A 56743-nucleotide genomic window follows, 5' to 3' on the forward strand; every position below is an offset into this window, starting at 1 on the left:
CCCGGTCTCGTCCACCCTCGCGACCCGCGATAGACGAGCGGTCTCCAACCGGGCGATCTCGGCGTCGATCGAGTCGATGTCGGCCAGCGCTTCGCCGCCGCTCATCGACCACGCCGGCCGCTCACCCAGAAGTTCCATACCGATAACTCTAGACAGGCCCTCCGACAGTTTTCAAAGCCGGAACCCCTTATTTTCAAGGGAAATAGTTATCCACAGAAGATCCACAGATCTACAATGTCGCACTCGTTGCCTAGAGCAACGGCTTTAGCCGGGTAGGCGAGATGTGAGTGAGAGGTGGTTGTCGGGATTGGTGAGGGCTAGGGCGCCTGCGGTGTTGGTGGTGGCGGTGCGGGTGGTTTGGTGGGCCAGGAGGTCGAGGGTTCTGGGGGCGGGGTGGCCGTAGTCGTTGTCGCGGCCGGCGGAGATCAGGGCCAGGCGGGCTTGGGTGGCGGCGATAAAGGCCGGGTCTTGCTGGGCGGAACCATGGTGCGGGACTTTGAGTACGTCGGCGCGGAGGTCAGCGCCGGTGGCGAGGATGGCTCGCTGGGACTCGGGCTCGAGGTCACCGGTGAGCAGGAGGCGGAGGCCGGACACCTCGACCATCATGGCGATGCTCGCGTTGTTCTCCGGTGAGCCTTCGTCTGTTGGGGTTGCGGAGGACGTGCCGGGTGGCGGCAGGGCCGGGACGCGGGCGGGCCAGAGGGTTGTCCAGGTGAGCTGACCGACGACTCGCTTCTCTTGATAGGTGACGGTTCGGACCGGGACGCGATGCTGGGCTGCCAGGTCGGTCACTCGGCGATACTCCGCGGGTGGAGAGTAGTACGGCGTCACCTCCACCTCGTCGACGCGACGATCACTCAGTACGCCGGCCAGCCCGCCGACGTGATCGGCGTGGAAGTGCGTGAGCACGATGACGGGGATGTAGTCGATCTTCAGGTCGCGGAGACAACGGTTCATCGCGGTCGGGTCGGGTCCGGTGTCGACGACCACCGCGCTTCGCTCGCCGGCTCGCAGCACGAGGCCATCTCCTTGGCCGACATCGCACATCACGAAGATCCAGTCGCGGGGTGGCCAGCCGAATGAGCCGACAGGCCGCAGTACGGCGAGGGCCAGCACCAGGACGGCGAGCAGCATTGCGAGTGGCCGGGCGAGGACGCGACGGAGGCCGAAGACGAGCGCGATGCAGAGCACGGTTAGTACGGCGACGCCTACGGCGGTGGCTGGCCAGGGGTTGGCGGCGCCGGGGAGGTTGGCACCTTGGCGGGCGATCAGGAGGATCCAGCGGGCGGGCCATCCTGCTGCCCAGCCGATGAGTTGGGCGATGTCGGTACTGATCAGGGCGACGCCGGCTGCGGCGAAGCCGAGGATCGTGGCAGGGCCGACTGCCGGGCCGGCAAGGAGATTGGCGCCTACGGCAACTAGTGATACCTCACCCGAGAGCCAGGCAACTACCGGCGTACAGGCGAGTTGAGCGGCTAGTGGGCAGGCGATGGCTTCGGCGAGCCAGGTGGGGAGCCAGTTGGCGAGAGCGTCGCGCCAGCCGGGACCGAGCAGGACGATGCCGGCGGTGGCTAGGACTGAGAGGGCGAAGCCCGCTGATCGGGCTAAAGAGGTGTCGATGAGGAGCAGGACGATGACCGCGACCGAGAGGCTGCGGACCGCCCGGCGACGACCGCCGCCGCTGGTCATGGCGGCTAGAGCGATCAGGCCCATCGCGGCTGCGCGGAGGACGCTGGGTTGTGGGCGGGCGAGGATCACGAAGACGACGACTGTCATGACGCCGACCGCTGTCAGGCCGCGGGCGCGGACTCCGATCAGACGGGCGCAGGGCAGTACGAATGCGAGGAGGAGGGTGAGATTCGTGCCGGAGACGGCTGAGAGGTGGGTGAGGCCGGTGGTTTTGAAGTCTTCGGTGAGTTCGTCGGACAGGGTGGACTCGTCACCCATCACCAGGGCTGGGACCAGACCGCGGACGTCGGGTGGTTCGTCGGCGACTGCCGCGCGGAGGCCGGCACGAACCTGCTCAGCGGCGCGGAGCCACCAGGCTGGTTCGGCCAAGGGACGGGGTGGGGTGCGGATGGAGAGTGAGGCTGCGACGTCGTCGCCGTCCTGCACGGCTTCGAGACGACCAGTCGCTGCGATCCGTTGTCCGTAACGGACGTCGCGCCAACTCTCGCTCGCGATGACGAGCACAGGTGTCCGGACGCGTGTTCGCTGAGAGCTCTTGGGAGAAGGTTGCTCGCCTGGTCGGGAGTTGGCTGCGGGTGCCTTGGGTCGGGAGCGGACTTCTTCGACGGTTGCTTGCAGGACGACGTACGGCGGGCGGTGGGTGCCGGGGCTGCGGCGGACGACGGGATCACTGTCTAGCTTGAGGTTGACGTCGACGGTGGTGGAGTGCGCGGCTAGCCCGCGGATCGGGCCAGTGCGAAGGCTGTGGGTCTGGAGCGCTGCCGCCAGCGCCATACCGGTCACCACAACAAGCACCCCAAGCAGCGCCCACCCACGCCGTGCCACCGGGGACATCAGAGATGGGTTGCGGATTCGGACCGCGGTCAGGACGGCGAGGGTGAAGGTTGCGGCGGCGATGAGGAGGCTGATGGCGGGGCGGTGGGCGACTAGGAGGACGGCTGCTAGCCAGCCTGCTGCGGCGGGGGCGAGGAGGCGGGCATCGAGCTCGGCGACGTCCGGATCCGTGGGAGCTGTGTTGGTGGGGGCGGGGTCAGATGCGGACATGGGGTTTGAGGGAGTCGAACTTCTTGGGGCCTACGCCGGGGACTTCTTGGAGTTGGTCGACGGTGGTGAAGGGGCCGTTCTCGGTGCGGTAGTCGAGGATGCGTTGGGCCAGGACGGGGCCGACGCCGGGGAGGGCGTCCAGTTGGGGCGCGGTGGCGGTGTTGAGGTTGAGTGGGGAGTTGGCGGCTGAGGTGCCGGGTGAGGTGGTTGTGTCGGCTGGGGTGGTTGGCTGGGCGGGGAGGCCGACGAGGATCTGTTCGCCGTCGGTGAGTTGGCGGGCGAGGTTGAGGGAGCTCAGGTCGACGCCGCGGAGTGGGCCGCCGGCGAGCGTGAGGGCGTCGGCGACTCGAGAGCCGGTGGGCGCGCGGACGAGGCCGGGGCGGCGCACCTTCCCTGCGACGTGGACCACGAGGGTGGCCGTTGTCTTGCTGGAGGGCGTCGTGGCGCCCGGCTGAGCGACGGGTGAGCCGGAGTTGACGGCGATGGGTGGGCGGGCGTCGGGGATGGGGCTCGGGCGAGCGCGGACCACCGTGCAGGCGGCCCAGCCGAGGCCGATCAGGAGGACGGCGGCGAGGACCAGGACGTGGCGGGCGGAGAGTCTCCAGCGAGTGGAGCGGATGGTTTCGGGGATCCAGCCGGGCATCGGACGTCACTCTCCTCCGGTCGAGGGCGCCGCGGGGACGGCGTTGTCGACAGAGAAGGTACGAGTTTCCGCAACAGCCGGAACGAGCAATCAGCCACCTGTGGAAAACCCCGAGCCGCCCGACACGGCGTTAGACCGGTGAGACCACCACAGCGAGCATTCCGGGGCCTACGTGCGCGCCGATGACGGCGCCTACCTCGCGGAGGACGATGTCGCCGGCCAGCGGGAGGCGGTCGGTGAGACCGTCGGCGAGGGTATGCGCCTTCTCGAGGCTGGCCAGGTGGTGGACAGCGATGTCGACTGCGGTTTCGCCGGCCCGCTGCACGGCGATGTCGGCCAGGCGGGCGATCGCGCGGCTCGACGTACGGACCTTCTCGAGCGGCACGATGCGACCGCCTTTGATGGTCAGCAACGGCTTCACGGCGAGCGCCGTACCGAGGAGGGCTTGGGCGGCACCGATCCGCCCACCGCGGCGGAGGTATTCGAGCGTGTCGACGTAGAAGTACGACGAGATCGTCGCCATCCGGGCCCGCGCGGCGGCCTCGACCGCAGCCTGGTCCTCCCCCGCGGCTGCCGCGGCCGCGGCGGCGAGGACTGGGAAGCCGAGGCCCATGCCGAGCGAGCGCGAGTCGACCACGCGTACCGGGATCGGCGACTCCTTGGCACCGATCATCGCGGCCTCGAAGGTGCCGGACATGTCGCCGGACAGATGGATCGACACCACCGATTCGGCCCCGGCCGCGGCGCAGGCGGCGTACGTGTCGGCGAACGTCTGGGGCGCCGGCCGGCTGGTCGAGACCGGCGTGAAGGTCTTCAGAGCCTCCGCGACCGCGTCGGCCGAGGTGGCGCCGTCGTCGTACGACGTGCCACCGATCACCACCTGGAGCGGTACGACGGTCAGCCCGTGCCGGATCACCTCGTGGGTCGACAGCCCGGCCGTGGAGTCGGTGACGACGTGCACGCGGGCTGACATGCAGCGAGGTTACCGGAGAGTTTTTGTCGGCGCGCGGTGTCAGACTCGGGAAGATGAAGGAAACACCGGAGGAAGTCAGCGGGTTGCAGACGCTTCTCGACGCCTCGATCGGGCAGGCGACACAGCATCTGCGCAACATCATCACGGACGAGCGCAGGCTGAATGCCGAGGAGCTCGCCCAGATCCTGACCGGCATGTGCACGCTCAATCTGGCGACGGTCACCAAGAGTGGTGAGCCGCGGATCAGCGCGGTCGACGGTCACTTCCTGCACGCGCGGTGGGTGTTCACCACGGCTGGGTCGGCGGCCAAGGCCAGACATCTGAAGGCCAGACCGGCGGCCAGTCTCGCGTACGTCGACGGCGAGCGGCTCGGCGTGTTCAGTCATGGCCAGGTGGAGTTCCTGACCGGCGAGCACCCCGACTTCGACGAGATCGAGGCACACCTGGTCGCGCATTACGACAGCTCGCCGTCAACCTGGGCACCCGACATCGTCTACGCGAGACTTCAGCCCACCTGGATGGTCGGGTATGCGTTCGACAAAGCGGCCGTCACAGACAAAGCGGCCGTCACAGACACAGCGCCGCCACAGACCAAGTGAGGTGAAGGCCGACCCCTCCGGCAGCCTCCACCCCACCCTGTGCTGACTCCCCCTGGATGTCAGCCAAGTCCGTGCCTCGCCGGGCTACTCCCCGTGCCGGTTCCGAAGAACCGGATCGACCGCGAGCCCGTCGAGGTCCCGGGAGGCCCCAGCGGCCAACCCGCCGGCGGGTGACCAGACCCACCAGCTTCCCCGTGTCGACCGGACCGGCACTCGTCCCCTGTGTCGTGTGCCCGTCCGTTGCTGGGACCTCGCCCCGGGTGCGGTGCCCTGACGGTGCACGGCAACCGGTTCGAGCAGGACAGATCCGCACTCGTCAGCACTCCGGAGCTCTCGACAGCCGGTCGGCGCCCCCACCAACCGGCCACCGGATGCCCTCCGCGTCGCCTTCTCCGAACTCGACGGCAACCCGGCGTTCTTCCGTGGCCTCACACGGATCACCCGCCTTTCGCTGCCCTGTGCCGCTCGGTGCCGGACTCTGCTTCGTGGAACCTGCCCTACGGCTGTAATCCTCGTCCGGGCAGCTATGTCCGGACGAGGCAGAACAACCGGCAGTTACCCGGCAGCTTTAGCGGTTCAGCGTCACGAAAGGGAAGCGAGTACGTCGGCAGCCAACTGCTGTACGGCGGCCGCGGGATCGGGCTTCGGCCACCCGGAAGCCTGCGTGGCGCGCTCACACGACTCCTGCAGGACCGCCCAGGCGGTCGGCAGCATCGGCGGGTCCATCGTGCGCTGCCAGGCCAGCAGCTGCCCGCAGAGCGCGTCGCCAGCCTCGTTCCTACCGAGTGCATGCAGGACCGCGACCGCCTCCGGCAGGACCTGCAGCAGGTAGACGACCCGCCCCTCGGCCAGCAACCGGCTGACCGCGTCCCGGATACAGAGCTGCGCCTGCTCGGCCTCCCCCGCCGCACGGGCCAGCCGGCTGCGGTAGAGCATCACCAGGTAGTCGAAGTACCCACGATGGCCACGGATGTCCGCGTCGGCCTGATCGAGCAGCCGCCGCGCCTCGTCGTACCGGCCGTCGTGGAACTCGACCATGGCCAAGCAACCCGCCACCTTGGTCCGCTCCGGGTCATCAGACGCCTGGACGGATCGGGCGAGCTCCGCCCAGCGCCGCGCCTCGGCCACGTTCCCCAGCTCGAGCTCGACCCGGCTGAGCGCCATGTAGGCGATCTCGTCCGGATAGACCCCCGGGTTGACCAGTGCGGCCTCCCAGGCGAGCAGCAGCTCCTTGGCCTCGGGCAGACGCCCCCAACGCAGCAGAGCGAGCCCGCAGATGGCCTGCACGGTCGCAGAGCGCTGTACGTCGCCGTGCTTCCGGGCGTCCTCGACCAGCGCGGGGATCTCGGCCAGGCTCTGTGTGTCCAGCAGATGCGAGCCGGAGGACACCCAGCCGCCGCGGGCCACGAGGCCCATCTCCGTCTCACCCGGGATCAACTGCCGCGCCTCGCCGTAGTGCCGCCGGGCCTCGTGCACGTCGCCGGTCAGGTTGGACAGCCGCCCGGCGATCGCCCGCAGCATGCCGCCGACTTCCTTGTCCGTGACGTTGTCCGCGCACACGGTCGCCCAGCGGATCCCGCTCTCGGCCACACTCGCCTGGTACTGCCAGGCGATCCTGAACCCGAGCACGATTCGCGCCGCCACATCCCACTGGCCCAGCGCGGCCGCACGCTCAAGCGCCACCTCGAACAGCGCCGAGTTCGCGTTCGCCGCGCGATAGCGACGGTCGCGATCAGGCGAGGACCAAGCGCCCTCGAGCCCCGCGACGTACGTCGTACACCACTCGACCGCGCGGTCCTGGAACTCGGTCAGGTCGTCGCCCTGCGAGGACAGCCCGGCGTACGCGTGCTCCCGGATCGTCTCCAGCATCTTGTAGCGAGCGCCGTACAGCTGCTCGAACTCATGCACCGGCTGCAGCAGCGACTTGTCCACCAGCTCGGCCAGCAGCATCGGTACGTCGGCCGCGTCGATCGGGAAGCCCGTGCACACCCCGACCACCGCGTCGAGCGTGAACGGCGACCCGAGCACCGATGCGCGGTACAGCAACTGGCGCGCCGCATCCGACAACGCGTCGACGCTCCACGCGATCGTGTCGGCCAGCGTGCGCTGGTGCGGTGCCCCGAACCGGCGCGGGCCGGACAGCAGCCGGAACCGGTCGTCCAGCGCCGCCAAGATCGTCTCCACCGACAGCGACCCGGCGCGGGCGGCCGCCAGCTCCAGCGCGAGCGGCAAGCCGTCCAGCCGCCGGCACAACCGAGCCACGGTCCGCGCGTTCTCCGCAGTCAGCCGGAAGTCCGGCCGCACCCGCGCCACCCGGCGGCTGAACATCTCCACCGCAGGACTCGCCGCGATCTCGGCGAAGTCCTCGTCATTCGACGGTACGCCGAGCACCTGCACCCGCCGGACCACCTCGTCGGGCAGCCCGAGCGGGATCCGCGAGGTGACCAGCACACCGACGCCCGGGTAGCTCCGGACCATCCGGTTCGCGACCGTGGCGACGCCGTCGAGCACATGCTCGGCGTTGTCCTCGACGATCACCAGGTCCCCCGGCTGCCGGCCGGACAGTACGTCGTCCAAGTCCGACGTACCGGGCGCAGTCCCGAAGGCGTCCAGGATCGCGGACGTGACAGCGGCGTCGCGCTGGACCGTCGTCAGGTCGACTACCACCACGGTTGTGTCGGCCCCTGAGAACCGATCAGCCGCAGCGAGAGCCAGCTCGGTCTTGCCGACGCCACCCGGGCCGACCAGAGTCACCAGCCGGTTCTGCTGCAGCAGCGTCTCCAGCTCCAGCAGCTCGTCCTCACGGCCGACGAGGCCGTCTGGGATCGGGCGCGTGCCGCGCCAGCGCAGACCGGTCGGAGCGGGGTCAGCAACCGAGACGACCGGTCGAGGTGCCGAGCCGCGTCCGGCAGCGGCCAGAAAGCGCTCCGCGTCCCCAGCGCCCAGGCCGAGACCCGCGCTGAGCAGCCGCACGGAGTCCTTGCGGGGGCGAGCCACCCGGCCGGCCTCCAGCTCGCGGATCGTCCGCACACTCAGACCCGCACGCTCGGCCAGCTCCTCCTGGGACAGCCCCGCCTGAACCCGCAAGTCGAGCAAGAGGTCGGCGAAGCTCCGCCCTCGGCCATCCGTGTCCGACAAAGCCCGTCACCCCCAAACGTTCCCGACACAACATAGCTTGAGCGGGACGTTCGCGTCGGGCTGACCGGCGTGCGGGACGGCGACCTGAATCACACCAAGTCGTTGCATCCAGCAACTAACAACAAGAGAAAAGCGATCTTCAGGCGGAAGCGCGCGCCGGTACGTCGTCCGTCGCGTAGAGGGCGAACACGCTGTCCCAGTCGTCACGCCGGGCCAGCGCCTCGGCATGACCGAGCTCGGCGTTCAGCCGGCTACCCATGCAGATGCCCTGGGTCGCGCGGTCCAGAAGTTCGGCGCAGTGATCACGCAGGGTATCGAGGGCTGCCATGGGATCAGTGAAGCGGAGCCGTGTTTCGCCTACGTAACGGTGCGGGCAACGCCACGATAAGTCACTAAGTATTAACCTGCGAGGAAAGACAACCGCACCTGGCGCTCCGGGTTGTCGACGTTGGTGTCGACCAGACAGATCGACTGCCAGGTGCCCAGAGTCAGCTGTCCACCAAGCACCGGAACAGTCGCGTACGGCGGAATGATCGCCGGCAGCACGTGATCGCGCCCATGGCCCGGCGTACCGTGCCGGTGCCGCCACGCGAAGTCCCGCGGCAGCAGCTCCTCGAGCACCCGGAGCAGGTCGGTGTCGCTACCCGCGCCTGTCTCCAGGATCGCCACTCCGGCCGTCGCGTGCGGCACGAAGACGTGCAGCAACCCGTCGCCACGACCGGAGACGAACTCCTCGCACCGGCTCGTGAGGTCGAGGACGACCTCACGAGTTCCGGTCCGGACCGCAATCAGTTCAAAATCCATCGGTACCGATCCGTCAGGCAGGAACGATGTTGACCAGCTTCGGCGCCCGCACGATCACCTTGCGGGTCCCGCGACCGTCCAGCGCCTTCTGCACCGCCTCCGAGGCCAGCGCCAGCTGCTCCAGCTCGGCGTCGGTGATGTCCGGGGCGACCTCCAGCCGGTCCTTGACCTTGCCGGCGATCTGGACGACACACGTGACGGAGTCCTCGACCAGCAGCGCCGGGTCGACCTTCGGCCAGCCCGCCTTCGCGACGGTCGGCTCGTGACCCAGCTCCTCCCACATCTCCTCGGCCGTGTACGGCGCCACCAGGCTCAGCAGGATCGCAGTCGTCTCGACCGCCTCCCGCACCGCCGGGTCGGCCGCACCGGGGCCGGAGTCGATCGCCTTGCGGGTCGCGTTGACCAGCTCCATGACGCGGGCGACCACGACGTTGAAGCGCATCGAGTCGATCAGCTCGGACGCGTCCGCCACCGTCTTGTGGGTGACCCGGCGCAGCGCCACATCACCGGTCGACGGGTCGGTGCCCACGGGCGACTCGACCACACCGGCCAGCCGCCAGGCTCGCTGCAGGAACTTCAGCGCACCGCCCGGCGACATGTCCGCCCAGTCGATGTCGTCAGCCGGCGGACCAGCGAACACCATCGTCAGCCGGACAGCGTCCACTCCGAACTCGTCCAGCTGGTCACCCAGGTTCACACCGTTGCCCAGCGACTTGCTCATCGCCTTGCCCTGGTTGACGACCTGGCCCTGGTTCAGCAGCCGGGTGAACGGCTCGGTGACCTTCAGCAGACCCATGTCGTGCAGTGCCTTGACGAAGAACCGCGCGTACAGCAGGTGCAGTACGGCGTGCTCCTTGCCGCCGACGTACTGGTAGACCGACATCCAGCGGTCGGCCATGCCCGGGTCGAACGGACCCTCGGTGTACTCCGGCGACAGGTAGCGCAGGAAGTACCAGGACGAGTCGACGAACGTATCCATCGTGTCCGTGTCCCGCTCGGCCGCACCACCACAGCGAGGGCAGGCCACCTCCACCCAGTCGCGAGCAGCGGCCAGCGGGGAGACGCCCTTCGGCGACAGGTCCGCACCGCGCAGGTCGGGCAGCTCCACCGGCAGCTGGTCGTCCGGTACCGGCACCTCGCCACAGGCGGGGCAGTGGATGATCGGGATCGGCGCACCCCAGAAGCGCTGCCGGCTCAGCAGCCAGTCGCGCAGCCGGTAGTTGATCGTCCGCTCGCCCAGACCCTTGCTCTCCAGCCAGTCGATGGTCCGCGACTTGGCCTCGGCGACCTCCAGCCCGTCCAGGTTCAGCTCGGCGTTCGAGCTGTTGATGGCCGGGCCGTCACCGGTGAACGCCTTACCGTCGAAGTCCTCGGTCGGCTGGACGGTGCGGACGATCGGCAGGTCGAACTTCTCGGCGAACTCCCAGTCCCGGCTGTCCTGACCGGGCACGGCCATGATCGCGCCGGTGCCGTAGTCGGCCAGCACGTAGTCGGCCGCCCAGATCGGGATCCGCTGCCCGGTGACCGGGTTGACGGCGTACGAGCCCAGGAAGACACCGGTCTTGTCCCGGTCGGTGCTCAGCCGCTCGATCTCGGTGGTCGCCTTGACCGCGCGCAGGTACTCGTCGAAGGCGCCCTGCTGATCCGGCGTGACCAGCTCGGCGGCCAGGTGAGCGTCCGGGGCGACGACCAGGAAGGTGGCGCCGAACAGCGTGTCCGGGCGGGTGGTGAAGACCCGGATCGGCTCGTCACGGCCCTCGACCTGGAACTCGGCGAACGCACCTTCGGAGCGGCCGATCCAGTTGCGCTGCTGCAGCAGGATCTCTTCGGGCCACTGCAGCTGGTCCATGTCGTCCAGCAGCCGCTGCGCGTACTCGGTGGTCTTGAAGTACCACTGCGTCAGCTCGCGCTTGGTGACCTCGAAGCCACAGCGCTCACACCGCCCCTGCACGACCTGCTCGTTGGCCAGCACCGTCTGGTCGTTCGGGCACCAGTTCACGTACGACGCCTTGCGGTACGCCAGCCCACGCTCGTAGAACCGGGTGAACAGCCACTGCGTCCACCGGTAGTACTCCGGGTCGGACGTGTGCAGCCGCTTGGACCAGTCGAAGCTCATCGCGTAGCGACGGATCGACTCGGCCTGCGTCTCGATGTTGGCGTACGTGTACGTCGCTGGGTGCTCGTTGCGCTTGATGGCCGCGTTCTCGGCCGGCAGCCCGAAGGAGTCCCAGCCGATCGGGTTCAGCACGTCGTAGCCCTGCTGGAACCAGTACCGCGACAGCACGTCGTGCAGCGCGAACACCTCGGCGTGCCCCATGTGCAGGTCGCCGGAGGGGTAGGAGAACATCGTGAGCGCGTAGCGCCGCTCGGCCGAGCCGTCGTCCTTCGCCTTGAACGGGTCCAGCTTCTCCCACACCGGACGCCACTTGGCCTGCATCGCGTTGAAGTCGTAGCCACCCCGGTCGATCGGAGTGTCCTCCACGTGCTCGCTCACGGTCCTACTCCCGCTCGTGTTTGTGTTTGAGTTGAGCCCCGGAAACAAAAAAGCCCCTCGCTCAGGAGGGGACGCCGTACGGGCCGGCGCTGGAAGCGCCTGAATGCCGGTACGGCTAACTAAGGAGCAGGCTCACTCGCATGGGACCACGATAGCACCACAGGGAGTACCTATCGGGCACTCCGTCCCGGGCCCCCGGGCAGAAGCAGCAGGAGAACCGCTCACACCGCCGGACCCGTAGTTAGCGTCGTGGCCAATCGCAACGACGTAGGGGGAACGCACCACATGAAGCACCTGGGCAAGACAGCCGCGACCGCCGCGCTCGTGCTGACCGCGCTGGCCACTCCGGCCGCGGTGGCACTGCAGGCCGACGACAAGCCGGCGTCGAGCGCTGTGAAGCTGACCGGCGACGAGTGGGTCCGCACCGAGCTCTTCTTCGGTACCGACAAGCCGGGTCCGGACGTGTCGGACTACCAGTTCCAGAAGTTCGTGGACTCCACCATCACCCCGCGCTTCCCGGACGGGCTCACCGTGCTGTCCGGTCAGGGCCAGTGGAAAGAGACCAACGGCATCGTCAAGGAGCGCTCCAAGGTCCTGATCATCGTCTACCCGATCGTCGGCGCCGAGGACAGCAGCAAGAAGATCGAGGAGATCCGGGACCTCTACGAGAAGAAGTTCCAGCAGGAGTCCGTCCTCCGGGCCGACAGCACGGAGCACGTCTCCTTCTGACCCCCAGACGGCCGGCGCAGCGCGGTGTCGACCCCGCGCTGTGCCGGTCCTTCCACCTCAAGAACCTGCCGCGAAGCCACCGTGTTGGGGCTGGCTAGATGAACTCGGTCCCGCCTGAGCGCCGGTGCTCACCCGGTGTGCGGCCGTAGTGGCGTTTGAAGGCAGTGGAGAACGGACGGACGTCTGAGTACCCACAGGCCCGAGCCACTTCAGTGACGGTGAGCGCCGGGTCCAGCAACAGCTGAGCGGCCAACTCGATGCGGAGCCGCCAGAGCGTCGACATGATGGACGCACCGGTCTGCTGCGTGAACAGCCGCTCAGCATGCCGCTCAGACAGATGTACGACGGCCGCTACGTCCCGGACCGTGATCGGCCGGGACAGGTTGTCGCGCAGATGCCGCTGCATCGCCTCAACCACCAGCAGGCCGCGATCGCGCCGTACCGGCTCAACGGCTAGGTCGTCGTCCAGTGCGAACGCCCGAGCGGTCTCAAGCACCAGAGTGGCACCCAGACCACTCAGTACGGCGCCGTACCCGGAGACGGGGGCAGCGGCCTCAGCGGCGAGCGCGGTGATCAGAGCAGGCAGAGTGCCCAGGCGGTTGGACATGACGGGGCCATCCGCGCGGGTGAGCCCGGACCACCACCCTGGTTCGTCAGAACCCGGGCGAAACGTGAAGCCCCAGAAGGCGATGCCCAGGGGCTCACTGCGGCTCGACTCGATCTCATGGACATCACCTGGTCGCGCAAGGAACACGGCACCCGGCTGTACGTCGTACTGGACCGAACCGTTGTTGAAGCGGCCGGAGCCGGAGTAGGCCAGGCAGACCTCGTGGAACGAGTGACTGTGCCAGTAGTTGCGCCAGTACTCCGGCCGGTAGAACCCCCAGCTCAGGAAGTCCGCGCGGAACCCGTCGACCTCGCAGGACTCCAGCAGTCCACCGAGGTCGACGAAACGGTCCGCGTCTTCAACGGACTCCAAAGTCAAACGTTGCTCCTGCCAGTCGGGTCCACCCCACGCAGCATCATGCCCTGGCCGAGTGACCACTCGTGGGTCTTGACCGTGGGCGGGTCGGCCGGGTCGCGGTACTGAACCAGCCAGGTCGTCCGGGGCTGGTCGCTCACGTTCACGCCAGAGCCGTGCACGGTCAGGTAGGTGAAGAACAGCACGTCCCCCGCCTCGGCCGGCTGCGGCGTCGCGTCGTCAAAAGGCACATCGGTGAGGTGGAACGAGCCCTCCGGGTCATGCTCGCGCGGACCGGACTTGTGACTGCCCGGGATGATCCGCACGCAGCCCTTCTCGACCGGTGCGTCGTCGAAGTGGAAGATCGCCGCCCCGACCCGGTGGTACTGGTGCGGGAAGAACGGGTGGTCCTGGTGCAGCGGGAACGGTGACCCGTTCTCCGGCGGCTTCACGAACAGCTTGGTGTGGTGCAGCTGAACGTTGTCCACGCCCATCACCGCAGCGGCCACGTCGGTGAACCGCGGGTCCACCAGCAGCTTCGCGAACTCCGCGTCGTAGAACTGCGCGTCGTGCAGGTGCTGCAGCCGGGTCGCCCCGTCGGCCAGCCCCATCGCGGACTGCCAGGTCGGGTCGTCCTTGCGGTTCAGCTGCGCCAGCAGGTCGTGGCTGCGGCCGCGATAGTACGCCGCTTCCTCCTTGCTGAGCAGGCCTTTCACCAGCACGAAGCCCTCGTCGGCGTACTGCTGCGCCAGGCTCGACAACTCGGGCCGGGCCGAGGTGATCGTCATCTCGAAGCTCCTCCTGTTCGGGTACTTCGAGCGTAGGAAAACCGGCGCCCGGCCGGGAGGACCCGACCGGACGCCAATGTTTCTCAAACGGACATCCGCGACCGCCACCTTCTCGGTCCTGCGCCGACCACCGCTGCCCGATCGGCCGGCCTTGAGCACCCCTCAGTCATGTGCAGGCCCCGAAATTGACTGATCCGTGCTCAAGGTCGGCGATACTCCCCGGTCCACCAGTTTCATGAGCGCGAGACGGCGCACGGCATGGCCGGTCAGTCGAAGACGGCAGACGACTGCCCGAGCTTCTACCAGACCAGCAAGGGAAGCTGGGTCGTCCAGGGCGATGCCCTCGGCGACGAGGTCGGGGCCTAGCTACGGGGACTCAAGGAGAGGGAGACTTTCTTGGAGATCCCGCAGACCCTGGTCGATCGGTTCGTGCATCAGTACGTCGAGGAGTGGTATGGAGTCGATCTCGGTCCAGCGCCGCGGTGAGCTGGTCAATCAAACCCACGACCTGCTGAAACTGGAGCTGCGCGACAGCTACAAGGTCGACGATGACGACCTCGCAGCCTGGCGAGCCGGCGACTACCAAACGCTGGAGGCCTCGTACGGCGGCTGGCGTGATGTCGTCGCCGGCAGACTGGCCGAAGGAAAGACGTTGCGCCGCGTCCGGGTGGTCTCCGAGCCCTTGTCCGAGTACCAGCAGATGTCGCTGCGGTTCAGTGGCTCTGCGGTAGCAGCCGGCGAGGATTTGCGCTGGCTACCCCGGCGGCTGGTCTCGACCATTGCCTTACCAGGCAATGACTGCTTCGTCCTGGAGGGCCGGATGGCGATGTTCAACGTCCTCGACGGTGACAACGATCGCTCGGAGATCCAGCTGTACACCGAGCCGGAAGCCGTGAAGTTCTGTCTCGAAGCCTTCGAGACAGCCTGGTCAATTGCGGTGCCGCATCACGAATACCGCCCGCCGGAAACAACCCGGCTGCCTTGAGGCAGGTCGGGTCCGGCCAGCTTCATGCGAGCCCGGCAGGGTGACGACTACCCGCCTCGCTTCGACGACGTGTACACCGCGGCTCGCGACGCCTCCGGAGAAGAGATCTACCGCGTCGAGGGCAACGACGTACCCGACCTGTGGACCGACTGGGAGTTGCGCTGTCTGTACGAACTCGAGAGTCCCGACATCGAGCACCGCTCGGCCACACTCGACGACGGCAGCCGCATCATGTGGCTGCTCGGCCCCGACGGATCGTGGGCCCGCGCCGAGCAGGCGAGCGGGGTCGTGCACGAAAGCGGCCCTCGCCGTCTGTGGGGCGAGTTCGATCGAACTCGCTCCCGCTGGTACAACGCGGGCCGCTTCCCTCTGCACCGGATGTCCGCCGAGTTCGGCCCCGAGCGCAGCGTTCTTCTCAGCCCCGACAAGGACTGGCGATTTGAACTCTGAACCCATCGGGGCCACCCGGGCAGAGCTACAGGCCAAGCTGCCCCAAGCGCACGGAGATCCGCGGGTCGGTGGAGATCACCGGAGCGCTCGTCCGCACCCACGGGTCGCCGCCGAAGTACGTCTGGAAGATGTTCTCCGCCGTCCGGGTGGCCAGCGCCTGGGAGGTCAGGGTTGGGTTGGGCCCACCCAGACCGTTGGACAGCGCAGAGTTGTCGGCCACGAAGAGACCCTTCACCGCGCGGGTCTCACCGGTCGAGTCAAGCACCGAGTTGTGCTCCGACGACCCCATCCGCATCGACGACTGCACATGCAGGATCAGCGGCGCCCAGTCGATGCGATACACCTTGCGCGCACCAGCGCCACGCAGCAGCTCCGCCGCCTTCCGTGCCATGAACTCGCGGTTCTTCAGCGTCCGCTTGGTCCGCTTGCGCTGCTGGAAGGTGACCTTCGGGATCGGCCCGTTCTCGTCGGCCGGCAGCGCTGAGGTGGTGACCCGGTTCTGCGCCTCGACGTCGTCATCGGTGATCACCAGCACGGTCAGCAACTTGTCGATGCCTCCGGCAAGGACCTCCTTGAGCTCCGGACCCATCAACCGCCCGGCCGGCCCGTCCCACGGCCCGGTCTGTCCACGGCCGTTCTTGTACTGCCCACGGATCCCGCTGTCCGACAGCGTGCCCGCGAACGCGTTCAGCGCCGGCGGCAGCCCGACGTTCTCCAGGCCCCCGTACGGCGGGTAGTCCAGCCGCGCGCTGGACCCAACGCCCTTGGGGTTACCGGTGTAGTCGTCGAACGACCCGATCATCCAGTCGAAGAAGTGGTCGGTGTACCCACGTCCGACCCAGCCGTTCGGGTTCGGCAACCCGCTGTTGAGCCACAACCGCGGGTTCTCGGTACACCCACCCGACATCACCACGACGCGAGCGTCCTCACGGTGCTCGTCACCCGTCACGTTGTCCCGCCACGTCACACCGGACGCGGTCAGCACACCATGCCGCGACTCCGTGTGAATGCGCGTCACATACGCGTCGGCGATCAGCTCTGCCGGCTTGCCGCCGCGAGACCACACCTCGGCCGTCAGCGCCATCGGCACATAGCTGTTGTCCGTCGAGCGCTTCGCAAACTGGTTGCGCGGGGCCCCCTTCGGACGCATGCAGCCTTGGAAACAGTAACCACAGAAAGTGCAACCGGTTGCCTGCGGATAGTTCAGCAGGTTCTTGTCCGACGTCTTGCCCGCTGTCCCGCCGGGCTGCAGGATCGCGTTCTCCTGCGGCCGGTACGCCGGCCGATGGGTCGTCTTCGTGGTCTGCACCGGGAGCCCCATCGTCTCGGCGCCCTTGAAGAACATCTGCTCCTTGTGACCCATCGCCGCCGTCTGGACCGGCATCAGCGCCTCGACCCATTCGGAGTACGGAACCATTTCGTTGTACGTGAACGGGAACCGGTGATTCACGTCGTACTCGTTGCGGTCGGCACCTTCGTACCCGGAGAAGACCCCCGGATAGGCGCGCGGGTAGTTCCCGTAGAAGTGCTGCGTCGTCCCACCGACGCCCGACAGCTGCCAGACGAACGAGTTCTGCGGCCACTCCCGGTACCAGGCCGGCTTGGAGCGGTCGGTCGGGCCGAGCCGGAAGTATCCGGTCAGCGGGTTGTTCGCGTCCTCCTCGAACGTCGACCACTCCTCCCGCGGCTTCGCGTGCCGCGGTCCGGCCTCGAGCAGCAGGACATCAAGGCCCTTGGCGGCCAACTCCTTGGCGACGACCGGTCCACCACCGCCGGCTCCGATCACGATCACGTCACGCATCAGTCGTGCACCTCCTTGCGTCCCTGGTAGTAGCCGATGAAGTCGTCCCAGCCCTCAACCGGACCGTCCGGCTGATAACCGGTGAGCGTCCAGCCGACCGGCCGCTTCCGTAGCTTCTTCGCGTCGCGATCCAGTACGCCGTACTCGCTGTAGGCGCCGAAGGTGGCGAACTCGATCAGCGCGCCGCCGACGAACTTCAGCAGCCCCGACACCGATGCCTTCAGCGGTTCGGGGAACTGCACGTCCAGCAACGCGACCAGGTCCGCGTCGGTCTTCTCGATCAGCTCGAAGGCGGAAGCCTTCTCGGCGTACGTCAGGCGCGCGAACGGCGACAGGTGCGGACCGTTCACGGCGGCCGGGTTCACCTGGGTCGCCATCAGGTTCAGCAGGCCGGCGATCGGGAACGACAGCGGAATCGCCTCGTCGCTCTGCAGGAGAGCCGCGAACGCCCGGTCCAGATTGCGCAGCTCGGCCGGCAGCACCTCGAGGCCCGGCAGGTTGATACCGGTATCGGCCAGTCCCGTCACCAAGGCGGCACTGATCGGCTGGGCCAGCGCGTCGGGGAACGGGACGAAGTTGTCCAGCGCGCTGATCATGAAGTCGGTCGCGCCGGCCTCCATCGCGCCGGGCGTCCGGCTGCTGGCGCGCTGCGTCCGGGAGTACTGGTCCGGGCCGGGCAGCGCGAAGGCGGTCAGACCGTTGAGGGTGTCGCGGGCGAGTGCCGCGAGGACGGGGCGGACCAGGTCCACCACGGGCGGGAGAAGGGGGTTCGTGGCGGCGTCAGCGGGGTTGAGCAGGCTGCGTGTCAGCAGCCCGCCCCCTCCCAGCGCCGCGCCCAGAACCCCGATCCGGGCGAGAAACGCCCTTCGGGCAAGAGGAACTGCTGTAGGCATACGGGTCCTTCGGCAGATGGGGGCCACGCCGGAGTCCCGCAGGGGGTGGAACCACCGGCACCACTGGTCCTACAACGACCAGTGGTGCCGGGAGGTCACTCCTTCGCCTTGACCGGTACGGCGATCGGCCGCACGCGCGCCCACAGGACGAACAGGGCCGCGAAGACGAGCATCCCGATCCCGCCCCACAGATTGATGTTCACGCCGTCGGCCTTGGACACCTCGGCCGGGTCGGCAATGGCCCCGAGGACCGTCAGGACGATGCCGTAGATCCCGATCAGCGCCGCGATCACCACCCGGATGTCGAATGCTCCTGGCTTCTTTTCGACAAGCACTGCTTTCTTCTCTGCCATCTCGAGCCTCTCCCGGTCAGCCGAAGACGATGTTCAGGACGATGACCATCGCCAGCGAGATGCCCGCCAGCACAGTCGGCTTGCGGTACCAGCCGTGATCGCCTTCCTGGGCGGTCTCGGTCCGGTCCTCCTTCGGCGTCAGCGAGTACACCAGGCCCTTGAGCTCCTCGTCGGACTTGGCCTTGGTTCCCATACTGACCAGGACACTGACCAGGATGTCGACCACGAAGGCCGCACCGGCCCCGACGAAGCTCGCACCCTGACCCGGCAGGTTGATCACGCCGGTCTCGGACAGGATGAACACCAGGATGGCTGTCGACGTACCGGAGACGAGACCGACCCAGCCGGCCGCCGCGGTCATCCGCTTCCAGAACATACCGAGGATGAACGTGGCGAACAGCGGCGCGTTGAAGAACGAGAACAGCTGCTGCAGGTAGTCCATCAGGTTGCTGTAGCCGGACGCGATCGCCGCCGTACCGATCGCGACGATGGTGCCGGCGACGGTGAGCCAGCGCCCGGTCCGCAGGTAGAACGCGTCGTCGCGATCCTTGAGGATGTACCGCTCGATCAGGTCGTAGGTGACGACCGTGTTGAACGAGCTCAGGTTCGCCGCCATACCAGCCATGAACGAGGCCAGCAGACCAGTGATCGCCAACCCCAGCATGCCGTTCGGCAACAGGTCGCGCATCAGCAGCAGCAACGCGTCGTTATAGGTCACCGAGCCGTTGCCGGTCGCCTTCAGCTGCTGCAACTCCGGTACGGCGACCGCCGCGATGATGCCCGGGATGATCACAATGAACGGGATGAACATCTTCGGGAACGACCCGATGATCGGAGTCCGCCGGGCCGCGGACATGTTCTTCGACGCCAGCGCCCGCTGCACCTCGACGAAGTTGGTCGTCCAGTAACCGAAGGACAGCACGAAGCCCAGACCGAACACGAGCCCGATCACCGACAAGAAGCTGTTGTTGAAGCCACTCAGGTCGTTACCGGGCCAGGCACTCAGTTGCTCGGCGCCGCCGGGCGAGGCAGTGACCTTGTCGACGAGTCCCTGCCAGCCGCCGACCTTGTGCAGCCCGATGATTGTCAACGGCAACAGTGCGGCCACGATCACGAAGAACTGCAGGACCTCGTTGTAGATCGCGGCGGACAGACCGCCGAGCGTGATGTAGCTGAGCACGATCGCGGCGGCGATGATCAGCGACAGCCAGATCGGCCAGCCGAGCAGCACGTTGACGATGGTCGCCAGCAGGAACAGGTTCACACCCGCGATCAGCACCTGCGCCACGGCGAAGCTGATCGCGTTCACCAGGTGCGCGGGCTTGCCGAACCGGCGCAGCATGAACTCGGGAACACTGCGGACCTTGGAGCCGTAGTAGAACGGCATCATCACGACACCGAGGAACAGCATCGCGGGGATCGCGCCGATCCAGAAGTAGTGCACGGTCGGCATCCCGTACTGGGCGCCGTTCGCGGACATGCCCATGATCTCGATCGCGCCGAGGTTGGCCGAGATGAAGGCCAGGCCGGTCACCCAGGCGGGCAGTGAGCGGCCGGACAGGAAGAAGTCCAGACTGCTCGAGACCGCGCGTTTGGCCAGGTAGCCGATGCCCAGCACGAAGGCGAAGTACGTCGCGATGATGACGTAGTCGACCGCGTTCGCGTCGAGTCTCAGGACGGAGTCAAGTGGCAGCATCGGCCCTCCCCATCTTTCTATGAAGCAGAGTGGTATCTAACGCATCGTGTTGTTACCGCTTAGGAACGTTACTCCTCCCCTCACCGACCACACATCCCGACCCGCGTCTCCACCCGGATCTCCACCCCTGGACGGTCCTGCGAGAGGTCAGTGCCCACTTAGCGTCGGAGCATGTCCTTCGGAACCCTTCCCAACGCACTCGTCATGATCGCGATCGTGGTCGCGGTCCTCGTCCGCCGGCTGTCCTGGTCGGAGCTGAAGAACTCCGACGCCGACGCCTGGCGCGGTCCGCTGATCATGTGCGGCGTCGGCGTCTACCAGCTCTACGGCAACCACCGGTACGGCGTGATCGACGTCGCGCTCCTGGTCATCGGAGCCGTCGTCGCCCTGGGCGCCGGCTACGCCTCCGGCATGGTCGCGCAGGTCGAGCGGCGCGCCGGGAAGGTCTTCTACCGGCTCGGCATCCCCGGACTCGGCATCATGGTGGCCTACCTGGTCATCCGCCTCGGGCTGGCCGGCGTCGGCCACCTGCTCGGCGCCGCCTCCACGATCGGTGGCGGTGCACTGATCCTGAGCCTGGGAGCGAACCTGCTCACCCAGTCGTTGGTGATCCAGGGCAAGGCACACCGCGAGGCAGAGGAGTACAGCGTCCGTTGAGGTCAACACTGCCGGCCGGGATGCACGGCGACAGCGGCTGGCTCGGCCGGATCATGACCGCAGCCGTCGCCGTCGGCGTCCTGGCAACGGCGCGACCGGCCGACCACTGGGTCTGGTACGTCGTCGGTCCCGACCTGGCCGTGTTCCTGGCCGGCACCGTGCTGATGACGATGCGCCCCCGCCTGGCGCTCGCGCTGCTCGCGGCGGTCGCGATCGGCACTTCACTCGTCGCCGGGGTTCCGGACTCCAACGCCTTGGTCCTGGTCCTGGTCTCGATCACCACGATCGTGGTGGTCGACCTCACCCGCTCCGGGACCCGGCCGATCGTTGCCGTCGGCATCGGTGCTGCGCTCGGCTTCGCCGTCTCGGCCTGGTGGTTCGACCGGAGCGACACCTGGTACCTGAGCCAGCTGATGTGGGAAGCGATCCTGATCGCCTTCGGCGTGAACCGCCGGCAGTACGAGATCCAGGTCCGGCAGACGCGGGAGCTGCTCGTCCAGACCCGCCGGGCGCAGGACGAGCAGGCGCGCGCCGCGACCCTGGAGGAACGCGGCCGCATCGCTCGCGACCTGCACGACGTCCTCGCCCACTCCCTCGGCGCGCTCAGCGTCCAGCTCGATGTCGCCGAAGCCCTGCTGGACGAGCGCCGGGACGTCGACGGCGCTTTGGAGCGGGTACGACGCTCGCGCCGGCTGGCCGTCCAAGGCCTGGCTGAGGCCAGGAACGCGGTCGCGGCGCTCCGCGCGGACGACGTACCGGATCTTCCGCAGGCGCTGGCTGCTCTCGCCGAGCAGCACGAGACGGATCACGCCGTACAGGTGCACTTTGCCGTCAGCGGAACACCTAGCAAGCTCGACTCCGGAGTCACCGTCGCACTGCTCAACGCGGCTCGAGAAGCGCTGACGAATGCTGCCAAGCACGCGCCTGGACGACCCATCGACCTCGAGATCCGGTACGACGCCGGCGTGCGGATCGTGGTCCGCAACGCGGGCGCGACGGGTGGCGAGGGATTCGGGCTGACCGGGATGCGGGAGCGACTGGCCCTGGTCGGTGGCACGCTGACCGCAGGCCCGGACGGGGACGACTGGCTCGTGATCGCGGAGGTGACGAATGACTGACAGCATCCGGGTGATCGTGGCCGACGACCAGCAGGTCGTCCGGGAGGGCCTGGTCGCGCTGCTCGAACTGCTCGACGGGATCGAGGTCACCGGTGCCGCGGCGAACGGCGCCGAGGCGGTCGACCTCGTTGCTCAGGGCAACGTCGATGTCGTGCTGATGGATCTGCGGATGCCGGTCCTCGACGGGGTCGGTGCGACGGCCCGGATCACGGCCGAGTACCCGGAGGTCGCCGTACTGGTGCTGACGACGTACGCCGACGATGCGTCGATCGCCAGTGCGCTCAGGGCCGGGGCTCGTGGCTATCTGACCAAGGACGCCGGTCGGGTCGAGATCGGAGCGGCGCTCAGGTCCACAGCAGCGGGTCAGTCCACCTTCGATCCCGAGGTGAGCAAGCGGCTCGTCGCCGGGCTCGCGCCTGAATCAGCCGCCGACGACAGCCTGACCACGCGCGAGACCGAAGTCCTGCGGCTGATCGCGCGCGGGCTGAGCAATCCGGAGATCGCCGCGCAACTGTTCATCAGCGAGGCGACGGTGAAGACGCATATCAACAACACGTTCGCCAAGATCGGCGCCCGGCACCGCGCGGAGGCGGTCCGGTACGCCTATCAGCGCGGCATCGCGAACTGATCCGCAGCGTCCGAAGAACCGCGGTACCTCGTCGGCGTGTTTTCGGACGCTACGGCAGGGTCAGATCTTTAGCTCGGCGACGACCGGGCGGTGGTCGCTGCCGGTGGAGTCCATCACCCAGGCCTTGGTCGGCTCGACGCCGCGCACCAGGATGTGGTCGATCCGCGCCATCGGGAACGCCGACGGCCAGGTGAATCCGAACCCGTGGCCGGCCGCTCCCTGCGCCGAGCGCAGACCCGCGGTCAACGGCGCCAGGCTGCGGTCGGTCGCCGTACCGTTGAAGTCGCCCATCACGATCACGCCGGCCAGCCGCTCGTCGGCGATCTGCCGGCCGAGTGCGCGGATCGTCTTGTTGCGCTGGTCCGAGGTGAAGCCGCTGGTCCCGACCCGGACCGAGGCCAGGTGCGCGACGTACACGGCGACCTTGCCCTCCGGGGTGTCGACCTCGGCCCGCAGCGCCCGCGTCCAGGCGAAGCCGACGTCCACCGACTCGCTCTCCTCAACCGGGTACTTCGACCAGAGCGCGACCGTGTCCCGCGTTACCTGATGCGGATACTTCTTGGCGAAGGCAGCCTTGTAGACCTTGAGATCGGCCGCGGTCAGCTCCTCCAGCGCGACGACATCCGCATCGGCCGCGAGCAGGTCCTTAGCCGTCCGCTCCGGATCCGGGTTGGCCGCATCCACGTTGTGCGACAGCACGCGCAGGTCGTAAGCGCCGCCGGTCGACTGCGGGATCAACTGGTTGCCGAACATCCCGCCCCACACGAGTGCGGGCAGCAGCAACGCGACCCCAGCGATCGCGGAACGCCGTACCAGCGCGGCAACACCCAGGATCGGTACGGCGAGGCCCACCCAGGGCAGAAAGGTGTCGAGGAGACTGCCCAGGTTGCCGATCGAGTTCGGCACCCAGCGGTGGAACAGCAGCGGCATTGCGGACAGCACCGCAAGCACAGCGATGAACCAGCCACGACGCCACTTGCCGTTCTTCCGCGCACGACGGGCGTTGGCCCGCTGTGGCGGCCGTTTGGGCGCGAGAGTCGCAGTGGTGTTGGACATGATGCGATTGTTGCGGACTCTCCGGCTCAGCCAAAGTCCGCGCAGGCTTCTGTACGGGGATTTCATCCTTGCGGACGACCGTTCGGGGCCGAAGTGATTAGACACGTGTGAGAGCTCTGGTGCGTTCGGCGGATAACGCTGACAATGCGGGGTATGCCGCCTGATCAAAGTGTGGAGCCGTTTGTCGTCAAGCGACATGGGCTGGGCACTACCAAGACGATGCTGCTGTTCTGTGCGCTGCTGGTCGGCGCCGAGGTGCTGGTCACCGTTCTCGCCGTAGTGATCGCGCGCGCTCAGGGCAACTCGGTCCGTGACGGGCTGGAGACGATCTGGCTGTCGTGGGGCGGCAGTCCGCTGATCTTCGCGCTCGGAATGCCGTTCCTGCTGCTCATCGGCGCGATCACCGCGCTCGAGGAACGCCAGCAGGCCGACGAGGACGACGTACTGCTGTCCATCGACGCCGTCGGCGTCCACCTCGGCGGCGCGCAACCGCGCACGGTCGGCTGGGCCGAGGTCCGCGGCATCTGCCGGATCGAACGGCCGTTGGGCAACCCCGAGGACGAGGAGTGGGAACCCTACCTGGTCGTCCTGCTGCACGCGGACGAAGCACTCCCCCGCAGCTCCAAGGCCTGGGGCCCGTCCCGTCCCGGGCCCGGCTCCCACGAGGTCATCGGACGTGCCATGCCGTACGACGACCTCGTGGCGGCCGTTGCCCGATACGCCCCTGAGATCCCGGTCACGGATCGCGGACACGTTCCGGACTAGCCCCTGACCGGGGTTAACGTCGAAACATGAGCGCACCCGACCTGAACAGCCCCGAGGAACAAGCTCGCTACGAACGCGGCCTCGCCGTACTGAATGCCGTCGACGGCGGCTCGGCGCCCGCTGTGATGGAGAGCCTGGGTGACATCGCTCCCGCGCTCGCCCACCACATCGTCGCCTTCGGCTTCGGCGACATCTACGCACGCCCTGGCCTCGACCCGAAGCAGCGCCAACTCGTCACGCTGGGCATCCTGACTGCCCTCGGCGGATGCGAGCCCCAACTAGAGGTCCACATCAAGACGTCCCTCAACGTCGGACTCACACCCACCGAGATCGTCGAAACCTTCACCCACGCTGCCGGCTACGCGGGCTTCCCCCGCGCCCTCAACGCCATCACCGTCGCCAAAAAGGTCTTCGCCGACCGCGGCCTCCTCCCCGTCACCCCCTAACGTCCGAACGATCGGAGGGCCCGCCTCCGGTTCTTCGGACGTTACGAACCCCGCTCCCACAACGTCCGAACGATCGGAGAGCCCGCCTCCGCTTCTTCGGACGTTATGACCGTCGCTCCGTAACGTCCGAAGGATCGCCGTACACGGTCGGCGTGTTTTCGGACGCTGCGAACAGCCCTTCAGCAACGTCCGAAGGGGCGGTGGGCGTGGTCGGCGTGTTTTCGGACGTTAGCTTTTGGTGGTGAGGAGGGTTTCGAGGTCGGTGAGGGTGGCTAGGGCGCCGAGGGGGCCGAGGCCGAGGAACCAGACCTCGTCGTTGACGCGTTCGGCGTGGCCGGCCTTGACCGCCGGGAGTGCCTTCCAGAGGTTGCCGTTGACAACCTGTGTCTCCTTGGTGCCGGTGATCGGGCCGAAGCTGGAGTAGAAGATCCAGTCACCGTCGGCCTGACCGATGTTCTCCTCGGAGACCTCGACCGCGAGGTCCTCGACGTCCTGCACCTTGGGCCGCGGCAGGCCGACGTCCTTCAGGATCACGCCGATGAAGGACAGGTTGCCGTAGAGCCGGATCTCCGACGGGCGGAAGCGGACCAGGGAGATCGTCGGCGATCCCTGGACCTTGCCCTTCACCTCGTCGGCGCGCTTCTGGTAGTCGTTCAGGATCTGGGTGGCCTGGTCCTCCGCGCCGACCGCGTCCGCGACCAGCAGGAAGTTCTCCTTCCAGGGGAACCCGGGCCGGATACTCATCACCGTCGGGGCGATCGCGCTCAGCTTGCTGTAGAGGGTGGCGGCGCGCAGCTTGCTGCCCAGGATCAGGTCCGGCTTCAGCGCCGCGATCGCCTCGAGGTTCAGCTCGCTGACCCCGCCGACCGTCTTGATCCCCTGCGCCTTGTCCGCCAGGTACGACGGTACGCCGTTCTGGCCGGTGTTGGTCGCCATGCCGACCGGGGTGATGCCGAGCGCGAGCACGTCGTCCAGCTCACCGCTGTCCAGCACCACGACGCGCTCGGGCTTCTTGTCCAGCTTGGCCTCGCCGAGCGCGTGCTTGACGGTGCGCGGGAACACGCCGGGCTGCGCGTCCGAGCCGAGCTTGGCCGTCTCCGCGTCGGCGGTCTTGAACAGCCGCCCGCCGGTGGCGACTTCCGTGTCCCCCGCGCCGGTGTTCGCACTCTTGGTGTCGTTCCCACCACAGCCGGCGAGCACCAGGACGGCGGACACGGCGACGATTCCGATCAGTCTCTTCACGAAGGTTGAGACTACAACAAGTTTGGCAAGGCTTACCTCACCAAGTCCAGCGATTGACCGGCACGGAGCTCGACCACGAGTTCCCTTCCCGGCAAGGCGATCCGGTGCAGTCCGGTGCGCGCGGCAACAACCGAGGCCTTGGTCACCTGCCCACCCCGCCAACTGACGTCGAACGTCAGCCCGCCACGAGCCCGCAAGCCACGGAAAGACCCGTCCGGCCACGCTTTCGGCAGCGCCGGGAGCAATCGGATCACGTCGGTATGGCTCTGGATCAGCAGCTCCGGAATGCAACCCGTCATACCGAAGTTCGCGTCGATCTGGAAGATGTCGCCATCGCGGTGCAGCAGGTTGTCCGAGACCAGTCTCGCCAGATAGTCCTGGATGACCTCGGATGCCCGTTCAGGCTCGAACAACCGCGCCCACAGGGCAACCAGCCAGGCCGCAGTCCAGCCACCATTCGTTGCCCCATCGGTACGGATCTGCAGCGATTTCCGCGCCGCCTCAGCCCATTCCGGCGTACTGGCTGGGTCGATCTCCGCGCCGGGATGCAGCCCGTAGAGGTGTGACTGATGCCGGTGGTTGATCTCGGACGGCGTCCAGTCGGTCGGCCATTCGTAGAGCCGCCCGTCGGGAGTGATCCGGATCTCCGGCAACCGCTCTCGCGCTTTCTGGGCCCGGTCATTGAGATCTGAGGTCAGCCCCAGCGCGGTCTCGGCTTCGGCGAGGTTGGCGAACAGCTCGCGGATCAGCCAGATGTCGTACGTCGACGTCAGGTCGACCGAGGCCTTCTCCCCCGACGGCAGCACGAAGTGATGTTCCGGCGCCGTCGACGGGATGAACTGCAACCGCCCCTCACCGTCCTCGACCAGCATCGCCAGCACGAACTCGGCGGCGCCCGCGATCAACGGATAGGAGCGCTCACGCAACAGCTCCAGGTCTTGGCCGAAACGGTAGTGCTCCATGAGATGTGCCGTCAGCCAGACGCCACACGTCGCGCACATCGCCCAGACGGGATCATCACCGCCTTCGCCAACCGGCCAGGTCGCGGCCCAGATGTCCGAGTTGTGGTGCGACACCCAGCCGGGAGCGTCGTACAGGATCCTTGCTGTGTTCGCACCGGAGGCAGCAAGGGCCTCCAGGTTGTCGATGAGTGGTTCGAAGCACTCGCTCAGCCCGGTGACGTCGGCCGGCCAGTAGTTCATCTGGGTGTTGATGTTGTTGGTCCAGTCGCTGGCCCACATCGGCCGGCGGTCCTGGTTCCAGATGCCTTGCAGGTTGGCCGCCTGCGTCCCCGGTCGCGACGACGCGATCAGCAGATAACGGCCGAAGTTGAACATGAGCGCGACGAGATCCGGATCGTCGGTCCCGATCCGCTCATCGGTCGGCAGGTCAACCGCCGTACCCAATTGAAGCTCCGCACGTCCATACAACGCTTGATGATCCTCGACATGCCGCTCACGCAGCTTGTCGAGCTCAACAGCAGCCAGTACGTCGGTTGCCGCGCGCAACGCGGTGAGCGGATCACGGCCAGGTGGTACCGACCACCCTGCGAACGTGCTCGCCGCGGCCAGAAACACCGTCACACTGTCAGCACCTCGAACGGTCACGCCATCCGCGGACGTGGTGACCTCACCACCTGCGGCGTGCACCTGCAGCGCGATCCCGAACCCGATCCCGTGACCGTCGCGGTACTGGATCGGATCCGGGCTCTCTCGATACTCGATCGTCAACTCCGACGGCGCATGACCAACTACGCCATAGGTGCCGTCAGCAACATTCGTTTGCACCGGGTGCTGACTCTCCAGGCTGAGGTCCAGATCGATCGCGCCAGCCTTGTCGGCCGTGATCGTCCAGACCAGCACCTGGTCCGGCGCGGAGACATACGCCTCGCGCCGGAACCGCGTCCCCTCCACTGTGTAGTCGACGCCGACCACGCCGGTCTGCAGGTCGAGGCTCCGGCGGTAGTCGCCGGCCTCCCCGGCCGTGCGGATCAGCAGGTCGGCGAGCGGCTGGTACGACTCGACGAGCGGACCCTGCAAGGCCCGGGTCCGCTCAGTCGCTGCCAACCGATCACCGTCGGCCAGCAACAGCCGCCGTACGTCGGCCAACGCCTCCGGACCGCCCGTCACCTCCAGGTCGCGCGGGCCGTCGCCGGACCACACGTCGTCGAGATTCAGGGCGATCCGTTCCGTACCGACCCGGCCGAACACCTTCGCTCCGAGGTGCCCGTTGCCCACCGGCAACGCCTCGAACCAGTCCGGCGCGGGGGTACGGAACCACAGTTCGTGGGACATATCTGTTTACTTGCTCCCGGACTTGTACTTGTCGTAGGCCTGCTGGTTGATCTCCAGGTACCGCGGCATTCCGGTGCTGTCGAGACCCTTCACGTACGCGTCCCAATCCGTATCGATGTTCTTCGACCCGGTGATGAACGCGAGCTGGTTCTGGTTCACATACGTGCTCAGGTTCGTCTGGAGGGTGGCCAGCTCACCACTCAGGCTGGGGTCCGGCCAGACCGAGGTCTGCGGGAACCACAGCGACTTGTCCTCGTGACCGACGTACTTCTTGGTCGTCTCCTGGTAGAGCCGCCGCTCGAGACCCGCGGCCGAGTAGACGTCCGCCGGCACGGCCTGCTCGTTGCGGTAGGCAAGCGTCACGTTGTACTGCGCCATCGCGTCCCAGGAGATGTTCTTCTTGTGCTCGTCCTCGCCGAAGCGGTAGTAGCCGACCTTGGTCTTGTCGTCGAGCGCGATGTCACCAGGACGCGGCGCGGACCAGCCGACCCCTTCCGGACCCATGATGGCGACCTTGCGGCCCTCGTCGCTGTAGATGTAGTCGAGCATCTTGATCGCGGCGACCTGCGCCTCCTTGCTGGCCTTGTTGGTCAGCATGAAGGTGTAGCCGGTCGAGCTCGGGTAGTTGTACCCGGTGTAGCTCTTACCGTCCGGACCGGTCAGCGGCGGCACCGCGTCGTACTGCTTGTCGCGACCGTCCTTCGAGCCGAGCTGGACGAAGATGCCCGGCCAGAGCACCGGGACGGATCCGACCACGACCGCCTTCGGGTTGTTGCCCTGCGCCTGCAGCGCCTGCGCGTTCTGGGTGAACGCGGTCTGGTCGATCAGGCCTTCCTTGTACAGCGAGTTGATGTACTTCAGACCCGCCTTCCACGCGTCGGTGTTGACCGGCGTGGCGACCTTGTCACCGTTCAGCTCGAGCAGCGACCGGTTGCCGTTGTTGGCGCCGACCGGGTTGTAGGCGAACGCGCTCATCAGGTAGCCCATCAGGCTGCTGTCCTGAACGTCGGTGGTCAGCGGAATCTCGTCCGCCTTGCCGTTACCGTTCGGGTCCTGGGTCTTGAACGCCTGCAGGACCTTGCGCAGGTTCTCGGTGGTCTTCGGCACCTGGAGGTTGAGCTTCTTCAACCAGGCGCTGTTCATCCACAGCTTGTCCGGGTAGGTGCAGTGCACGCAGTCCGACCACTGCGGCAGCGCGTAGATGTGACCGTCGGGTGCGGTCGACATCTCCTTCAGGGTCTTGTTGGCGTCGAGCTCCTTCTGGATGTTCGGCGCGTTGTCCTTGATCAGCTGCTCGAGCGGCTGCGCGACGCCCTGGGTGCCGAGCTTCAGCACCTCGGCCTGCGAGAAGCCGTCCACCCACGGGATCAGCATGAACAGATCGGGGTAGTCGCCGCTGGCGAGCGCGATCTGCCGCTTCTCCTTGGCCGCGCCGGCGTCGTACGTCGTGGTCTGCCAGCGGAACTGGATCTTGAACTTGTCGCTCATGATCTTGCTGACCGGGTTGGTGTCCCAGTTGTCGTCCGGACCCTGCGGGCCGAACGTGTCGATGATGACCTTGCCGTCGGCAGAGGTCTCGTTCGCCGCCCCGTCGGTCTTGTCCGAGCTGCACGCCGCGAGGGCGAGCAGGGCGGCCGCGGACAGGGCCGCGACCTTGCTCACGGATGAGCGCATTGCTGTGTTCCTTTCTCAGGGGGCCTTTCAGCCCTTGACCGCGCCGACCATCACGCCCTTGGTGAAGTGGCGGGCGACGAACGGGTAAATGATCAGTACGGGCAGTGTCGAGACGACGATCAGCGCGTACTTCAGGACGTTCGCGAGTTGCTGACGTTCGAGGTTCTGGGCGATGTCGGCCGCAGACCCGGTGGTGGAGTTCAGGATCAGGATGTTCCGCAGGATGATCTGCAACGGATACAGTCCCGGGTCCTTGAGGTAGATCAGGGCGTCGAAGTAGCTGTTCCACTGGAAGATCACGTACATCAGTGCGATCACCGCGATCACCGGCTTGGACAGCGGCAGCACGACCGACCACAGGAACCGCAGGTCGCTGGCCCCGTCGATGGTGGCCGCCTCGTGCAGCTCGTCCGGAATGGTCGAGCGGAAGAACGTGCGCGCGATGATCACCTGCCAGACCCCGATCGCGCTCGGGATCACCATCGCCCACCGGGTGTTGAGCATGCCCAGGTCCTGCACCACCAGGTACGTCGGAATCAGGCCACCGGAGAACAGCATGGTGAAGATCAGCAGACTCATGATCACGTTGCGGCCGTAGAAAGTGCGCCGCGACAGTGGATAGGCGATCGCGATCGTCAGCGTGACGCTGATCAGCGTGCCGCCGATCGCATAGATGAACGAGTTCAGGTAGCCCCGCATGATCTGCGGATCGGCGAAGACCGTCTTGTAGGCCTTGAGTCCCGGCTCGATCGGCCAGAGCAGCACCCGGCCGCCACTGACCGCGGCCGGACTGCTGAACGAGTTCGCCACGATGTAGATCAGCGGGACCGCGACCACGATCAGCGCCAGCCAGAGCATGATCTTGACGCCGACGAGGAAGATCTTGTCGCCCCGCGTCTCCTCGATCGCGGTCCGCTTCGAGCCCTCCGGAGCCTTCGCCGTACGGCGGAATCCTTGCAACGTCACACTCATGACCACAGTCCGTTCCCGGTGATCCGCTTGGCGACGAAGTTCACGACGACGAGCAGGACGAGGTTGACGACGGAGTTGAACAGCCCGATGGCGGTCGCCATGCTGAAGTCGGCGTTCAGAAGGCCGGTCTTGTACACATACGTGGCGATGATTTCGGACTGTGCGGTGTTGAGCGGGTTCTGCAAGAGGAACGCCTTCTCGAACCCGATCGACATGATGTTTCCGACGCCGAGAATGAGGATGATCACCGCGGTCGGCATGATGCCCGGCAGGTCCACGTTCCGGATCCGCTGCAGCCGGCTCGCGCCGTCGATCCGCGCGGACTCGTGCAGCGCCGGGTCGATGCCCGACAGCGCCGCCAGGTAGATGACCGCCGAGTACCCGGTCGTCTGCCAGACGTCGGACCATACGTAGATGTGCCGGAAGTAGTCCGGCTTACCGAGGAAGTCGACCGCCGGCACCCCGAACAGCCCGATCGCGTCATTGACGAACCCGAGCCGCGGGGACAGCACCAGGATCGTCATCGACACCACGACCACGGTCGAGATGAAGTACGGCGCGTACGTCACCAGCTGCACCGTCTTCTTGAACACCCCGGTCCGGATCTCGTTCAGCGCGATGGCCAGGATAATCGGGATCGGGAAGCTCGCCAGCACCGTGTAGCCGGCCAGAAAGAACGTGTTCTTCACCAGGGACGTGAACACGGGGTTCTGGAACAGCAGCTCGAAGTTGTGGAAACCCACCCACGGGCTGCCCCACGGCCCCTTGATCGGGCTGTAGTCCTTGAACGCGATCACCGCGTTGCTGATCGGGATGTACTTGAAGATCACGAAGTACGCGAGCGGCACGGCGATCAGCAGGTACAGCTGCCAGTGCCGGCGCAGACTCCGGCGGGCCTGGGTCCACTGACTCGGCCGCGCCGGCCGGGTGGACTTCACCGCCTTCGCCGCAGCCGGCGCGGGCGGCGGCGCGGCCGACTCGTTGTCCCGCACCTCGTACGTTGCACTCACTCCGCATCCTTTCCGTCACCGATCGGAGTGAAACCGATATCCGATAGGATTTCGCCTCACTCACCGGGAGGATGACACAGAACTCCGGCCGGCGGAAGACTCCCGCCCGGTGTCGATACCCGACCTTGACCGAAATCACCTCGCGCCTTGCAGGCAAGGGAAATCAAGCGTTGCCGACGGCAACTACCCCGGGTACGCGAAATGGCCCGATGGCTATCCCACCGGACCGGGGCACTACCCAGTGCTATCCCGGAGTCGCTCTGAGCCACCGGCTCCGGATTGCACCAGCTATTTTATTTCTGCCGTGAACTATCTCGCAGTCAACCGCCCCACGGAACCCATGTCAAGACCTGGCCCGGGCAACTCCTGGGATAGTCGGAGGGTGGAGTTTTCAGAAGGCGTGGTGTCGGTGGCGGGGCTTGAGGTCGGCGCCGCGCGGATGACGTGGTGGGACGAGGCTGACGGGACTCGGCTCTATCTGTTGCTGGGATCGGTTGCGGCAATGCATCGCGGGCGCGGGCACGGGCGGGAGATTCTGGCTTGGCTCGAGGAGCGTGCGCGCGAACATGCGGCCGTCGACGACAGCGTCGGTACGCCGCTGTTCGGTACGAACCCCGGCTCCGAGCGCGACGTGGCGCTCGTGCTGGCGGCCGGTTATCGGGTCGCGTTCACGCGGGTGCGGATGACGCTTGCACTGGCGGAGCCGCCGGAGGTGCGGTTGCCGGAAGGGTTCGAGTTGCGACCGGCCTCGGTCAACGATCACCGGGCAGTCTTCGAGGCGAACGCGGAGGTGTTCGCGGGGAGTTCGCTCGGGTACATCCAGGACAGCTTCTCCGAGTTCGAGCAGGAAATCGCGGACGACTACCCCGACCATCGGTTGTGGACACTCGCATGGGTTGGCGACCGGCTCGCTGGTTGGGTGGTCAGCGGTCAGGACGATACGCCGTGGGTCGGCGTACAGAATGAGTGGCGACGCCATGGGCTCGCCTCCGCGTTGCTGCGGACGAATCACGCGCAGCTGTGGGAGCACGGCGTACGGACGGCGTCGTTGTGGACGGTCGCGGAGAACCCCACCGGGAGCGTGGCTCTGTACGAGTCGCTCGGCTACCGGATCGTCGAACGGCAGCCCCGCTACCGGAAGGCCTTCTAGACAAGACCTGACCCGACCATCACGGGGGAACGGCCGGGCCAGGCACTTTCGATACTACTCCGGATCGGTGTGCACGTCCGGGTAAATGGGAGGCGGACGCGCCGGAAATCCCTCTACTCTCGTCGCATGCAAACTCGCTCCTGAAAGCGCACCACCGCCGCCGCCAGCGCGGGACCGGTTTGGTCCGGACCCCTTGGCACGTTGCCGTTGTGCGTCACGCCGCGATCGGCCCAGTCCCGGGCCGCGCTTCGTCATGCACGCTTTCAGGAGCAACCTCGTCATGCCTCTGACTTATCGTTCGGCCGATCCGGTCCGGACCTATCGCACCTACAAGACCGTCTGGGCGTTCTGTGCTGCGCTCTGCTTCACGCTCAGCGCGGTGTACTACGTCCGCGAGGCGGGCCTCAGCCCGCTGCAACTCGTCCTGGTCGGGACGACGCTCGAACTCGCCTGCTTCCTGTTCGAGATCCCGACCGGCATCGTCGCCGACCTCTACAGCCGGCGGCTGTCCGTCGTCATCGGAGTGGCACTGATCGGCTGCGGGTTCCTGCTCCAGGGCCTGTCGCCGACGTTCCTCGCGATCCTCGGTGCCCAGGTGCTGTGGGGAGTCGGGTACACGTTCACCTCCGGAGCCGATCAAGCCTGGCTGGCCGACGAGATCGGCACCGACCAGGTGGCCGGCGTACTGGTTCGCACTCAGCAGCTCAGCCTCGGTGGGACGATCCTCGGTACCGTCGCCGCCGGAGCACTCGGCCTGCTCGATCTGTCGCTGCCGATCAAGCTGTCCGGGATCGGGATGATCGTGCTGGCTGTGCTGCTCGGCGTGTTCATGCGGGAGGTCAACTTCCACCGAACGCCTGCGGGTGAGCGGGAGACGTTCAAGCACATGACCGACACGTTCAAGCACGGCCTCGCAGTCGCGCGGAAGCGTCCGGTCGTCCGCACACTGGTGCTGATCAGCCTGGTGTCAGGGCTTTCCAGTGAGGCGTTTGACCGGCTGTGGCAGGTGAAGATCCTGACTTTCGAGTTCCCGACCGTGTTCGGTACCTCGGACCCGGCGTTCTGGTTCACGGTGCTCGGGCTGATCGGCACACTGCTGACACTGATCAGCTCGCTCATCCTCAACAAGCTTTCACCCGAACGCTTGACTGCCACCCACCCGAACGGCGTCCTGGCGCTGCTCGCGTTTCTGCAGGTGGTCGGCGTTCTGGCCTTCGCCCTGCTGGGCAACCTCTGGCTCGCACTGGCCGCAGTGTGGCTGCGCAGCATCGCGGATACGTTGTCCTGGCCGATCGAATCCGCGTGGCTGAACCGGAACGTCGAGTCGCGCTCACGCGCCACGGTGATCTCGTTCGTCTCCCAGGCGAACGCGATCGGTCAGGTCGCCGGCGGTCCCCCGCTCGGCGCCCTCGCCGGCCGAGCCGGTCTCCGTACGGCGCTGGTCGCCTCGGGTCTACTCCTCACCCCCATCCCGGCCCTCTACACCCGTCTCCGCGCCCCGGCTCGGGAACTCGACGCGCTCTAGCGAACCCGCGCCACCGCATCCGCCCGCGATGCCTAACGTCCGAACGATCGGAGGCGGGCCCTCCGGTCCTTCGGACGTTAGGGGTGGTGCTGCGGTAACGTCCGAAGGAACCGCAGCGGTGGTCTCCACTCCTTCGGACGTTAACGGGATCGGCCCAGGGGCGCCGCGCTGCTAGCGTCCGAGAACACGCCGACCACGCACTCCGACTCTTCGGACGTTGCGGGATTGGGCCGCGCCGGCGTGGGGCAGCCCGCCAAGTTGGGGTCAGTCCTCGCTGCGGACCTTCACCGGAACGCGGCGGGCGTCGCGGGACGACTTCACCAGGCTGGCGACCGTGGTGACGAACAGGGTCGCGGCGATGAAGCTCAGTGAGGTGACGATGCCGATGTGCGGGAGGTGGATCGCGCCGATGTCGTCGATGTGCGAACCGTGCAGCGCCTCCACGATCAGCTTCACACCGATGAACGCGAGGATCACCGACAGACCGACGTTCAGGTAGACGATCCGCTCCAGCAGGCCGCCGATCAGGAAGTAGAGCTGGCGCAGGCCCATCAGTGCGAACGCGTTCGCGGTGAGGACGATGTACGCATCCTGGGTGAGCCCGAAGATCGCCGGGATCGAGTCCAGCGCGAAGATCACGTTCGCCATCCCGATCGCCGAGATCACGATCACCAGCGGCGTCACCATCCGCTTGCCGTCGATCCGGGTGGCGAGCTTCGCGCCGTCGTAGTCGTGCGAGATCGGCAGGATCCGGCGCATGCCGCGCAGTACGGCGTTCTCCTGGAAGTCCGCGTCGTCGTTCTCGCCCTCGATGGCCAGCCGGACCGCGGTGTAGACCAGGAACGCGCCGAAGATGTAGAACACCCAGCTGGCCGCGGAGATCGCGGCCGCACCGGCCAGGATGAAGACGGCCCGCAGCAGCATCGACACCACGATGCCGATGTACAGGACCTTGTCCTGGGCCAGGCTCGGCACACTGAACCGCGCCATGATGATGACGAAGACGAAGAGGTTGTCGACGCTCAGGCTGTATTCGGTGATGTAACCCGCGACGAACTCACCGCCGGACTTCCCACCACTGAACAGGAACAGCCCGATCGCGAACAGCGCGGCCAGCCCGACGTAGAACAGCACCCACCGGGTCGCGTCCTTGATCGTCACGGTGTGGTTCCGGCGCGCGATCACGATCAGGTCGAACGCGACGATCGCGAGCAGACCGGCGATCGTGAGCACCCAGACCAGCGGTGGCATGACAGAAACCATAAGTGAACCTCCGGACGCGTGACATGACGTTGGTCCGGAGGTCTCTTCCGCCTGGATCTCTCCGGGCCGGCAGCACCGGTTCGGCCGCCCAGGCCTCCCGTGATGACGACACTGCCGTACTCGAGGCCCCGCGCCGGCGGCCCGAGAGGAATACTCCCCTCCACAAAACACTCCAACTGTATCTGGTGCCGATGCATACCACCGTGCACCAGGTCACAATCAGCGTGCTCCGCGTGATCGTATACCGCATACAGTCGCCCGCGCCAGCTCCCTACCCCCTGAGAATTCGCGGAGTTCGGTCCAAGGGCCTGCTAGCGATCGAGCGCCGACCTCCGCTTCGTGGTCGACGCCTGGCGCACGGTCACCCATCCGGCGGAGGTCGCAGCGCACCGATCCGGCTGCGATATCGCTCCCCAAACCGGTTTGGGGAGCATCCGCCCCTCCCGAAAAGCGATCTGGGGAGGATCCACCCCCCGAATCCATCCGGGATCCACCCCAAAACCAGCTCAGATCCGGGCCACCATCCTCCCCAAACCGGCTCGGGAGGATCGGTCCACCACCTCGCACAGGCTCACTACGAACCAGCCCCCAGACCCGGCAGGCAGGCTGGGCGATAAGACCACCGGCCCACCATCCGGACCTTGCGCGGAGCAACCGCTTCCTAGGTCCGCGTGCGGCTCAGCACATACACGGTTGGCGTGGCGCCGCCGTACCGCAGCAATCGTTCGCGGACGATCTTCAGCCCGCGAACCCCAGCCACCGCTTCCTGCAGCAATCGTTTGTCCTCGGTCATCAGGACGGCCCGTCCGTCGTTCGTCAGCACGCGCGCGATCTCGCCGAGGGCGGCCGGGTAGAGGCGCTGGTTGTCTCGGTGGCTGCCGACCCGTTTGCCGAAGGGGAGGTTCGCGATCACGCGATGCACGCTGCGGTCTGGTTGCTGAAGGTTCTCGGCCAGCCCGGTGGTCAGCTGCCCCGTGCCGCCGAGGTTGCGCCGCGCCAGCTCGACGGACTCTGCAGTGCGATCCGATCCAAGGACCTGTACGTCGTGAGCCTGGCGACTCGCGGCGACCAGTAACGTGCCTGATCCGCAGAACGGGTCCAAGACCCGTTGCCCGGCACGGATCTTTGCCAACCGCACCAATACCTCGGCAACGACCGGATTAGTGGCCCATGGCAACCGTTCCAGCCGCCCGAACCGTTGTGTCCAATGCAATTCTCCAAGCTCGGCGACCCATCCGTGAACAGAATCGGTCACGTTGACCGCCCAGCTCCGCGGGTCGTTCCACCACCCCAAGCATTCCTCGACGGTTGCGACCAGCCCACGTCGTACGGCGGCATTGTCCGTGCCGACGCGAAAGGCGAGCGGGCCGAGATGTTGCAGCGGGACAAGGAAGTTCTCATCCCCGGGCCGCCCGGGGAGCGGTATCGCCGCCGAGGAGTACAGGCGGCACGCGGACAGTTCGCGGAGACTGCCGCGCACGTGGCAATCCACCGAGGCAAGGCCGGAACGGAGGACCGTGACGGACGGGAGGTGCGTGAGTTCGGCGGCGAGGAGGTCGGCCGCGCCTTCCACACAACGAAGATTCAACTGCACAGGTGACTCCTGAGATCGCGTCGATAATCCGAATCGATGCGCGACGTGTCTCATCACCACCAGCGGTCTAGACCTGTGGTGGGTGGAGCACGTCTCTCAGAAACCAGTCACTGCCCGCAGTTCAGCCGGGGTTTCGAGCCGGGCGCGTGTCGTTAGGCAAAAAGTTTCCATTTCTGTCGAGGTCTGGGAGATTTCTCATCTGAGGAGTACAAAGAGTTTCTGTAGGTCTTACCGCCCCTAGACCTGGAGGTACTTCATGGATGTGATGTACGGACTTGTCGGCGAAGCATCATGGTTCTGTTGCGGCAACGCATGGGGACCCTGCGCGAGCACCGGAACAGGTGCTTGCGGGACGTGTCATTCGGGGAACTTCCAGCACGCGTGGACGAACACCTCGGATGCTTGTTACGCGATCACGCGGCCGGACAACTGCGGGGTCACCGGGGTCTCCCGGCGGACCTGTGGGTTCCGGCACGCGACGACGAACCTGTGCAACGGTTCGCGCGTCGTCACGTCGATCGCGGACTGCGGGCCGCGGACGCGGTCGTTCTGTGGCGAGCGCGCTTGCTGCGGCGGGACTTGTGCGTCGAACCGGGTCATCGACCTGACCCCGGCGGCGTTCACGCGGATCGGCAGCCTCAATTCCGGGCTGATTCCGGCCGGCATCGATGTGGGATGAGGTGAGCTGAGATGACATCAACGATGGATCGTCGTGCTCTGCTCACCAGGGCCGCGCTCGGCGCGACCGGACTCGTGGCTGCCAGCGCACTGGGGTCGCTGGCACCGGAGGCCGCGTTCGCCGCGTCGGCTCAGGTACCGGATCCGGGCGCACCGGATCCCAACTTCGCGGAAGGTCTGATCACCGGCCGCAACCAGGATCTCCTGCAGGTCAACGGATCCGACGGCCGGATGCACAAGATCCAGCTGACCGGCGCGACCAGTGTCTGGAAGCTCCAACCGACCACGATCGACCAGGCGATGATCGGTGATGGCCTCTACGCGCGCGGCGTCAAGATGCCGAACGGCGTACTGGCGGCGGAGTCGGTCTGGATCAACATCGTCAACCTGGACGTGATGATCAACTCGATCAGCCGGACCGGACTGAATCTGGATCACTTCGGCCAGAAGATCTTCGGCCACATCCAGGAAGGGATCACGGCCGCCGCCTACAACGGCACACCGGCGATCTCGGACCTGTCGTTGCTGAAGGTCGGCCGGCATGTCCAGGTGATCGGCGCCTGGCGACCTGGGACGAGCGAGATCGACATCGCGACGATCTACGCGGCGAACTGACCGGGAGGCCGCGATGTTCGCACAGCAGGTGGCGGCCGCCCAGCCGCTGCTGATCGGACTGCTTCTCCTCTGGTCGTCGTACGGCAAGCTGGCCAGCCCGGAGGAAGCAGAGAAGACCGCCCTACCGAAGCTCGTCGGCGAGAACCGGGCCAGGCCCGCTTATCGCGCCGTCGGCGTCATCGAAGCGGTCCTTGCCCTGGCACTCCTGAGTCCGCCCGCCTGGACTGCAGAAGCGCTCGCGGCAGTCGTCCTCGGTGCCGGGTTCACCGGTTACCTCAGCTACGCCAAAGTCGTCGTCCCCGAAGCCTCCTGCGGCTGCGCTGGCAAGTCGGCCAAACCTGTGGGCTACCGATCGATCGGGCGCGCATTGTTGCTGATGGCAACAGCAGCGGGAGCGTTGACGGCATCCCAAGGATGGTGGTCGGCCGGACCGGCCGCACTCGTCCTGATCGCAGAGGCGGCAGCGTTCGTCGCGTTGTCGCCCGAGCTCGACCGCTATTGGCTCCTCCCCCTCCGAAGGCTGCGCGTCCGGCTCAGTCATCCACTCGCGGGCACCGCGAGCAACGCCGTACCGCTCGCCGCCACGCAACGCCGTCTGCTCCTCAGCCCCGCCTATCGCGCGGTGAACGGACTACTCAGGTCCGACATCCGCGATTACTGGGACGAGGACGACTGGCGGTTCGTCAGCTACACCGCCCGGTACGACGGCCGCCCGGCAACAGCCGTGTTCGCCGTACCGCATGGTGACTCGGATTCCGTCCGGGTCGCGGTGGTCGACGAGACGTCGGGGCAGACGCTGTACCGCCCGGCACTCCTGAGTCTGGCGGGCTGACAAAGGTTCGACCAATCCAGCCCCCGCGGAGCCGTTCAACGGCTTCGCGGGGGCTGGCCGTTGTCCGGAGCGGAAAGCGCATGCCAGACTCGCGCTCACCGGTTGACACCACTTGCTCACTGGTGGTGTCATGCCGAATATCGTTAGGAAAGTTTCCTAATAAGAGTGACTCCCCTCCGCCCCGGAACACCAGGAGACCTCGATGACACCTCGCACGCTCCGGCGCAGGCTCGTGTCGAGTGCGGCCGCCCTCGCCGCCGCGCTTGCCCTGACCTCCGCTCCCCCGACCGCCACCGCGGCCCCGACCGATTACCAGGCCGAGACCGCGACCATCTCCCAAGGCGTGGTCGAGTCCAACCACGCCGGCTACACCGGCACCGGATTCGTGAACTACGACAACCTCGTCGGCAGCTACGTCGAATGGACCGTCACGGCACCGGCCGGCCCGGCCGATGTGACGCTCCGGTTCGCCAACGGTACGACGGCCACCCGGCCGCTCGACTGGACCGTCAATGGCGTCTCCGGCGCCGTCGGCATCACCTATCCCGGCACCGGCGCCTGGGAGACCTGGGTGACCAAGACCGTCCGCCTCCAGCTCGCCGCCGGGACCAACAAGATCCGCGCCCGCGCCACCACCGCCGACGGCGGACCGAACGCGGACAAGCTCACCGTCAACCCGGTCAGTGACGACGTCACCCCGCCGTCCGCACCGAGCAACCTCGCGGTCAGCAACGTCAAGTCGAACGCGGCCACCTTCACCTGGTCCGCGGCCACCGACAACGTCGGCGTGGTCCGGTACGAGATCAACCGCGGCGGCAACGTCCTCAAGGTCGTCGACGGCAACACCCTCTCGGCGACTGTCGACACGCTCACCGCCAACACGTCGTACGACGTCTCGGTCGGTGCGTTCGATGCCGCAGGCAACGCTTCCCAGCAGAGCAACGTGGTCGCGTTCACCACGCCGGGCAGCGGCGACACTCAACCGCCGACCGCGCCGGGCAGTCTGCGGTCGACCGGCGCGACCGCGAACAGCGTGTCTCTCGCCTGGAACGCCTCCACCGACAACAGCGGCAGCATCGCCGGGTACGACGTCTACCAGGGCGCGACCAAGGTGGCGACGACCGGTTCGCTGACCACGACCGTGACCGGGCTGACTCCGAACACCGACTACACCTTCACCGTCAAGGCCCGTGACCCGGACGGCAACGCCTCCGCGGCGAGCAACGCCGTGACGGTCCGTACGTCGGCCACGGGTGCCGGCGGAATTCCGGCGTACGACAAGGACATCGCGAAGGTCGACCTCGGCTGGAGCGTCGCGTTCCTGCCGGACGGGTCCGGGTCGGCGCTGGTGACCGAACGGGACCGGTTCGAGGTACTGCGAGTGACCGCGTCAGGCCAGAAAACCACGCTGGGCAAGGTTCCTGGCGCGGTGACGACCACCGGTGAAGGCGGTCTGCTGGGTCTGGCGATCTCGCCGAACTTCACCACCGACCACTGGGTGTACTTCTACCACACGGCCGCGAACGACAACCGGATCGTGCGGATGAAGTACGAGAACGGCGTACTGGGGACGACCTCGGAGCCGGTGCTGACCGGACTGGCCAAGAACCGGTACCACAACGGCGGCCGGATCGCGTTCGGTCCGGACGGCAAGCTGTACGCGACGGTCGGCGACGCGAAGAACTCTGGCAACTCACAGAACAACGGCTCGCTGAACGGCAAGATCCTGCGGATGAACGCCGACGGTACGCCGCCCAGCGACAACCCGTTCTTCAGCACCGGCGGCAACGCCCGCTACGTGTGGAGCCGCGGCCACCGCAACCCGCAGGGTCTCGCGTGGGACTCGCGCGGTCAGCTCTGGGCGGCGGAGTTCGGTGAGAACAGCCAGGACGAGCTCAACCTGATCCAGAAGGGCGGCAACTACGGCTGGCCCGCCTGTGAGGGAACCATCGGCGACTGCGGCGGCTACATCGCGCCCAAGCGCACCTGGTCAACGTCGCAGGCCGGACCGAGCGGCATCGAGATCGTCAACGACTGGATCTACATCGCCGGCGTCACCGGCGAGCAGTTGTGGGTCACCCAGATCAACTCCGGCGGTACCGGCGTCGGCACCCCTCAGGCGGTCTTCTCCGGCCGCTGGGGCCGCCTGCGCAGCGTCACCAAAACCCCCGACGGAGGCCTCTGGCTGACCTCCACCAACGACGACAAGAACGGCGGCACCCCGAGCGGCATCGACAACGTCATCGTCCGCCTCAAGTTCGGGTAGCTGTGTCTGCCTAGGGACAGGACGTATACGTCCAATCCGCCCGGTTCGCTCACTCGCTGAGCGGGCCGGGCGGCCTACTTAGACGACTACATCCTGTCCTTAAGCAGGCAGCAAGAGCGTCTTGCCGACGGTGGTCCTCGCCTCGATCGCGGCATGGGCCGCGGCCGCGTCGGCCAGTGGGAAGGTTTGACCGATCGCTGGGTCCAGGCGATTCTCGGCGAGAAGTTGCAGGGCCCGGCGCGGTAGGTCGCGCCACGCGACCGGGTCCGGCTGATAGATGCCGACCACGGTGACGTCGTCGCGATGATCCGCGCCCGCGAAGTCCCCACTGGCCGCTCCGTAGCCGAGGAACCGGCCACCCGGGCGGGTGATCGCGTAGCCTGCCCGGCCGATCTCACCGCCGGCTCCGTCGAACACCACGTCCACACCATCGAGCCCGTCGGCCCAGCCGGCCACCGAGTAGTCCACGGTCTCGTGAGCGCCAAGCTCGCGAACGCGGTCCAACTTGGCGGAACCTCGAGCGGCCGCGACTACGGTCGCACCTGTTGCCGAGAGCAACGGAATCAGCCAGCTGCCGAGACTGCCCGCAGCCGCGGTGATCAGCACCCGCTCACCGGCGGACACCGCCGCCAGGTCCAGCTGCGACAACGCCGTGGCCCCGTCATGCAAGGCCGCCAACGCCGTACTCAACTCCAGCCCGTCCGGCACCGGGAACACTTCAGTCGCCGGTACGACGCTCTGTTCGGCGTACCCGCCGCCGTCATAGGACCCGACCCCACCGGTGCCCGCAATCACCCGCCGCCCGACCAGCCCAGCGTCCGCTCCGGGCCCAACCGACCGCACCACACCAGCCACCCCCGCGCCCGGCACGATCGGCAGCTCAAGCTTGAAGTACTCCTGTCCCCACCCAGCCCGAAGCTGCGTGTCCAGGAACAACACCTCGGCCGCCGCAACGTCGACCACCACCTCACCCGCCCCAGCGACAGGCTCCGGCACCTCAACCAGCTCCAGCACCTCAGGACCACCGAACCGTGCAATGCGAACTGCCCGCACCGTGAACCTCCTCAACTCGTCAAGGTTCATCACGCTAGAACCTGAAGTGTTGTTGAGGTCAAACAGTCCGCCCGAAATCCGAGTACTGAGGGACGCCTGACTCCAAAGCTTGGACGGCAAGCGTGAGGCGGCGATGCATCGAGGGACGGAGCCGTGGTTGCGCCTCATCGAGGGTCAGGAACGCCACCGCACCCACCTCCCCCGGTTGCATCACCAGCTCCTCGTCATCGTTGAGCACGCCCCCGTCGAAGACGAACGCGATTGCGTCGTGCCAGACGCCGCGCGCCGGATCCCAGTCGACGACGAGCAACGCTCCGATGGTCAGCTCGAGCCCGACCTCCTCCAGCACCTCACGCCCGCAGGCGTCGTACGGGGACTCGTTGGCCTCCGCGATGCCGCCGGGGATGTCGAGGAACGGTTTGTACGTCGGTTCGATGAACAGGATCCGTCCGTCCCGATCGCGGATCAGCGCGCCCCCGGCGACCCGCTTGCGCGGCAACCGCTCCGCGATCCCCGGGTGAAACTCCGCCTCGGGTTCGCCCTCGGCGATCAGATCGTCGTGTCGGCTCATGGCGCCAGTCTCGCTCAGGCGTCGCGGCGGAGGAACGCGGCGGTCGCGACGCCTCCGATCCCGACGAGCCAAGCGACGGCCGCGAGCGCGCCGGTGGTCGCAGACGCGCGGTAGAGCTCCGCCGCCGCTTGGTCCGGGAGCCAGCGGCCGTCGTCGGCGAGCAGCGGCGACACGATCAGAACCAGGCAGAGTGTGCCGACCAGGGCAGGGATGAGCTGTCGGACGACCACGGCGACGCCGTACGCGAAGAGACCGATGAAGGTGAGGTACGCCGCCGCGCCCGCTGGCCGCTCCGATCCGCCCAGCAGGGCAGTCGGTACGGCGGTGAGCGCGATGGTGATGGCAGCAGCCACAGTCTTGGCCGCAAGGAGACGACCACGAGCCGGTACGGCGATGAGCGTCGTACTGAATTGGCGGCCGGCGTGCTCGTGCGCGACCGGGATGATGCCCAGCAGGACGAACCCGGCTTGGACATACGGAACGAGGTCGACCGATCGATCCGCGGCCGTGAGCAGGCCGGAGACCGCGAGGATTCCGGCGACGGTGAAGCCGGTGATCGGCAGGGTGCGGAGCTTGGAAAGTTCCGCGAGGACGACGCTCATGCGTCCCGCCGGGCGAAGACGAACCCGGCCAGCAGGCAGAGCAGCAACGCCCACCCCGCCATCACGAACCCACCTGGTACGGCGGCGAGTCCGCCGTCGACCGTCCTGACCCCACCGAAGAGCCGGCGACCAGCCAGGTCGGGCAGCCAATGAGCGAGCGGCGTGAGTTTCGTGAGCAGGAGCGAGACGGAGACCAGCGAGCTGTTCAGGATCAGGACGATCAGCGGTACGACGCCGTTGCGGAGGATCACCGCGATCGCGAAGCCGAGCAGCCCGCTGAACACCCAGTACAGCGTTGCCCCGAGGCAACTGGTCAGGACTTCGGACGCGGAACTGGACGGCCGCGCGATCCCGATGCAGATCGGCATGGCGAGGAGCGCGCTGAGCACGATCAACAAGATGATGGTGATCGCCTTCGCGAGGAGGACTCGGGCCCGGCTCGGGATGGTGGTGAGAGTCGTGGTGATCTGGCGGCCGCCACCGGCGTCGGCACTGTTGGTGGTGTATTCGCTGCTGATGGCAACGACTCCGATCACCACCGCGCCGACGGTACCCAGCGGCAGGCTCTCAGTACCGGTCGCCTCGCCCCGGCTCGCGGTGAGCACCTCGATGGCGGTACATCCGAGCACGGTCAGGGCGAGTCCGGCCCAGACCGCGGGCAGTGCGAAGGCCTTACTGAGTTCGGCTTTGAGCGCATTCATCGGGTCACCCCGGTCAGGGCGAAGAAGGCTTCCTCCAGGTCGGCGTATCCCGCGGTGACGTCGACAACGGTGCCGGTGGCAACGATCCGTCCGTTGGCGATCACCACCAGGTCGTCGGCGACGTCGGCCACCTCGGACATCAGATGGCTGGACAGCAGGACCGTGCCTCCGGCGTCGGCGCGGTCGCGTAGCAGGCCGCGGATCCACCGGATGCCTTCCGGGTCGAGGCCGTTGACCGGTTCGTCGAGGACGAGCGTCTCGGGTTCGCCGAGCAGGGCCGCGGCGATCCCCAGTCGCTGCCCCATCCCCAGCGAGTACTTCGCCACCGGGCCCCGCGCGTCGTCGGCCAGACCGACCTCGGCCAGCACCTCCTCGACCCGGCGCTGCGGAATACCGTTGCTGCGGGCAACCCATGCGAGATGGCTCCGGGCGGTCCTGGACCGATGCGCCCCGGATCCGTCGAGCATCGATCCGACCATGCGCAACGGTTCGGACAGAGCGCCGTACGGCCGACCGCCGAACAGCGCGCGGCCGCCGTCGGCGCGGTCGAGGCCGAGCAGAATCCGCAGTGTGGAGGACTTGCCCGCGCCGTTCGGACCGAGGAACGCGGTCACCCGACCCGGCCGGGCCACGAACCCGACTTGGTCGAGGACGGTCCGGGAGCCACGGCGTTTGACGAGCTGGTCGATCGTGATCATGTCCTCATTCCAGTCGTCGCCGACGGCGTCCGGATCGGGCCTGGGTCCGGACCTTCTCGGTCCCAGGTCCGTCAGACCTGAGTCCGATGTGGAGGGACTGCCAACTCCCTAGACTGGCTGGGTGGAAGCCAACGATCGGCCTGTATTGCGTTCTCGCGCCTGGCCGATTGCGTTTGCCCTGCTGGTCTTTCTGCTGCTCGTGCTCGCGGCCGTCGGCGCCAGTCCGCCGGCCGCAGCCCTCGCGGTCACCCTCGCCATCGTGATCTGCGCGGCCGCGGTCGTCGTCTGGGCTCTGCTGCGCACCCGCCGCCAGCGCCGGCGCTACGAGGACGAACTGACCGCATGGGCGGCCGAGCGCGCCACGCACGCCGAACGGTTGCGGATCGCTCGCGACCTGCACGACCTCGCCTCGCACGGACTCGGTCTCGTCACCGTCCGCGCCGCCTCGACGCGTGGGCTGACCGGACCGGCCGGGGACGCGGAGCGGATCGCCGCGCTGACCGACATCGAACGGGCCGGCCGCCAGGCAACCACCGAGCTGCGCCGGATGCTCGCCGTACTGCGCTCTCCCGGCGACGGTACGTCGTTGCAACCGGCAGAGTCGTTGACCGACCTGCCCCGGATCATCGAGCTCGCCCGGACCAGCGGCGTACAGGCAGACCTTGCGGTCGACGACCTTGGGGAGGTGTCGGGCGGCGTCCAGCTCAGCGTGTGCGCAATCGTCCGCGAGGCCCTCGCCAACACTGCCCGGCACGCCGGGCCGACGCGCACACAGGTCGCCGTACGGCGAGAAGGCGGCGCGGTCGTCGTCACCGTCACCGACGACGGGCCGGGCGCTGGTTGGGTTCCGCACCCGGGCGCTGGCACCGGACTCGCCGGACTGCGGGAACGGGTCGGCGCTCTGGGCGGGTCTCTGCAGGCAGGCGCGAGGTCCGGCTCCGGGTTCGAGTTGGTCGCCCGCTTGCCGGATCGCCCATGAGCGCGGCCGTTCGGGTGCTGGTGGTCGACGACCAGCCGTTGATCCGGCACAGCCTGCGGCTCGTCGTCGACGGTGCGCCAGATCTGGCGGTGGTCGGCGAGGCCGGCACCGGTACGACGGCAGTCGCGCGGGCGGTCGAGTTGCGGCCGGACGTCGTACTGATGGACATCCGGATGCCCGACGGCGACGGGATCGAGGCGACTCGGCGGATCACTAGCGAGCTCGCCGCCACGCGGGTCGTCGTACTGAGCATGTTCGAGCTGGACGAATACGTGCACGCCGCGCTGCGGGCGGGGGCCAGCGGGTTCTTACTGAAGGATGCGGAGCCCGACCGGCTGGTGGACGCCGTCCGGCGAACGCACGCTGGTGAATCGTTGTTCGCTCCGAGCATCCTGACCCGGCTCGTCGAGCACTACCTCGGTCGATCGATGCCGCAGGCAACGGCTGCCGACCTCACCGAGCGGGAGGCGGAGGTGCTCACGCTGATCGGCCGCGGGCTGTCCAACCAGGAGATCACCCAGACCCTGACGATCTCGATGGGGACCGCCAAGACCCACATCGGCAACCTGCTCGCGAAGCTGCATGCGCGCGACCGCGCCCAGCTGGTGATCGCGGCGTACGAACGAGGGTTGGTAACGGCGCCGCCGCGCATGTGACGGGCGTCATGTCACGGCGGGCGGGTGGGCCGTGTCCTCAGGGGTGTCGAAAGGGGACAGAGATGAAACCGCACATTGTCGTGCTGGGAGCCGGGTACTCCGGGATGATCGCGGCCAAGCTGGCTGCTCGCCGTACCGACGGGCACGTCACGCTGGTGAACGCGCGGGACACGTTCGTGGAACGGGTTCGGATGCATGAACTGGCGTCGGGGAAGGCGCTGCCTTCGCGGCCGATTGGTCAGCTGGTCAAGGGGACGGGGATCGAGTTCGTCGTCGACCGGGTCGTGCACATCGATGCCGAGCGGCGGGTGGTGACGCTGAGCGGGCGGGAGGTCGCATACGACGTACTGATCTATGCACTGGGGAGCCGGGCGGATCTGGATTCGGTGCCAGGGGTTGGTGAGTACGCGTATACCGTCGCGGATGTCGCGAGTGCTGGGCGGCTGCGGGATCGACTGCGGAGCGAGGGGTCGATCGCGGTGGTCGGTGGTGGGCTGACCGGGCTCGAGGCGGTGACCGAGATTGCCGAGTCGTATCCGGGGCGGAAGGTTCAGCTCGTGACTGCGGGCGCGCTAGGCGGTGCGTTGTCGCAGCGCGGCCGGCGGCATCTGCACAAGGTGTTCGACCGGTTGGGAATCGTGAAGGTCGAGCAGGCGCGGGTGGTCGCGGTTGACGCGAGCGGTCTGCAACTGGCCGATGGCGGGCGGGTCGACGCGGACGTGGTGGTGCGGACGACCGGGTTCGAGGTGTCGGACATCGCGCGGAAGGCTGGGTTCGCGGTCGACGACAACGGGCGGATGCTGGTCGACCAGACCTTGCGATCGGTGTCGCATCCGGAAGTGACCGCGATCGGCGACTCGGCCGTTGTGCGGCCGGAGGGTCAGGACGAACTGCGGATGGCTTGTGCGACAGGGATTCCGATGGCCGGCCATGCGGTTCGGGCGTTGACGGATCGACTAAACGGGCGGGAGCCGCGCGGCTTGAAGTTCCGCTACTTCAACCAGTGCATCAGTCTTGGCCGCCGCGATGGAGTGATCCAGTTCGTCCGGGCCGACGATTCACCGGTCGAGGCGGTGCTGACCGGACGGCTGGCGGCGAAGTACAAGGCAAGCATCGTGTCCGGCGCGTTCTACACGATGCGGAATCCGCTGCTCGCGGACTTCAGTTAGTGCGCTGAGAGCGGACCGCCAACCTGCGTGGCACCTGGTCCGGCACGCTCGGGCGGGGGCGGAAACTGCTGCCGGAGGACGCTTGGTCAGTGGGCGCAGTCCGCCTGCCTTGCCCGACCAGAGCGAAAGTCCGTTGACCGGGAGGGGCGGGGTGGGGGTTGATTGCGTGGTGACTACAGATCGGGCCGTGGGTGCCCTCTCCGCTTTGGTTGGTGCGCCGGTTGACCGTGGGGGTGTTGATCGGGGTGGGCGGCGGCTCAGCTGGGTTGCGGGTGGGAGCGGGCCGACCGTCATTTTCGAGGCCGGGGCGGCGTCTCCGGTGATCGGGTTCGCGGCGGTGTTCAAGGCGCTGGCGGCCGATCACCGGGTGATTGCTTACGACCGCGCCGGGTACGGCGCGAGCGAGGTGGCGCCGCTGAGTCTGGAGGGGCAACTGGATGATCTGATCGCCGTGCTCGAGAGTGCGGGATCTGGGGTGCTTGTCGGACACAGTTGGGGCGGGTTGCTCGTTCAGCTCGCCACCTGGGCACGCCCTGATCTCGTGGACGGTCTTGTGCTGCTGGATCCTTCGCATGAGAGGTTCTGGTCAGCGCCGCCGGTGCTTCCGACTGACGACGTTCGGCGGGAGGAACAACTGGAGTCCGCCCGCGAGCAGGCTGCGACCACGGCTCGCGTCGCCGGCACCACGCCGGAGATCGAGCAGTTACTGGAAGCGGCCTGTCTGTCCTACCTGGAGACACCCGAGCAGATGGCGGTCCACCTTGCCGAACTGCCGATGATTCTCGACCACCTCCCCGAGCTGGCCAAACGCCGTACTGAGGCTGTCTGGCCGCAGCTTCCGGTTGTCGTTCTGACCGCTATGAAGGATCGCCCCGAAGCATTCGTTCGCCCCGTCCTGGACCTGCATGGCGCCGTGGCCGGCGCCACCAACGCCAGGCACACGGTCGTCCCCGACTCCGGCCACTACCTCCACCTCGACCGCCCCGACCTGGTCACCGAAGCAATCCGCGAAGTCACCGGCGTACCCTTTCAGGCGGTGGGTGGCGTGTAAGCACCGGTACGGCGGCGACGGCGATCCCGGCGGTGAGGGCAGCAGCGGCGATCAGGCGAGTGTGCGAGACATGAGGGGATTTCCGGCTCTCCTGTCCGATGTGTGGGTGGATCGGGCTCGCCGGCATGGTGACTTCGCTCGCTGGCCCGCCCGGCCGCCGCACGACCCCGAGCGATTTGCCTGCCTAGCCACCCAAATCAGGGGTTCCGCACCCTGGTTATGAGTACATAACCCCCCATTTCCGTGCCTAGCCAGGCAAATGTGGTGGCAGATCCATCCCAGCTTCTCGCCCGGCCGCGGTCGGAATCCCCGAGACGCCGGGAACCACGGACCCTGGCAATGTCGCACCACCTACACATCGAGCAGGAGAGCCGGATTTCCTTTCCAGGGAACGACTTCAGGGGATGATGACGACCTTGCCGGCGGCTGAGCCGGACTCGGCGTACCGGACCGCGTCGGCGACGTCGGAGAGCGGGAAGGCGCGGGCGATCCGGGCGGTGATGTCACCGGCGGCGAGCTGCCCGAAGACGGCTTCGAGGTCGGTACGCATCTCGGCCTGGTGCTTAGCGAGCCGCCGGCGTCCGGCCCAGAGGTTGAAGAACGTGGCGGACTTTCCGTTCGGCAGGAGGTTCCACAGCAGGAGCTGGCCGATCAACGCGAGGACAGGAAGCCGGGCGTTACCCTCCTGATCGCGAGTGGCCGCCGTACCGTAGGAGACGAGCGAACCGCCGCGGCCGAGCATTGACCACGACTTCCGGATCTCCGGCCCACCGACGTGATCGAAGACCGCCTGTACGCCGTTGGGCGCAATCGCTCGCACCGCGGCGAGGACGTCCACCGAGCGGTCGACCGGAATCGCGCCGAGCTCACGGACGTAAGGGAAGTGCCGCTTGGACACGACTCCGATCACCTGCGCCCCGGCGTGCCGGGCGAGCTGGACGAGCAGCGATCCGACGCCGCCGTTCGCACCCAGTACGACGATGGTGTCGCCGCGACGGACCTTGGCGATCGCGAGCATCCGCCGAGCGGTCACACCGTTCACGATCACGGCCTCGGTCTCCTCGGCGCCCACCCCGTCCGGCACGAGTGCCAGGTCCGCGGTGTTGATCAGCAGCCGGTCGGCCCAGCCGCCGATCTTGGTCACCGCGGCGACCCGCTGGCCGACCGTGAACCCGGAATCGCCTGACCCGAGGGACTCGATCACCCCGACCACGTCGTACCCGGGAACGAACGGGAACGGCGGCTGGTCGTAGTACTTGCCACGCCGCATCTGCTGCTCGGCGAACGACACCCCGGTCGCCTCCATCCGGACCAGCGCCTGGCCGGGCCCGACCTCCGGGGTCTCCCGCCGGCGCAACTGCAGCCCGTCCGCCTCCACGATTCCGGGCAGTTCAACCTCGGTGATCATCCTTTTGCCTCCTCCAGAGCGTCCTGCTGACAAGGTCAACAGTGCCGCCGGTGCCGCTCCCCGCGCGTCGGCGAGAACTACGTAGATTGCGTACGTACACCGTCCGTCCCTCGATTACGCAGGAGAGCCGAGTAGATGCAGTTCGTAGCCCGCCAGAAGGAACTGCAGGCGATCGAAGCGCTCACCCAGGGCGCAGCCGACGGTCGCGGCGGGGCGATCGTCGTGCTCGGCGAGGCCGGGATCGGCAAGTCGACGCTGATCGAGACCGTCACCGAACGGCTCGACGGCTGGCTGATCCTGCGGGCCGACGGCACCGAGTTCGAACGCGACCTCCCGTACGCCGCTCTGCACCAACTGTGCTCCCCCGTCATCGAAGCGCGGACGGGGCTACCGGATGTCCAGCGGCAGGCCCTGGAGTCGGTCTTCGGACTGGCCGCCGGTACGACGCCGAGCCCGCTGATGGTTGGTCTCGCCGTACTCGGTCTGCTCAACGAGCTCCAGCAGCCGCTGTGTTGCGTGGTCGACGACATCCAGTGGATCGACGCCGGTACGCGCCAGGTGCTCGCCTTCGTTGCGCGGCGCATCTCTTCTGAGGGGATCGCGATGATCCTGTCTGGTCGTCCGGACGGCGCCGGCTTCTCCGATCTACCCCAGTTGCCGCTGACCGGGCTGGACGAGAAGGAGGCTCAGGCGCTGCTGCGTTCAACCGGTCGGGCGGGTCTCGACAGCAACGTACTGGATCGGATCTTGGCCGAGGCACACGGCAATCCGCTGGCCCTGCTGGAATTCGACGGCACTCCGGGCGGTCAACGTCGAGGTGTTGTGGAGGAGCTGGAGGCCGAGTTCACGCGCCGGGTACGACGGTTGCCGGAGGCAACTCAGTTGCTGCTGAGCCTCGCCGCGGCTGAGCCGGTTGGTGACCTCGGTCTGTTACGCCGGGCCGCGAAGCGACTCGATCTGACGCTGACCGCTGCCGCCGAGGCTGAGGACGAGGGGCTGGTCACGCTCGGACCGCGGTTGCGGTTCCGTCATCCGCTCGTGCGGTCGGCGGCGTACCAATCGGCTACGCCCGGCGTCCGCCGCAGCCTGCATGCCGCGTTGGCCGAGGCGACCGACGCCGAGACCGACCCGGACCGGCGGGCCTGGCATCGGGCGCACGCGGTCATCGACACGGATGAGGAGGTGGCCGCCGAGCTGAGCATCGCGGCAGAACGCACCCAACTCCGTGGTGATTTTGCGTCAGCCGCAGCCTTCCTCGAACGCGCTGCCCAGTTGAGCCCCGAGCCTGGCGAACAGGCCGCGCGGCTGCTCGCCGCGGCCAGTCTGCGGCTCAAACTCGGTGCGTTCGGGGAGGCCCGCGAGCTGCTCACACAGGCCGAACGGCGTCCGCTCGACGCGGCACAGCGCACCCAGGTGAAGTTGCAGCGGGCAACGATCGACGTGTACGTCACGCGCAGTCCGGAGGCGACCGCCGCCCTGGTCAGCGCCGCGCCCGGCCTCGGCCCCGAGGACGCGACGGGAACGTACATCGAGGCGTTCTCGTCCGCGATGTTCATCGACCGGATGCCTGGCCGGCTGCGGCAGCTCGGGGCGCGCATCCGCGCGCAGGTCCCGCCGCGCGAGGACCCACGGCCGGCCGGCCTGTTGCTGACCGCGCTCCTCGATCAGGCGATGCTGTCGGTCGACGAGGCCGTGCCGGCCATGCGCCGAGCCGTCGATGCGTTCCGTACGGCGGATCTCGCGGACCCGTGGTGGATGGAGCTGGCCTGCATGATGGCACTCGATCTGCGCGACTCCGAGGCGACGGACGAGATCTCGGCCCACCAGGTGGAGCTGGCGCGCCGGCAGTCCGCGCTGGCGATTCTTCCGCAGGCACTGAAGTTCCAGGCGATCACCCAGACGATGTTCGGCCGATTCGCGGAAGCGGAGGCGGCGCTGGCCGAGGCGGCGGCGATCGACGAGGCGGCCGGAAGTTTCAGTCTTGCGTTCGCCGACGTCATCCTCGCCGCCTGGCGTGGCAACTCTGCGCAGTTCGACGAGCTGCGGGCGTCCATCCAGAATCGCGTCGGGCGCGATGAGCTGGTGGCGGAGCTGTATGCGGCCGCCGTCCTTCGCAATGGGCTCGGCGACTACGCCGGTGCCCTCGAGGTCGGGCTGACCGCCTATTCGGAGCGAGAGCTCGGCTCGTACGTCATCTGGCCGTTCGACTCCGAACTCGTCGAAGCCGCGGCCCGGGCCGGGCGCCCCGAAGCCGCCGCCCCGGCACTGGACCAGCTTGCTCGACTTGCGCGCACGAACCCCATCCCCTGGGCAGTCGCACACCACCTGCTCGCGCAGGCCTTGCTCGACCCAAATTCGCCGGACACCGACAGCCGGTACCGCGAGGCGATCGACCTGCTCGCGCAGACCGACGTACGGGCCCAGCATGCGCGGGCGCGACTCCTGTACGGCGAGTGGTTGCGTCGCGAAGGTCGTCGTGCGGAGGCGCGGGTCGAGCTCCAGGCAGCGCACGAATCCCTGTCCACGATGGGTGCTTCTGCCTTTGCCGAGCGCGCGGCTCGTGAGTTGTCTGCGACGGGTCAGCGTCCGCGGCGGGACGGTACGAATCCGTTGGACAACCTCACCGCGCAGGAGCGCCTGATCGCCACCAAGGTCGCCGGCGGCGCAACCTCCAAGGAGGTCGCGGCCACGCTCTTCCTCAGCCCGCGCACGATCGACACCCACCTCCGCAACATCTTCCGCAAACTCGACATCACCTCCCGCCGCCAACTCCGCGACCTCTCGTTGTGAGGTAGGTCACACAAGTCGTGCATTGGATGCGGCCCGCGTGGTGTGGTCGGAACTCACCGGCTGAAGGGGTGCAGATGATGGACGCGAGGACGGCGGCACAACGACTCGGCTTCCCACCCGAGGCCTGCGCGCGGTTCGCAGCCATGGACGCCGCCCGCACGAAGGAAACGGCCCACGTGGAGGAACCGGTACGCGCAGCGGAATCGGCACACCTGGTGGAATCGGCACGCATGGTGGATCCGTCGCACCTGGCTGAACAGGTGTACGTGGACGAATCAGCACACATGGGTAAATCGGCACGCATGGTGGACCCGTCACGCCTGGCCGAACCGGTGCAAGCGGCGGAAGCGATGCGCGAGGTGGGGCCGGCGCTGCAGTTGCCTGCGGATGCCGCGGGGTTGCTGGAGTACTGCGGGGTGGCGGAGCGGGATCGGGTGGAGATATTGGCGGCTCGACCGGATGCGGGGCGGGATCCGGAGTGGTGGGCGCTCATCTCCGCACTGGTGGGGAGTTTGGAGCGGGAGATGGAGGCGCCGCTGCCCTCGACTGGGCATACAGCTTGGCCGGTGGTGCCGGAATCGTCAACGGCGGTTGGGATGTGGGCGTGGGCTTGGGCGTTGCTGGCGAATGTGCCGCCACTGCTTGAGGTGCATCGCCGGCGGGGTGTGCCAGAGGCTGTTAGTCGAGCCACCGTCGGGGCGCTTGGCGGGGTGATGGGTAGTCATCGCGAGATCTACGGGCGGTCCGGCGTGGGGTTGATGCCGTTGTGGGGACCACCGCTTCGGTTCCGGGGCGCGGACTACGAGATCGGCCGGCATTCATTCACTCGCACCCAGCTCGGCCTCGGTGATGGCGTCGCGGGGCACCTGCTGATGGTGCATGTCCCACCGACCGGGCCGCTCGATCCCGCGGTCTCTGAGCAGTCGATCGCGGCGGCTGCCCGGCTCTTCCCGCAGTGGTATCCCGACGAACCGCTCTACGGGTTCGTCTGCCCGTCGTGGCTGCTCGATCCACAACTGGCCGAGTACCTTCCGGCGGACTCCAACATCCTCACCTTCCAACGCCGCTTCACGATTCTCCCCCTGCTGCCACCCAGTACGCCGTACGAAGGTGATCACGAACTCATGCGCCTCGCTCTTCAGCTCGACCCGCCGGAAGGCGCTCTCACAGCCGAGGACCTGGACCGCATTCCGCAGGACACCACCCTGCAGCGAGCCTTTGTCAGACACCTCAGGGACGGTCGGCACTTTCACCTCCGCATCGGCTTGCGGCAGCTCGCATAACACGAACAGAAACGTTTCAGCCCGCAACGCCCGCACAGTCCTCGCCTCCGCTGAAATCGCGGGCGCACCCGAGCCACCACGCGGGGACACGGCGCCACCACTGGTGGCGTGAGACACCTCGTCGGGGCTGGAGACCTGTTGCCAGAGGTCTCCAGCCCCGATTACCCGTCTCCGGCCACTACTGGTGGCGCGGGACCCCCGAGCGATCGGGGCGCTACGCTTTGTGGTCAGACAACTACCCATCCCGCCCAAGTACATGTCGGAGGTCGGAGATGGTGGAAGCACGTCCCGTCAGGTCGGTCCGTACGGCGGTTGCCGCGGCCGCGCTGGTGGTCGCGGGAATCCAGTACGTCGTACTGGAGGCGCTGACCGCGGCGGCGTGGAAGAACCCGCCGTACAGCTATGCGCACAACAACATCAGTGATCTCGGCGTACCGTCGTGCGGCGGTGAGGTCGGTGGGCGGGTGATCTGCTCACCGCTGCACACTCTCATGAATACGAGCTTCATCCTGCAAGGCGTTCTGTACGGCGTCGCCGCGCTACTGTTGTTCCGCCTGCTGCCGGGTCGGCGGCCGTGGATCTACGCGGTGCTGGGTGTCATCCACCTGATCGGTTTCACACTGGTGGGTCTGTTCCACGGGTCGCCCGAGGCGGGTCTCGACGGCGGCATGGCCATCCACATCTTCGGTGCCGCCCTGCTGATCCTGTCCGCCAATGCGGCATCGATCGTGGTCGGGCTCCGGCTCCGCGCCACTCACCGAGGCTGGGGTCTGACCGGGATCGCGCTCGGTGTCCTCGGTCTGTTGTCGCTGGTCGTGATGGGCGCGACCGGCGGTTCCGACATTTCCTCGGCGTTCGAGCGCGGTTCGGTCTACCCGTTCATCGCCGCCGAACTTCTCGCCGGTGTGGCCCTGCTCGCGCTGCAGCGCTCAACCGGTGAGGTGCCGGTCGCCAAGGAGTCGAACCCGGTCTGATGGCAAGATCTGCCTGTGCAGATCGGGATGCTGGGGACGTTCGAGGTTCGTGGGGACGATGGTGTCCTCGTCGACGTTCCGGGCGCCCGGTTGCGAGGTGTGCTGGTAGCACTCGCTCTCGACGCCGGTCAGGTCGTGCCCAAGGCGCGACTGGTCGACTGGGTCTGGGGCGAGCAACCACCGGCCGAGGCGGTGAACGCCTTGCAGCGCTTGGTTTCCCGACTGCGCAAGGTCCTGCCCGGAGCGGCGATCGAGGGTACGACGGACGGGTACCGGCTCGTGGTCGCACCGGAAGCCGTCGACGCGCTGCACTTTGAACGCCTCGTCGGACAGGGACGCCTTCGTGAAGGACTCGACCTCTGGCGTGGTTCCGCACTCCAGGACATCGGTTTACAAGACAGTACGGCGTTCGACGCGGCCGTCACCCGGTTGGAGGGTCTGCGGCTGACCGCGGCCGAGGACTGGTTCGACGCCGAGATCGACCGCGGTCGCGGCGCTCAGTACGTCACGGAGCTGACCGACCTGGTCGCCGCGCACCCGGTGCGCGAGCGGCTGGTCGGCGCGCTGATGCGGGCCTTGGCCGCGAGCGGTCGCGACTCCGAGGCGCTGCTCGTGTACGAGCGCACCCGGGAGGCCCTCGCCGACATCCTCGGAGTCGATCCGTCACCCGAGCTCTCCGCCATACATCTGAGCCTGTTGCGCGGTGAGCGCACGGTTCAGAAACGTGAAACCAATCTGCGGGCTGAACTGACCAGCTTCGTCGGCAAGGACGGCGATATCGCCGTCGTCCGCGAGCTCGTCGCCGCACACCGACTCACGACGCTGATCGGACCCGGCGGCGCGGGCAAGACCCGGCTGGCCACCGAAACGGCACGCACGATGGTCGGCGACCTCCCGGACGGCGTCTGGCTGATCGAACTCGCACCGATCGGCGGCGAGGCTGAGGTCGCCCAGACCGCGATCGCCGCGCTCGGCCTGCGGGA

Annotated in this window: 50 protein-coding genes (1 of these 50 cut by a window edge); 22 read left to right on the forward strand and 28 right to left on the reverse strand. The window is 67.3% G+C overall.

Annotated elements, in window-relative coordinates; all coding sequences use genetic code 11:
- Positions 1 to 264: 264 nt before the first annotated feature.
- From ACFVWG_RS09310 to ACFVWG_RS09320, 3 genes are all read right to left on the reverse strand, one after another.
- The gene (locus tag ACFVWG_RS09310; protein WP_391542695.1) at positions 265 to 2733 is read right to left on the reverse strand and encodes a ComEC/Rec2 family competence protein; all 2469 of its coding nucleotides are present in this window, start codon (positions 2731 to 2733) and stop codon (positions 265 to 267) included.
- Positions 2720 to 3376, reverse strand: coding sequence for a helix-hairpin-helix domain-containing protein (locus tag ACFVWG_RS09315; RefSeq protein WP_391542696.1), 657 nt, complete (start codon positions 3374 to 3376; stop codon positions 2720 to 2722). The genes ACFVWG_RS09310 and ACFVWG_RS09315 overlap by 14 nt, the downstream gene beginning before the upstream one ends.
- A gap of 130 nt (positions 3377 to 3506) precedes the next feature.
- The gene (locus ACFVWG_RS09320; protein ID WP_391542697.1) at positions 3507 to 4349 is read right to left on the reverse strand and encodes a DegV family protein; all 843 of its coding nucleotides are present in this window, start codon (positions 4347 to 4349) and stop codon (positions 3507 to 3509) included.
- A 53-nt stretch (positions 4350 to 4402) separates the two neighbouring features.
- Between ACFVWG_RS09320 and ACFVWG_RS09325 the strand changes: the two genes are divergently transcribed.
- Positions 4403 to 4948, forward strand: a complete 546-nt coding sequence (locus ACFVWG_RS09325; RefSeq protein WP_391542699.1) for a pyridoxamine 5'-phosphate oxidase family protein — start codon at positions 4403 to 4405, stop codon at positions 4946 to 4948.
- Between the two features lie 582 nt (positions 4949 to 5530).
- Here ACFVWG_RS09325 and ACFVWG_RS09330 read toward each other — a convergent pair.
- The 4 genes from ACFVWG_RS09330 to leuS form a co-directional block, all read right to left on the reverse strand.
- Positions 5531 to 8086 (reverse strand): ATP-binding protein, encoded by a 2556-nt coding sequence (locus tag ACFVWG_RS09330; protein WP_391542700.1) that lies wholly within the window; start codon positions 8084 to 8086, stop codon positions 5531 to 5533.
- Positions 8087 to 8225: 139 nt separating this feature from the next.
- Positions 8226 to 8414, reverse strand: coding sequence for a hypothetical protein (locus ACFVWG_RS09335; protein ID WP_391542701.1), 189 nt, complete (start codon positions 8412 to 8414; stop codon positions 8226 to 8228).
- Between the two features lie 71 nt (positions 8415 to 8485).
- Positions 8486 to 8890: a YjbQ family protein gene (locus ACFVWG_RS09340; protein ID WP_391542702.1), complete on the reverse strand. Its 405-nt coding sequence runs from the start codon at positions 8888 to 8890 to the stop codon at positions 8486 to 8488.
- A 13-nt stretch (positions 8891 to 8903) separates the two neighbouring features.
- Positions 8904 to 11384 (reverse strand): leucine--tRNA ligase, encoded by a 2481-nt coding sequence (leuS, locus tag ACFVWG_RS09345; RefSeq protein WP_391542703.1) that lies wholly within the window; start codon positions 11382 to 11384, stop codon positions 8904 to 8906.
- Positions 11385 to 11669: 285 nt separating this feature from the next.
- Between leuS and ACFVWG_RS09350 the strand changes: the two genes are divergently transcribed.
- Complete coding sequence (locus ACFVWG_RS09350) at positions 11670 to 12113, forward strand: DUF3574 domain-containing protein (RefSeq protein WP_391542704.1); 444 nt, start codon at positions 11670 to 11672, stop codon at positions 12111 to 12113.
- A gap of 94 nt (positions 12114 to 12207) precedes the next feature.
- On the opposite strand, the gene ACFVWG_RS09355 is transcribed toward ACFVWG_RS09350, so the two are convergent.
- Together ACFVWG_RS09355 and ACFVWG_RS09360 are read right to left on the reverse strand one after the other, a co-directional pair.
- Complete coding sequence (locus ACFVWG_RS09355) at positions 12208 to 13092, reverse strand: helix-turn-helix domain-containing protein (protein WP_391542705.1); 885 nt, start codon at positions 13090 to 13092, stop codon at positions 12208 to 12210.
- Positions 13093 to 13094: 2 nt separating this feature from the next.
- The gene (locus tag ACFVWG_RS09360; RefSeq protein WP_391542706.1) at positions 13095 to 13862 is read right to left on the reverse strand and encodes a phytanoyl-CoA dioxygenase family protein; all 768 of its coding nucleotides are present in this window, start codon (positions 13860 to 13862) and stop codon (positions 13095 to 13097) included.
- Between the two features lie 454 nt (positions 13863 to 14316).
- Here ACFVWG_RS09360 and ACFVWG_RS09365 point away from each other — a divergent pair, with 454 nt between their 5' ends.
- Together ACFVWG_RS09365 and ACFVWG_RS09370 are read left to right on the forward strand one after the other, a co-directional pair.
- A complete protein-coding gene (locus tag ACFVWG_RS09365) occupies positions 14317 to 14847 on the forward strand; it encodes a DUF6879 family protein (RefSeq protein ID WP_391542707.1) in 531 nt (176 codons plus the stop codon).
- Between the two features lie 24 nt (positions 14848 to 14871).
- The gene (locus ACFVWG_RS09370; RefSeq protein ID WP_391542708.1) at positions 14872 to 15297 is read left to right on the forward strand and encodes a hypothetical protein; all 426 of its coding nucleotides are present in this window, start codon (positions 14872 to 14874) and stop codon (positions 15295 to 15297) included.
- Between the two features lie 25 nt (positions 15298 to 15322).
- On the opposite strand, the gene ACFVWG_RS09375 is transcribed toward ACFVWG_RS09370, so the two are convergent.
- From ACFVWG_RS09375 to ACFVWG_RS09390, 4 genes are all read right to left on the reverse strand, one after another.
- Positions 15323 to 17098 (reverse strand): GMC family oxidoreductase N-terminal domain-containing protein, encoded by a 1776-nt coding sequence (locus ACFVWG_RS09375; RefSeq protein ID WP_391542709.1) that lies wholly within the window; start codon positions 17096 to 17098, stop codon positions 15323 to 15325.
- Positions 17098 to 17850, reverse strand: a complete 753-nt coding sequence (locus tag ACFVWG_RS09380; protein ID WP_391542710.1) for a hypothetical protein — start codon at positions 17848 to 17850, stop codon at positions 17098 to 17100. Before ACFVWG_RS09380 ends, ACFVWG_RS09375 begins: the two co-directional genes overlap by 1 nt.
- 236 nt (positions 17851 to 18086) lie before the next feature.
- A complete protein-coding gene (locus tag ACFVWG_RS09385) occupies positions 18087 to 18344 on the reverse strand; it encodes a hypothetical protein (protein ID WP_391542711.1) in 258 nt (85 codons plus the stop codon).
- A 16-nt stretch (positions 18345 to 18360) separates the two neighbouring features.
- Positions 18361 to 20037: a sodium:solute symporter family protein gene (locus ACFVWG_RS09390; protein ID WP_391543262.1), complete on the reverse strand. Its 1677-nt coding sequence runs from the start codon at positions 20035 to 20037 to the stop codon at positions 18361 to 18363.
- 174 nt (positions 20038 to 20211) lie between these two features.
- Here ACFVWG_RS09390 and ACFVWG_RS09395 point away from each other — a divergent pair, with 174 nt between their 5' ends.
- From ACFVWG_RS09395 to ACFVWG_RS09405, 3 genes are read left to right on the forward strand one after another with little or no spacing between them, the layout of a single operon-like run.
- Complete coding sequence (locus tag ACFVWG_RS09395) at positions 20212 to 20697, forward strand: hypothetical protein (protein WP_391542712.1); 486 nt, start codon at positions 20212 to 20214, stop codon at positions 20695 to 20697.
- Complete coding sequence (locus ACFVWG_RS09400) at positions 20694 to 21815, forward strand: sensor histidine kinase (protein WP_391542713.1); 1122 nt, start codon at positions 20694 to 20696, stop codon at positions 21813 to 21815. The genes ACFVWG_RS09395 and ACFVWG_RS09400 overlap by 4 nt, the downstream gene beginning before the upstream one ends.
- Entirely contained in the window at positions 21808 to 22443 is a 636-nt protein-coding gene (locus tag ACFVWG_RS09405) for a response regulator (protein ID WP_391542714.1), read from the forward strand. The genes ACFVWG_RS09400 and ACFVWG_RS09405 overlap by 8 nt, the downstream gene beginning before the upstream one ends.
- 60 nt (positions 22444 to 22503) lie before the next feature.
- Here ACFVWG_RS09405 and ACFVWG_RS09410 read toward each other — a convergent pair whose 3' ends face one another.
- Positions 22504 to 23499 (reverse strand): endonuclease/exonuclease/phosphatase family protein, encoded by a 996-nt coding sequence (locus ACFVWG_RS09410; protein ID WP_391542715.1) that lies wholly within the window; start codon positions 23497 to 23499, stop codon positions 22504 to 22506.
- 153 nt (positions 23500 to 23652) lie between these two features.
- Here ACFVWG_RS09410 and ACFVWG_RS09415 point away from each other — a divergent pair, with 153 nt between their 5' ends.
- Both ACFVWG_RS09415 and ACFVWG_RS09420 read left to right on the forward strand, forming a co-directional pair.
- Positions 23653 to 24264, forward strand: coding sequence for a hypothetical protein (locus tag ACFVWG_RS09415; protein ID WP_391542716.1), 612 nt, complete (start codon positions 23653 to 23655; stop codon positions 24262 to 24264).
- Positions 24265 to 24290: 26 nt separating this feature from the next.
- A complete protein-coding gene (locus ACFVWG_RS09420; protein WP_391542717.1) occupies positions 24291 to 24710 on the forward strand; it encodes a carboxymuconolactone decarboxylase family protein in 420 nt (139 codons plus the stop codon).
- 228 nt (positions 24711 to 24938) lie between these two features.
- On the opposite strand, the gene ACFVWG_RS09425 is transcribed toward ACFVWG_RS09420, so the two are convergent.
- The 5 genes from ACFVWG_RS09425 to ACFVWG_RS09445 are packed head-to-tail and all read right to left on the reverse strand — an operon-like array spanning position 24939 to position 31902.
- A complete protein-coding gene (locus tag ACFVWG_RS09425; protein ID WP_391542718.1) occupies positions 24939 to 25952 on the reverse strand; it encodes an ABC transporter substrate-binding protein in 1014 nt (337 codons plus the stop codon).
- A 32-nt stretch (positions 25953 to 25984) separates the two neighbouring features.
- Positions 25985 to 28246, reverse strand: coding sequence for a glycoside hydrolase N-terminal domain-containing protein (locus ACFVWG_RS09430; protein WP_391542719.1), 2262 nt, complete (start codon positions 28244 to 28246; stop codon positions 25985 to 25987).
- 6 nt (positions 28247 to 28252) lie between these two features.
- A complete protein-coding gene (locus ACFVWG_RS09435; protein WP_391542720.1) occupies positions 28253 to 29920 on the reverse strand; it encodes an ABC transporter substrate-binding protein in 1668 nt (555 codons plus the stop codon).
- A gap of 27 nt (positions 29921 to 29947) precedes the next feature.
- Positions 29948 to 30892 carry a carbohydrate ABC transporter permease gene (locus ACFVWG_RS09440; RefSeq protein ID WP_391542721.1) on the reverse strand — a complete coding sequence of 315 codons (945 nt, stop codon included), beginning with the start codon at positions 30890 to 30892 and terminating at the stop codon, positions 29948 to 29950.
- Positions 30889 to 31902, reverse strand: coding sequence for an ABC transporter permease (locus ACFVWG_RS09445; RefSeq protein ID WP_391542722.1), 1014 nt, complete (start codon positions 31900 to 31902; stop codon positions 30889 to 30891). The genes ACFVWG_RS09440 and ACFVWG_RS09445 overlap by 4 nt, the downstream gene beginning before the upstream one ends.
- 382 nt (positions 31903 to 32284) lie before the next feature.
- On the opposite strand from ACFVWG_RS09445, the gene ACFVWG_RS09450 reads away from it, so the two are divergent.
- Positions 32285 to 33052 carry a GNAT family N-acetyltransferase gene (locus tag ACFVWG_RS09450; RefSeq protein WP_391542723.1) on the forward strand — a complete coding sequence of 256 codons (768 nt, stop codon included), beginning with the start codon at positions 32285 to 32287 and terminating at the stop codon, positions 33050 to 33052.
- 280 nt (positions 33053 to 33332) lie between these two features.
- Entirely contained in the window at positions 33333 to 34577 is a 1245-nt protein-coding gene (locus tag ACFVWG_RS09455) for an MFS transporter (protein WP_391542724.1), read from the forward strand.
- A gap of 264 nt (positions 34578 to 34841) precedes the next feature.
- Here ACFVWG_RS09455 and ACFVWG_RS09460 read toward each other — a convergent pair whose 3' ends face one another.
- The 3 genes from ACFVWG_RS09460 to ACFVWG_RS09470 form a co-directional block, all read right to left on the reverse strand.
- Positions 34842 to 35828: a TerC/Alx family metal homeostasis membrane protein gene (locus ACFVWG_RS09460; protein WP_391542725.1), complete on the reverse strand. Its 987-nt coding sequence runs from the start codon at positions 35826 to 35828 to the stop codon at positions 34842 to 34844.
- 673 nt (positions 35829 to 36501) lie between these two features.
- Entirely contained in the window at positions 36502 to 37434 is a 933-nt protein-coding gene (locus ACFVWG_RS09465) for a TRM11 family SAM-dependent methyltransferase (RefSeq protein WP_391542726.1), read from the reverse strand.
- A gap of 405 nt (positions 37435 to 37839) precedes the next feature.
- A complete protein-coding gene (locus tag ACFVWG_RS09470; protein WP_391542727.1) occupies positions 37840 to 38034 on the reverse strand; it encodes a hypothetical protein in 195 nt (64 codons plus the stop codon).
- Between the two features lie 90 nt (positions 38035 to 38124).
- Here ACFVWG_RS09470 and ACFVWG_RS09475 point away from each other — a divergent pair, with 90 nt between their 5' ends.
- The 3 genes from ACFVWG_RS09475 to ACFVWG_RS09485 all read left to right on the forward strand — a co-directional run bounded on the left by ACFVWG_RS09475 (position 38125) and on the right by ACFVWG_RS09485 (position 41825).
- The gene (locus ACFVWG_RS09475; RefSeq protein WP_391542728.1) at positions 38125 to 38727 is read left to right on the forward strand and encodes a cell wall protein; all 603 of its coding nucleotides are present in this window, start codon (positions 38125 to 38127) and stop codon (positions 38725 to 38727) included.
- 13 nt (positions 38728 to 38740) lie between these two features.
- Positions 38741 to 39559: a MauE/DoxX family redox-associated membrane protein gene (locus ACFVWG_RS09480; protein WP_391542729.1), complete on the forward strand. Its 819-nt coding sequence runs from the start codon at positions 38741 to 38743 to the stop codon at positions 39557 to 39559.
- Positions 39560 to 39761: 202 nt separating this feature from the next.
- On the forward strand, positions 39762 to 41825 hold the full coding sequence (locus ACFVWG_RS09485) for a PQQ-dependent sugar dehydrogenase (RefSeq protein WP_391542730.1): 2064 nt from the start codon (positions 39762 to 39764) through the stop codon (positions 41823 to 41825).
- A gap of 99 nt (positions 41826 to 41924) precedes the next feature.
- Here ACFVWG_RS09485 and ACFVWG_RS09490 read toward each other — a convergent pair whose 3' ends face one another.
- Genes ACFVWG_RS09490 through ACFVWG_RS09510 form a run of 5 tightly spaced genes read right to left on the reverse strand, consistent with a single transcriptional unit; the run spans position 41925 to position 45450 of the window.
- Positions 41925 to 42878 carry a zinc-binding dehydrogenase gene (locus ACFVWG_RS09490; RefSeq protein ID WP_391542731.1) on the reverse strand — a complete coding sequence of 318 codons (954 nt, stop codon included), beginning with the start codon at positions 42876 to 42878 and terminating at the stop codon, positions 41925 to 41927.
- Between the two features lie 58 nt (positions 42879 to 42936).
- Entirely contained in the window at positions 42937 to 43449 is a 513-nt protein-coding gene (locus tag ACFVWG_RS09495) for an NUDIX domain-containing protein (protein ID WP_391542732.1), read from the reverse strand.
- Between the two features lie 14 nt (positions 43450 to 43463).
- A complete protein-coding gene (locus ACFVWG_RS09500) occupies positions 43464 to 44051 on the reverse strand; it encodes a hypothetical protein (RefSeq protein WP_391542733.1) in 588 nt (195 codons plus the stop codon).
- Positions 44048 to 44752 carry a hypothetical protein gene (locus ACFVWG_RS09505; protein ID WP_391542734.1) on the reverse strand — a complete coding sequence of 235 codons (705 nt, stop codon included), beginning with the start codon at positions 44750 to 44752 and terminating at the stop codon, positions 44048 to 44050. The genes ACFVWG_RS09500 and ACFVWG_RS09505 overlap by 4 nt, the downstream gene beginning before the upstream one ends.
- On the reverse strand, positions 44749 to 45450 hold the full coding sequence (locus ACFVWG_RS09510; RefSeq protein WP_391542735.1) for an ABC transporter ATP-binding protein: 702 nt from the start codon (positions 45448 to 45450) through the stop codon (positions 44749 to 44751). Before ACFVWG_RS09510 ends, ACFVWG_RS09505 begins: the two co-directional genes overlap by 4 nt.
- A 121-nt stretch (positions 45451 to 45571) precedes the next feature.
- Here ACFVWG_RS09510 and ACFVWG_RS09515 point away from each other — a divergent pair, with 121 nt between their 5' ends.
- The 4 genes from ACFVWG_RS09515 (at position 45572) to ACFVWG_RS09530 (ending at position 49305) form a co-directional block, all read left to right on the forward strand.
- The gene (locus ACFVWG_RS09515) at positions 45572 to 46429 is read left to right on the forward strand and encodes a sensor histidine kinase (RefSeq protein WP_391542736.1); all 858 of its coding nucleotides are present in this window, start codon (positions 45572 to 45574) and stop codon (positions 46427 to 46429) included.
- Positions 46426 to 47085, forward strand: coding sequence for a response regulator (locus tag ACFVWG_RS09520; RefSeq protein ID WP_391542737.1), 660 nt, complete (start codon positions 46426 to 46428; stop codon positions 47083 to 47085). The genes ACFVWG_RS09515 and ACFVWG_RS09520 overlap by 4 nt, the downstream gene beginning before the upstream one ends.
- Positions 47086 to 47147: 62 nt before the next feature.
- Entirely contained in the window at positions 47148 to 48254 is a 1107-nt protein-coding gene (locus ACFVWG_RS09525; protein ID WP_391542738.1) for an NAD(P)/FAD-dependent oxidoreductase, read from the forward strand.
- Between the two features lie 187 nt (positions 48255 to 48441).
- On the forward strand, positions 48442 to 49305 hold the full coding sequence (locus tag ACFVWG_RS09530) for an alpha/beta fold hydrolase (RefSeq protein WP_391542739.1): 864 nt from the start codon (positions 48442 to 48444) through the stop codon (positions 49303 to 49305).
- A 397-nt stretch (positions 49306 to 49702) separates the two neighbouring features.
- Here ACFVWG_RS09530 and ACFVWG_RS09535 read toward each other — a convergent pair whose 3' ends face one another.
- Positions 49703 to 50713, reverse strand: a complete 1011-nt coding sequence (locus ACFVWG_RS09535; protein ID WP_391542740.1) for a medium chain dehydrogenase/reductase family protein — start codon at positions 50711 to 50713, stop codon at positions 49703 to 49705.
- A gap of 135 nt (positions 50714 to 50848) precedes the next feature.
- Between ACFVWG_RS09535 and ACFVWG_RS09540 the strand changes: the two genes are divergently transcribed.
- The 4 genes from ACFVWG_RS09540 to ACFVWG_RS09555 form a co-directional block, all read left to right on the forward strand.
- Positions 50849 to 53503 carry an ATP-binding protein gene (locus ACFVWG_RS09540; protein ID WP_391542741.1) on the forward strand — a complete coding sequence of 885 codons (2655 nt, stop codon included), beginning with the start codon at positions 50849 to 50851 and terminating at the stop codon, positions 53501 to 53503.
- Between the two features lie 74 nt (positions 53504 to 53577).
- Positions 53578 to 54786, forward strand: coding sequence for an acyltransferase domain-containing protein (locus tag ACFVWG_RS09545; RefSeq protein WP_391542742.1), 1209 nt, complete (start codon positions 53578 to 53580; stop codon positions 54784 to 54786).
- Positions 54787 to 55058: 272 nt separating this feature from the next.
- The gene (locus ACFVWG_RS09550) at positions 55059 to 55760 is read left to right on the forward strand and encodes a DUF998 domain-containing protein (RefSeq protein WP_391542743.1); all 702 of its coding nucleotides are present in this window, start codon (positions 55059 to 55061) and stop codon (positions 55758 to 55760) included.
- A gap of 15 nt (positions 55761 to 55775) precedes the next feature.
- Positions 55776 to 56743, forward strand: partial view of a BTAD domain-containing putative transcriptional regulator gene (locus ACFVWG_RS09555; protein ID WP_391542744.1) — the start only. The gene runs 2110 nt beyond the window's last position; only the first 968 of its 3078 coding nucleotides appear in the window; the start codon lies at positions 55776 to 55778; the stop codon falls past the right edge of the window.

This window comes from Kribbella sp. NPDC058245 (assembly GCF_042882005.1).
In the GTDB taxonomy this organism is placed as follows: Bacteria; Actinomycetota; Actinomycetes; order Propionibacteriales; family Kribbellaceae; genus Kribbella.

Excerpts from the sequence above, each read along its gene's own strand:
- ACFVWG_RS09550 (WP_391542743.1), top strand. The coding sequence starts at position 55,059 with ATGGTGGAAGCACGTCCCGTCAGGTCGGTCCGTACGGCGGTTGCCGCG.
- ACFVWG_RS09435 (WP_391542720.1), bottom strand. The coding sequence starts at position 29,920 with ATGCGCTCATCCGTGAGCAAGGTCGCGGCCCTGTCCGCGGCCGCCCTG.
- ACFVWG_RS09535 (WP_391542740.1), bottom strand. The coding sequence starts at position 50,713 with ATGATCACCGAGGTTGAACTGCCCGGAATCGTGGAGGCGGACGGGCTG.
- ACFVWG_RS09520 (WP_391542737.1), top strand. The coding sequence starts at position 46,426 with ATGAGCGCGGCCGTTCGGGTGCTGGTGGTCGACGACCAGCCGTTGATC.
- ACFVWG_RS09495 (WP_391542732.1), bottom strand. The coding sequence starts at position 43,449 with ATGAGCCGACACGACGATCTGATCGCCGAGGGCGAACCCGAGGCGGAG.
- ACFVWG_RS09500 (WP_391542733.1), bottom strand. The coding sequence starts at position 44,051 with ATGAGCGTCGTCCTCGCGGAACTTTCCAAGCTCCGCACCCTGCCGATC.
- ACFVWG_RS09340 (WP_391542702.1), bottom strand. The coding sequence starts at position 8,890 with ATGGATTTTGAACTGATTGCGGTCCGGACCGGAACTCGTGAGGTCGTC.
- ACFVWG_RS09525 (WP_391542738.1), top strand. The coding sequence starts at position 47,148 with ATGAAACCGCACATTGTCGTGCTGGGAGCCGGGTACTCCGGGATGATC.
- ACFVWG_RS09325 (WP_391542699.1), top strand. The coding sequence starts at position 4,403 with ATGAAGGAAACACCGGAGGAAGTCAGCGGGTTGCAGACGCTTCTCGAC.
- ACFVWG_RS09370 (WP_391542708.1), top strand. The coding sequence starts at position 14,872 with ATGCGAGCCCGGCAGGGTGACGACTACCCGCCTCGCTTCGACGACGTG.
- ACFVWG_RS09480 (WP_391542729.1), top strand. The coding sequence starts at position 38,741 with ATGTTCGCACAGCAGGTGGCGGCCGCCCAGCCGCTGCTGATCGGACTG.
- ACFVWG_RS09335 (WP_391542701.1), bottom strand. The coding sequence starts at position 8,414 with ATGGCAGCCCTCGATACCCTGCGTGATCACTGCGCCGAACTTCTGGAC.
- ACFVWG_RS09315 (WP_391542696.1), bottom strand. The coding sequence starts at position 3,376 with ATGCCCGGCTGGATCCCCGAAACCATCCGCTCCACTCGCTGGAGACTC.
- ACFVWG_RS09375 (WP_391542709.1), bottom strand. The coding sequence starts at position 17,098 with ATGCGTGACGTGATCGTGATCGGAGCCGGCGGTGGTGGACCGGTCGTC.
- ACFVWG_RS09360 (WP_391542706.1), bottom strand. The coding sequence starts at position 13,862 with ATGACGATCACCTCGGCCCGGCCCGAGTTGTCGAGCCTGGCGCAGCAG.
- ACFVWG_RS09405 (WP_391542714.1), top strand. The coding sequence starts at position 21,808 with ATGACTGACAGCATCCGGGTGATCGTGGCCGACGACCAGCAGGTCGTC.
- ACFVWG_RS09385 (WP_391542711.1), bottom strand. The coding sequence starts at position 18,344 with ATGGCAGAGAAGAAAGCAGTGCTTGTCGAAAAGAAGCCAGGAGCATTC.
- ACFVWG_RS09350 (WP_391542704.1), top strand. The coding sequence starts at position 11,670 with ATGAAGCACCTGGGCAAGACAGCCGCGACCGCCGCGCTCGTGCTGACC.
- ACFVWG_RS09485 (WP_391542730.1), top strand. The coding sequence starts at position 39,762 with ATGACACCTCGCACGCTCCGGCGCAGGCTCGTGTCGAGTGCGGCCGCC.
- ACFVWG_RS09365 (WP_391542707.1), top strand. The coding sequence starts at position 14,317 with ATGGAGTCGATCTCGGTCCAGCGCCGCGGTGAGCTGGTCAATCAAACC.
- ACFVWG_RS09410 (WP_391542715.1), bottom strand. The coding sequence starts at position 23,499 with ATGTCCAACACCACTGCGACTCTCGCGCCCAAACGGCCGCCACAGCGG.
- ACFVWG_RS09460 (WP_391542725.1), bottom strand. The coding sequence starts at position 35,828 with ATGCCACCGCTGGTCTGGGTGCTCACGATCGCCGGTCTGCTCGCGATC.
- ACFVWG_RS09545 (WP_391542742.1), top strand. The coding sequence starts at position 53,578 with ATGATGGACGCGAGGACGGCGGCACAACGACTCGGCTTCCCACCCGAG.
- ACFVWG_RS09470 (WP_391542727.1), bottom strand. The coding sequence starts at position 38,034 with ATGACCCGGTTCGACGCACAAGTCCCGCCGCAGCAAGCGCGCTCGCCA.
- ACFVWG_RS09415 (WP_391542716.1), top strand. The coding sequence starts at position 23,653 with ATGCCGCCTGATCAAAGTGTGGAGCCGTTTGTCGTCAAGCGACATGGG.
- ACFVWG_RS09420 (WP_391542717.1), top strand. The coding sequence starts at position 24,291 with ATGAGCGCACCCGACCTGAACAGCCCCGAGGAACAAGCTCGCTACGAA.
- ACFVWG_RS09540 (WP_391542741.1), top strand. The coding sequence starts at position 50,849 with ATGCAGTTCGTAGCCCGCCAGAAGGAACTGCAGGCGATCGAAGCGCTC.
- ACFVWG_RS09430 (WP_391542719.1), bottom strand. The coding sequence starts at position 28,246 with ATGTCCCACGAACTGTGGTTCCGTACCCCCGCGCCGGACTGGTTCGAG.
- ACFVWG_RS09510 (WP_391542735.1), bottom strand. The coding sequence starts at position 45,450 with ATGATCACGATCGACCAGCTCGTCAAACGCCGTGGCTCCCGGACCGTC.
- ACFVWG_RS09455 (WP_391542724.1), top strand. The coding sequence starts at position 33,333 with ATGCCTCTGACTTATCGTTCGGCCGATCCGGTCCGGACCTATCGCACC.
- ACFVWG_RS09475 (WP_391542728.1), top strand. The coding sequence starts at position 38,125 with ATGACATCAACGATGGATCGTCGTGCTCTGCTCACCAGGGCCGCGCTC.
- ACFVWG_RS09440 (WP_391542721.1), bottom strand. The coding sequence starts at position 30,892 with ATGAGTGTGACGTTGCAAGGATTCCGCCGTACGGCGAAGGCTCCGGAG.
- ACFVWG_RS09505 (WP_391542734.1), bottom strand. The coding sequence starts at position 44,752 with ATGAATGCGCTCAAAGCCGAACTCAGTAAGGCCTTCGCACTGCCCGCG.
- ACFVWG_RS09310 (WP_391542695.1), bottom strand. The coding sequence starts at position 2,733 with ATGTCCGCATCTGACCCCGCCCCCACCAACACAGCTCCCACGGATCCG.
- ACFVWG_RS09395 (WP_391542712.1), top strand. The coding sequence starts at position 20,212 with ATGTCCTTCGGAACCCTTCCCAACGCACTCGTCATGATCGCGATCGTG.
- ACFVWG_RS09320 (WP_391542697.1), bottom strand. The coding sequence starts at position 4,349 with ATGTCAGCCCGCGTGCACGTCGTCACCGACTCCACGGCCGGGCTGTCG.